General features: G+C 61.1%; 46 protein-coding genes (1 of these 46 running past the window's edge). 33 read left to right on the top strand and 13 right to left on the bottom strand.

Translation table 11 applies throughout. The features are described from left to right. The 4 genes from ACILSL_RS07320 to ACILSL_RS07305 all read left to right on the top strand — a co-directional run. On the top strand, positions 1-2,541 hold the 3' portion of the coding sequence (locus ACILSL_RS07320) for a family 16 glycoside hydrolase (protein WP_395731350.1). It extends 795 nt beyond the left edge of the window; the window shows 2,541 of its 3,336 coding nt (coding positions 796-3,336); its start codon lies off the left edge, out of view; it ends in the stop codon at positions 2,539-2,541. A gap of 43 nt (positions 2,542-2,584) precedes the next feature. Beyond that, positions 2,585-2,872, top strand: a complete 288-nt coding sequence (locus ACILSL_RS07315; RefSeq protein WP_395731349.1) for a hypothetical protein — start codon at positions 2,585-2,587, stop codon at positions 2,870-2,872. Further along, a complete protein-coding gene (locus tag ACILSL_RS07310) occupies positions 2,869-4,263 on the top strand; it encodes a sulfatase (RefSeq protein WP_395731348.1) in 1,395 nt (464 codons plus the stop codon). Before ACILSL_RS07315 ends, ACILSL_RS07310 begins: the two co-directional genes overlap by 4 nt. Positions 4,264-4,357: 94 nt before the next feature. Then, positions 4,358-5,500 (top strand): cytochrome P450, encoded by a 1,143-nt coding sequence (locus ACILSL_RS07305; RefSeq protein ID WP_395731347.1) that lies wholly within the window; start codon positions 4,358-4,360, stop codon positions 5,498-5,500. Positions 5,501-5,504: 4 nt separating this feature from the next. On the opposite strand, the gene ACILSL_RS07300 is transcribed toward ACILSL_RS07305, so the two are convergent. Continuing rightward, the gene (locus ACILSL_RS07300; protein ID WP_395731346.1) at positions 5,505-5,978 is read right to left on the bottom strand and encodes a hypothetical protein; all 474 of its coding nucleotides are present in this window, start codon (positions 5,976-5,978) and stop codon (positions 5,505-5,507) included. 113 nt (positions 5,979-6,091) lie between these two features. Here ACILSL_RS07300 and ACILSL_RS07295 point away from each other — a divergent pair, with 113 nt between their 5' ends. The 7 genes from ACILSL_RS07295 to ACILSL_RS07265 all read left to right on the top strand — a co-directional run bounded on the left by ACILSL_RS07295 (position 6,092) and on the right by ACILSL_RS07265 (position 15,711). Then, positions 6,092-7,519 carry a sulfatase gene (locus ACILSL_RS07295; protein WP_395731345.1) on the top strand — a complete coding sequence of 476 codons (1,428 nt, stop codon included), beginning with the start codon at positions 6,092-6,094 and terminating at the stop codon, positions 7,517-7,519. A gap of 53 nt (positions 7,520-7,572) precedes the next feature. Continuing rightward, positions 7,573-8,991, top strand: a complete 1,419-nt coding sequence (locus tag ACILSL_RS07290) for a sulfatase (RefSeq protein ID WP_395731344.1) — start codon at positions 7,573-7,575, stop codon at positions 8,989-8,991. A gap of 22 nt (positions 8,992-9,013) precedes the next feature. Next, complete coding sequence (locus ACILSL_RS07285; RefSeq protein WP_395731343.1) at positions 9,014-10,411, top strand: sulfatase-like hydrolase/transferase; 1,398 nt, start codon at positions 9,014-9,016, stop codon at positions 10,409-10,411. Then, a complete protein-coding gene (locus ACILSL_RS07280) occupies positions 10,408-12,171 on the top strand; it encodes a sulfatase (RefSeq protein ID WP_395731342.1) in 1,764 nt (587 codons plus the stop codon). Before ACILSL_RS07285 ends, ACILSL_RS07280 begins: the two co-directional genes overlap by 4 nt. After that, positions 12,168-14,054, top strand: coding sequence for a sulfatase (locus tag ACILSL_RS07275; protein ID WP_395731341.1), 1,887 nt, complete (start codon positions 12,168-12,170; stop codon positions 14,052-14,054). Before ACILSL_RS07280 ends, ACILSL_RS07275 begins: the two co-directional genes overlap by 4 nt. Before the next feature lie 62 nt (positions 14,055-14,116). Further along, positions 14,117-14,788, top strand: a complete 672-nt coding sequence (locus ACILSL_RS07270; protein WP_395731340.1) for a phytanoyl-CoA dioxygenase family protein — start codon at positions 14,117-14,119, stop codon at positions 14,786-14,788. Between the two features lie 14 nt (positions 14,789-14,802). Beyond that, on the top strand, positions 14,803-15,711 hold the full coding sequence (locus tag ACILSL_RS07265; RefSeq protein ID WP_395731339.1) for a GH25 family lysozyme: 909 nt from the start codon (positions 14,803-14,805) through the stop codon (positions 15,709-15,711). Here the strand turns inward: ACILSL_RS07265 and ACILSL_RS07260 are convergent, their stop codons facing one another. Then, on the bottom strand, positions 15,712-16,605 hold the full coding sequence (locus tag ACILSL_RS07260; RefSeq protein WP_395731338.1) for a LysR family transcriptional regulator: 894 nt from the start codon (positions 16,603-16,605) through the stop codon (positions 15,712-15,714). It abuts the gene before it with no gap. Positions 16,606-16,727: 122 nt separating this feature from the next. On the opposite strand from ACILSL_RS07260, the gene ACILSL_RS07255 reads away from it, so the two are divergent. Genes ACILSL_RS07255 through ACILSL_RS07230 form a run of 6 tightly spaced genes read left to right on the top strand, consistent with a single transcriptional unit; the run spans position 16,728 to position 20,351 of the window. Beyond that, entirely contained in the window at positions 16,728-17,099 is a 372-nt protein-coding gene (locus ACILSL_RS07255; RefSeq protein WP_395731337.1) for a DsrE family protein, read from the top strand. 35 nt (positions 17,100-17,134) lie between these two features. Next, the gene (locus tag ACILSL_RS07250) at positions 17,135-17,578 is read left to right on the top strand and encodes a DUF5069 domain-containing protein (RefSeq protein WP_395731336.1); all 444 of its coding nucleotides are present in this window, start codon (positions 17,135-17,137) and stop codon (positions 17,576-17,578) included. A 27-nt stretch (positions 17,579-17,605) separates the two neighbouring features. Further along, positions 17,606-18,211, top strand: coding sequence for a pyridoxamine 5'-phosphate oxidase family protein (locus tag ACILSL_RS07245; RefSeq protein ID WP_395731335.1), 606 nt, complete (start codon positions 17,606-17,608; stop codon positions 18,209-18,211). Continuing rightward, on the top strand, positions 18,208-18,633 hold the full coding sequence (locus tag ACILSL_RS07240; protein WP_395731334.1) for a DUF1348 family protein: 426 nt from the start codon (positions 18,208-18,210) through the stop codon (positions 18,631-18,633). Before ACILSL_RS07245 ends, ACILSL_RS07240 begins: the two co-directional genes overlap by 4 nt. A 25-nt stretch (positions 18,634-18,658) precedes the next feature. Next, on the top strand, positions 18,659-19,345 hold the full coding sequence (locus ACILSL_RS07235) for an SDR family NAD(P)-dependent oxidoreductase (protein ID WP_395731333.1): 687 nt from the start codon (positions 18,659-18,661) through the stop codon (positions 19,343-19,345). Between the two features lie 40 nt (positions 19,346-19,385). Further along, positions 19,386-20,351, top strand: coding sequence for a right-handed parallel beta-helix repeat-containing protein (locus tag ACILSL_RS07230; protein WP_395731332.1), 966 nt, complete (start codon positions 19,386-19,388; stop codon positions 20,349-20,351). A 5-nt stretch (positions 20,352-20,356) separates the two neighbouring features. Here the strand turns inward: ACILSL_RS07230 and ACILSL_RS07225 are convergent, their stop codons facing one another. Further along, entirely contained in the window at positions 20,357-21,256 is a 900-nt protein-coding gene (locus ACILSL_RS07225) for a VPGUxxT family thioredoxin-like (seleno)protein, type 2 (RefSeq protein WP_395731331.1), read from the bottom strand. Between the two features lie 224 nt (positions 21,257-21,480). On the opposite strand from ACILSL_RS07225, the gene ACILSL_RS07220 reads away from it, so the two are divergent. Together ACILSL_RS07220 and ACILSL_RS07215 are read left to right on the top strand one after the other, a co-directional pair. After that, positions 21,481-22,899, top strand: a complete 1,419-nt coding sequence (locus tag ACILSL_RS07220; protein WP_395731330.1) for a sulfatase — start codon at positions 21,481-21,483, stop codon at positions 22,897-22,899. A 69-nt stretch (positions 22,900-22,968) separates the two neighbouring features. Beyond that, positions 22,969-24,486: an arylsulfatase gene (locus tag ACILSL_RS07215; RefSeq protein WP_395731329.1), complete on the top strand. Its 1,518-nt coding sequence runs from the start codon at positions 22,969-22,971 to the stop codon at positions 24,484-24,486. Here the strand turns inward: ACILSL_RS07215 and ACILSL_RS07210 are convergent. The 5 genes from ACILSL_RS07210 to ACILSL_RS07190 all read right to left on the bottom strand — a co-directional run bounded on the left by ACILSL_RS07210 (position 24,483) and on the right by ACILSL_RS07190 (position 30,205). After that, the gene (locus tag ACILSL_RS07210; protein ID WP_395731328.1) at positions 24,483-25,586 is read right to left on the bottom strand and encodes a radical SAM protein; all 1,104 of its coding nucleotides are present in this window, start codon (positions 25,584-25,586) and stop codon (positions 24,483-24,485) included. The two genes, ACILSL_RS07215 and ACILSL_RS07210, sit on opposite strands and share 4 nt — an antisense overlap. Before the next feature lie 92 nt (positions 25,587-25,678). After that, entirely contained in the window at positions 25,679-26,878 is a 1,200-nt protein-coding gene (locus tag ACILSL_RS07205; protein ID WP_395731327.1) for an NnrS family protein, read from the bottom strand. Between the two features lie 13 nt (positions 26,879-26,891). Continuing rightward, positions 26,892-28,187: an SUMF1/EgtB/PvdO family nonheme iron enzyme gene (locus ACILSL_RS07200; protein ID WP_395731326.1), complete on the bottom strand. Its 1,296-nt coding sequence runs from the start codon at positions 28,185-28,187 to the stop codon at positions 26,892-26,894. A gap of 3 nt (positions 28,188-28,190) precedes the next feature. Continuing rightward, entirely contained in the window at positions 28,191-29,735 is a 1,545-nt protein-coding gene (gene nirK / locus ACILSL_RS07195; RefSeq protein WP_395731325.1) for a copper-containing nitrite reductase, read from the bottom strand. Next, a complete protein-coding gene (locus ACILSL_RS07190; protein ID WP_395731324.1) occupies positions 29,732-30,205 on the bottom strand; it encodes a group III truncated hemoglobin in 474 nt (157 codons plus the stop codon). The genes nirK and ACILSL_RS07190 overlap by 4 nt, the downstream gene beginning before the upstream one ends. 163 nt (positions 30,206-30,368) lie before the next feature. On the opposite strand from ACILSL_RS07190, the gene ACILSL_RS07185 reads away from it, so the two are divergent. The 8 genes from ACILSL_RS07185 (at position 30,369) to ACILSL_RS07150 (ending at position 42,655) form a co-directional block, all read left to right on the top strand. Continuing rightward, entirely contained in the window at positions 30,369-30,968 is a 600-nt protein-coding gene (locus tag ACILSL_RS07185) for a hypothetical protein (RefSeq protein ID WP_395731323.1), read from the top strand. Between the two features lie 126 nt (positions 30,969-31,094). Then, complete coding sequence (locus tag ACILSL_RS07180) at positions 31,095-32,345, top strand: alpha/beta hydrolase family protein (RefSeq protein WP_395731322.1); 1,251 nt, start codon at positions 31,095-31,097, stop codon at positions 32,343-32,345. Positions 32,346-32,379: 34 nt separating this feature from the next. Next, positions 32,380-34,821, top strand: coding sequence for a CehA/McbA family metallohydrolase (locus tag ACILSL_RS07175; RefSeq protein WP_395731321.1), 2,442 nt, complete (start codon positions 32,380-32,382; stop codon positions 34,819-34,821). A 58-nt stretch (positions 34,822-34,879) separates the two neighbouring features. After that, positions 34,880-35,437, top strand: coding sequence for a DUF6714 family protein (locus tag ACILSL_RS07170; protein WP_395731320.1), 558 nt, complete (start codon positions 34,880-34,882; stop codon positions 35,435-35,437). Between the two features lie 54 nt (positions 35,438-35,491). Continuing rightward, entirely contained in the window at positions 35,492-37,843 is a 2,352-nt protein-coding gene (locus tag ACILSL_RS07165; protein WP_395731319.1) for an alkaline phosphatase D family protein, read from the top strand. A 139-nt stretch (positions 37,844-37,982) separates the two neighbouring features. Next, positions 37,983-39,728, top strand: coding sequence for a GDSL-type esterase/lipase family protein (locus ACILSL_RS07160; protein WP_395731318.1), 1,746 nt, complete (start codon positions 37,983-37,985; stop codon positions 39,726-39,728). Positions 39,729-39,820: 92 nt separating this feature from the next. Beyond that, positions 39,821-40,285, top strand: a complete 465-nt coding sequence (locus ACILSL_RS07155) for an SRPBCC domain-containing protein (RefSeq protein WP_395731317.1) — start codon at positions 39,821-39,823, stop codon at positions 40,283-40,285. Positions 40,286-40,435: 150 nt separating this feature from the next. Beyond that, entirely contained in the window at positions 40,436-42,655 is a 2,220-nt protein-coding gene (locus tag ACILSL_RS07150) for an NADP-dependent isocitrate dehydrogenase (protein WP_395731316.1), read from the top strand. Positions 42,656-42,942: 287 nt separating this feature from the next. Here the strand turns inward: ACILSL_RS07150 and ACILSL_RS07145 are convergent, their stop codons facing one another. Then, positions 42,943-44,478, bottom strand: coding sequence for a hypothetical protein (locus ACILSL_RS07145; protein ID WP_395731315.1), 1,536 nt, complete (start codon positions 44,476-44,478; stop codon positions 42,943-42,945). Between the two features lie 180 nt (positions 44,479-44,658). On the opposite strand from ACILSL_RS07145, the gene ACILSL_RS07140 reads away from it, so the two are divergent. The 3 genes from ACILSL_RS07140 to ACILSL_RS07130 are packed head-to-tail and all read left to right on the top strand — an operon-like array spanning position 44,659 to position 48,515. Then, complete coding sequence (locus ACILSL_RS07140) at positions 44,659-46,086, top strand: hypothetical protein (RefSeq protein WP_395731314.1); 1,428 nt, start codon at positions 44,659-44,661, stop codon at positions 46,084-46,086. Beyond that, positions 46,083-47,261 carry an enolase C-terminal domain-like protein gene (locus tag ACILSL_RS07135; RefSeq protein WP_395731313.1) on the top strand — a complete coding sequence of 393 codons (1,179 nt, stop codon included), beginning with the start codon at positions 46,083-46,085 and terminating at the stop codon, positions 47,259-47,261. Before ACILSL_RS07140 ends, ACILSL_RS07135 begins: the two co-directional genes overlap by 4 nt. Positions 47,262-47,270: 9 nt before the next feature. Beyond that, positions 47,271-48,515, top strand: coding sequence for an MFS transporter (locus ACILSL_RS07130; RefSeq protein WP_395731312.1), 1,245 nt, complete (start codon positions 47,271-47,273; stop codon positions 48,513-48,515). On the opposite strand, the gene ACILSL_RS07125 is transcribed toward ACILSL_RS07130, so the two are convergent. Together ACILSL_RS07125 and ACILSL_RS07120 are read right to left on the bottom strand one after the other, a co-directional pair. Next, positions 48,512-49,921, bottom strand: a complete 1,410-nt coding sequence (locus tag ACILSL_RS07125; protein ID WP_395731311.1) for a PQQ-binding-like beta-propeller repeat protein — start codon at positions 49,919-49,921, stop codon at positions 48,512-48,514. The two genes, ACILSL_RS07130 and ACILSL_RS07125, sit on opposite strands and share 4 nt — an antisense overlap. Before the next feature lie 276 nt (positions 49,922-50,197). Continuing rightward, a complete protein-coding gene (locus tag ACILSL_RS07120; RefSeq protein WP_395731310.1) occupies positions 50,198-50,434 on the bottom strand; it encodes a hypothetical protein in 237 nt (78 codons plus the stop codon). A gap of 115 nt (positions 50,435-50,549) precedes the next feature. Here ACILSL_RS07120 and ACILSL_RS07115 point away from each other — a divergent pair, with 115 nt between their 5' ends. Beyond that, complete coding sequence (locus ACILSL_RS07115; RefSeq protein WP_395731309.1) at positions 50,550-51,968, top strand: DUF1501 domain-containing protein; 1,419 nt, start codon at positions 50,550-50,552, stop codon at positions 51,966-51,968. A gap of 259 nt (positions 51,969-52,227) precedes the next feature. Here the strand turns inward: ACILSL_RS07115 and ACILSL_RS07110 are convergent, their stop codons facing one another. Then, positions 52,228-53,388: an acyltransferase family protein gene (locus ACILSL_RS07110; RefSeq protein ID WP_395731308.1), complete on the bottom strand. Its 1,161-nt coding sequence runs from the start codon at positions 53,386-53,388 to the stop codon at positions 52,228-52,230. A 312-nt stretch (positions 53,389-53,700) separates the two neighbouring features. Between ACILSL_RS07110 and ACILSL_RS07105 the strand changes: the two genes are divergently transcribed. Next, the gene (locus ACILSL_RS07105; protein WP_395731307.1) at positions 53,701-54,477 is read left to right on the top strand and encodes a formylglycine-generating enzyme family protein; all 777 of its coding nucleotides are present in this window, start codon (positions 53,701-53,703) and stop codon (positions 54,475-54,477) included. 350 nt (positions 54,478-54,827) lie between these two features. Beyond that, positions 54,828-55,766 (top strand): hypothetical protein, encoded by a 939-nt coding sequence (locus ACILSL_RS07100; protein WP_395731306.1) that lies wholly within the window; start codon positions 54,828-54,830, stop codon positions 55,764-55,766. A gap of 238 nt (positions 55,767-56,004) precedes the next feature. On the opposite strand, the gene ACILSL_RS07095 is transcribed toward ACILSL_RS07100, so the two are convergent. Then, positions 56,005-57,671: DUF1553 domain-containing protein (locus ACILSL_RS07095; RefSeq protein WP_395731305.1), on the bottom strand; the 1,667-nt coding region annotated here is incomplete at its 5' end.

Here is a 57,671-nt window from a genome sequence, read left to right as displayed (position 1 = left end):
GCCAAAGGCAAGAACGCGGCCGCTAAGGCCAAGCCAAAGCGCCCGGATGCGGTCGGTCCGGCCATCGGTGCCAATGTGGCCACACCGGTCACGAACATCAAAACCCTGCCGGATTTCAAGGTGGAGCTGCTCTATTCCGTGCCCGGCGGCGAAGAGGGCTCCTGGGTGAACCTTTGCACGGACGACAAAGGCCGCATTTATGCCAGTGATCAGTATGGCGGTCTTTATCGCTTCAAGATGCCCGCTCCAGGCCAGACGCTGAGCCCGGCCGATGTGCAGAAAGTCCCCGCAGAGATCCGTGCGGTGAACGGCATGCTGTTTGCCTTTGGCGCGCTCTATGTGGGCGTGAACGACTACGAAAAGAAGATCCCCAGCGGGCTCTATCGCATCACGGACAGCAACAATGACGACATGCCAGACAAGGTGGAGCTGCTGCGCGCGATTGATTCCGGCGGCGACCACGGCGTGCACGCGGTGCTCCTCACGCCCGACGGCAAAGGCCTGTATCTCATCACGGGCAACAACGCCGTGCTCACCGAAACCGTCCCGACCTCGCCCGTGCAGAAGCTTTGGGGCGACGACCACCTGCTGCCACGCATGCCTGACGGTCGCGGTCACAATCGCCACGTCATGGCCCCGGGCGGGAATGTGTATCGAGTTTCGCCTGATGGAAAAGAATTCATCCAGTTCGCCAACGGCTTCCGCAACATCTTCGACGGCGGCGTGAACCGTGACGGCGAGCTCTTCGTCTATGACGCGGACATGGAGTATGACTTCAACACTTCGTGGTATCGCCCGACGCGCATCAACCACGTCGTCAGCGGTGCGGAATTCGGCTGGCGCAATGGCGCGGGCAAATACCCTGAGTTCTACTATGACAGCCTGCCCGCCACGCTGAACATCGGTCCCGGCTCGCCCACGGGCTGCACCTTTGGCTACGGCGCAAAGTTCCCCGCGAAATACCAGGACGCCTTTTACGCGCTCGACTGGAGCTGGGGCAAAATCTACGCCGTGCATCTCACGCCCAGCGGCTCCACTTACACCGCCACGAAGGAAGAATTCGTCACCGGCGGCCCGCTGCCAGTCAGCGATGCCATCATCGGCCAGGACGGCGCGATGTACTTCACCATCGGCGGCCGCCGCGTGCAGTCGGGACTCTATCGCGTGACTTACACCGGGAAGGAATCGACCGCCCCGGTGACATCCAAGCCACAGATCACACGCGCCAGCGAACTGCGTCGTGAGCTTGCCGCCTATCATGGCAAAGCCGACCCGAAAGCCGTCGCCTTCGCCTGGCCTCATCTCAGTGACAAGGACCGCTTCATCCGCAGCGCCGCACGTACCGTGCTGGAGCACAATCCCATCACAGAATGGGAGACCAAGGCGCTCAATGAGAAGAACGCCACCGCGCAGCTCGAAGCCCTGCTGGCTCTGACACGGATGACCGGCGTGTGTCCAACGCATCGTACTCCCGATCACGTCGTGAATACCGCCATGCGCGACAAGCTCTGGGCCGCGCTGCTGAAGCGCGACTTTAAGAAGCTCAACAACGAACAGCGCATGGCCTACGTGCGCCTCGCCGAGATCGTGCTGCATCGCTTTGGCAATCCCGACGACGCCACCGTGGCCGCGATCATCGCCAAGCTCGACCCGGCTTATCCAGCGGACAACTTTGAGCTCAACTGGCTGCTCACCGAAACACTGGCCTATCTCCAGGCACCGAACGCCGCCGCGAAAGGCATGGCCCTCATCGCTGCCGCTGAAAGTCAGGAACCTCAGATCGAATACGCCCGCAGCCTGCGCTTCCTGAAGACCGGCTGGACCAAGGAACTCCGCACCCAGCAGCTTGAGTTCTTCCTCAAAGCCGCCAACTACAAAGGCGGCAGCAGCTTCGCCATCTTCATCGACTTCATTCGCAAAGACTCGCTGGCAACCTTCACGCCGGAGGAAAACGCGCAGCTTGCCGAGCTCATCGCGAAGAAACCCGAGGTGAAGAGCGCCATCGAAAACGTCGGCGCCATGTTCGTGGGCCGCACGCCGACGATGTGGACGCTCGATGAACTCAGCGCCGCCGCCAAGACCGGCATGAAGAAGCGCAGCTTCGAAAACGGCCGCAAGATGTTTACCGCCGCCGCCTGCTACACCTGCCACCGCTTCGGCAACGCCGGCGGCATGACCGGCCCGGACCTCACCGGTGCCGGCGGCCGCTACAGCCCGCACGATCTGCTCGATCAGATCATCAACCCCAGCAAGGTCATCAACGAGCAGTTCGCCCCCATCATCGTCACCAAAAACGACGGCAGCGTGATGAGCGGCGTGGTGGTGAACCTGAGCGGCGACGGCGTCACCCTCAACACCGACCTGACCGACCCCAACCAGCGCGTGAACGTGGACCGCAAGGAAGTGAAGAGCATCGAACTCAGCACCGTCTCCCCCATGCCACCGATGCTCCTCGCCATGCTCAAGAAGGACGAAATCCTCGACCTTCTGGCCTACGTGCTGAGCGGCGGGGACAAGGCGAATGCGATGTTTGGGAAGTAGCTTTAATTGGCAACCAAGCCGGTTCTAGCCACCCTCATCCAGGATGAATCGTTGGATTAAAGAACTTAAAAATGTGCTGGTGGCCATTGCTGCCCTTGGCTTTCTGGCGCTCGTTTGGCTTTTTCTCACTCAGGTGATCGCAATCGCATTCGCTGTGTTGATCGGTTTCATTGTAACCGTCTCCAGCGAATGGAAAAGCGGCTTGTTAGCAGGAATCATCGCCTATGCCCTCGTTATGAAAGTCGCATGGTATTTGGAAATCTACGACATGATTGGGTTTCCTGCCAAAAAGCGGACAAAGCCAGATCGTCAAAATCCACCCTCCTCATGAAGCACCTTCTACTGTTCTTCGCCCTTTGCTCTCCGCTCTTCGCCTCGGAGAAACCCAACATCCTCGTCATCGTCGCGGATGATCTCGGTTACGCGGACATTGGTGTGCATGGCGGCAAGGTGGTGCCCACGCCGAACATTGATGCGCTGGCGGCCAGCGGCGTGCGCTGTACAAACGGCTATGTCACCGCGCCGTATTGCAGCCCTTCACGGGCGGGATTTCTCACGGGCAAATCGCAAACGCGTTTCGGCCATGAGTTCAATCCCCACGTCGGCGATGAGGCGAAGCTGGGGCTGCCGCTGGATCAGCGCACCATTGCCAACGTGCTGCACGAGGCGGGCTACGCGACCTCCCTCATCGGCAAATGGCACCAGGGGTTTGATGCGGCGCATCATCCGCTCTCGCGTGGCTTTGACGAGTTCCTGGGATTCCTCGTCGGCGGGCACAATTTCCTCCTGCACAAGGATGCCGAGCCCGAATTCGGCTCCGCGCATTCGCACAACATGATCTACCGAGGCCGCGAGCTGCAGCATCTCGACGGCTACACAACGAATCTCTTCACCGATGAAGCCCTCGGCTTCATGAACCGCCATGCGCCGAAGCCTTGGTTTCTCTACCTCGCCTACAATGCCGTGCACACACCGCTGGAGATCGCCGACAAACTCAAGGACCGCATTCCAGCAGATGTCACAGATCCGAATCGCCGTGGTTATCTCTCGCTGCTCCTGGGGCTGGACGATGACATCGGTCGCATCACTGCTGAACTCAAAGCGAAGCACCCCAACACCCTCGTGTTCTTCTTCAGCGACAACGGCGGCTCCGGTCGAAAGCCTTTCTTTGCCTACAACACTGGCGTCAACACGCCGCTGCGTGGCGACAAAGGCCAGACTCTCGAAGGCGGCATCCGCGTGCCTTTCTTTGTGAGCTGGCCGGGCAAGCTGCCCGCTGGCAAAACCTACGACCAGCCGGTGAGCGCCATGGACATCCTGCCCACCACGTGCGCCATCACCGCCGCGAAGCAGCCCGATGGCGTGGAAGGCGTGAATCTCCTGCCGCATCTCAAAGGCGAAGTCTCCACACCGCCGCATGACATGCTCGCCTGGCGCTTCGGTCCGCAGAAAGCGATTCGCCAGGGAAACTGGAAGCTGGTGGATGTGCGCGACATGGAGGCCAAGTCCGAGTCCGGCTGGCAGCTCTATGATCTGAGCACCGACATTGGCGAGGAGCACAATCTTGCCGCCTCCAAGCCCGAGCTTGTTGCCAAACTTTCCAAGGTTTGGGAGGAGTGGAACGCCAAGAACATCGCTCCGCAGTGGCATGGCAGCCCCTACGAAGATCCCACCGCGCCGCAGAAGCCTGCGGCAAAGGCTGGCAAGGTGAAAAAGAAGTGAGCAAACGGCCTTAGCACAGGTCGCAGGCATCATCCTACAAAGAGCAAAGGTTGCACTGAAAGCAGCCCGCGTTCAGCGTTTGATTCATTCTCCTATGCCCGCCTTCTCCGACCCTTTCCGCGAAGTCCGCACCGCGTCCGGTGTACTCAAGTGTCCCTTTCACGGTGAAGACATCACCATGATCCTGCGCCATGAGGACGTGCGCAAGGCGGCGAAGGACTGGCAGACCTTCAGCTCTGACGCGCCTTTCCGTGTGCCGATCCCTTCGGAGGAGGCTGTGCGCACCATGCGCCAGCTTCCCATCGAGACCAATCCGCCGGAGCACACCGAATACCGCGCCATCGTGGAGCCGTTTTTCCAACGTGCCAAAGAACCTGCGGTGATCGCGCAGGTGGAGGCGCTGATGGACGGCATGCTCACGGTGGCGCTGGGCCGTGAGTCGATCGAGATCGTCAATGAGTTCGCGCTGCCCATCCAGTCACGCGCTCTGACCCACCTGCTCAATGTGCCTGCTTCTGAGGGTGAGACGTGGATCGGCTGGGGCATCCATGTCTTCAAAGTCACTGGCGGTGAGTTTAAAAAGGGCAATGTGCTGGAAGACTACCTCCATGCGCAGTTTGACCGCGCCGAGGCGAATCCCGGACAAGACTTTTTCAGCGCTCTCACGCAGGCGGAGTATCGCGGACGCAAACTCACCCGCGAGGAGATGATGGGCTTTGCCAACCTCGCCTTCGCCGGAGGTCGTGACACGATCATCCACACCATTTCCTGCGCGCTGGGTTATCTCGCAGAATATCCTGAAGCGCTTGAATTTCTTCGCCAAGACCCCAAGCGCATCACCCTCGCCAGTGAAGAGTTCTTCCGCGTCTTCATGCCACTCACCCACATCGGCCGTGTCTGTCCCGCAGACACGGATGTGAATGGCACCACCGTCAAAGCCGGCGACCGCATCTCCCTCGCCTGGGCCTCCGCCAACTTCGACTCCACCGCCTTCCCGCAGCCCGAGGAGTTCCGCCTCGACCGCAAACCCAACCCGCATCTCTCCTTCGGTTTCGGTACGCACCTCTGCCTCGGTGCCCCGCACGCCCGCCTCATCCTTCGCACCCTGCTTCGTCTGTGCTGTGAGCGCGTGAAGCGCATCAGCATTCTCAAAGCCGAAGAACGCGTCGAACACGAAGCCAAGTTTGACCGCACGCTCGGCTACAACTCACTGACGGTGAAGATTGAAGCTCTCTAAGAACTCACCACCCGATCAGCCGCGTGATCGCAGCCCGCAGCGCGGTTTCGAGAATCACCGCCTCGGCGTGCGTGACGGGAATGGTGACCTTCTTCACGCTTTTCGACGCCGCATCCTGGCGTGACATGCTCATGAAATACGGAGCCTTCTGCGGATCATCACGGAAGTTCAGCTCAAAGGCGCTGTTGGCTTTCTCTGACTGATGAAAGAGCTTCGCCTGCTCCTGGCGGCCCTGCAGCGTGGCCAGCACGGTGCCCAGATCAGAGAGGCCCCACTTCATGGTGATCTTCTGCTCCCAGTCGAACTGCTTCTCACCGCTCTGCGACGCCGCATCCACAAACACGGCCCCTTTGCTGCGATTGAACTCAAACCGGATCACGCCTCCAGTGCCCCGGCCATTGGGTTTGTAGATGGCGTATTCAGCGGCCTGCTTGGTAGCAGCAGCATTCGAGGAACCGGCAGTCGATTTCGAGGTCATGCGGTGAAATGCTAAAATGACGTTCTTTGAATGACAAGCCTGCATGCTGAATCCGACACACTATTTGCTGAGATGTCCGGACAGACCCGTTCGTTACACGCGCACCATCCACCATGCATCGTGTCCCGGCCATTCTCGTTTTGTCATTTGTCAGCGTGCTCTCGTCATTCGCAGCGGAGCTGCGCCCGAACATCCTTTTCATTCTCACTGAAGATCAGGGCGCACACATGGGCGCTCTGGGTACGACTGATGTCAAAACACCTCACATGGATGCGCTGGCGGCCAGCGGGGCGTTGTTTCGCCGGGCCTACGTGGGCTATCCAGTCTGCTCAGCCTCAAAGGCCTGCATCATGACCGGCCTGCACTCGCACACAAACGGCCTGGTCAACAACACCAACAATTACCTGAAGCCCGCCGCCAAACTCACAGAGGCGGAGAAACAAGCTCCACCTTACCTGCACACCCGGATTCGCTCTCAGGGCAAGACGATGGTCGAGGTGCTCGCTGCGCAGGGCTATCACACCGCCGTGAGCGGCAAGCTCCACGTTTCTCCGAACGAACGCTTTCCCTACAACGACTTCATCCCAAAGGCAGGCTCCAAGCAGGCCCTCACCGATGTCATCACCCGGGCGGCGGGCAAGCCGTGGTTCTTTCTCCACAACAGCACGACCTATACTCACCGGCCGTTTGTGAACAGCGAGAAGCTGTCCATCACGATCGATCCCAAGAAAGTGAAACTGCCCGCGCATCTGCCAGACACACCCGTCGCACGTCGCGACTGGGCGGAGTATCTCGACGGCGTGCAGCACAACGACCAGATCGTCGGCGAAGTCATGGCCACGCTGCGGGAGTCCGGTCAGGAAGCGAACACCCTCGTCATCTTCATGGGGGATCACGGCCCGGCCTACCAGCATGGCAAGATGACACCGTTTCATCTGGGCCTGCACATTCCGCTCGTCATTCGCCTTCCCGGAGGCAAGCCGCTTGTGAGCGATGCATTGGTCAGTGAGCTCGACCTCTTGCCCACTCTGCTGGATCTGCTCGGGATTCATTATGATTCACCTCTTCATGGCATCAGCCTCAGACCCCTGCTTGAAGCCAAGCCAGACGCCAAAGGGCACGACTTCATCTTCAGTGAGGTCTCCGGCCGCTCCTTGAACCAGCAGCGCGGCATGGAGGAGCGCAGTGTGATCGACGCCACGCATCAGCTCATTGTGCGCAGCCACCTTGACGAGCCCAAGGTCATCAATGCCGACCTCCGCGACATGAAGCCCTGGATCAATCGCATCTACGGTGAGACCGTGCGCGTCAAAGCCCAGTTTCCCGAGGCCTTTCGCATCCTGCAGGAGATGGACCCGCATGCTCTCGGTGGAAAGCCACCTCTGATCGAGCTCTACGATCTTCAAAGCGATCCCGACGAGCTTCACAACCTGGCTGCCGACCCCGCGCAGCGTCAACACCTCGAACGTCTCTATGCTGCCCTGAGACAATGGCACGCAGACACTCAGGACAACGCCATGATTTTACCGCAGCTGCCTTGAAGGGCATCTATTCAACTACCCGCCAGCATTTGCTGAGATGTTGCCTCAAAATCATGCGTTACCGGCTCATGTTCATCAAACCTTTCGTGCTCCTGGCAGCACTCCTGAGCCTGCCGCTTTGTGCTGCCGACAAACCCGCGCCGCCCAACATCGTCGTCTTTATTTCAGACGATCACAGCATGCTGGACTCCGAGCCCTATGGATCCACGGACATTCGCACACCGAACATGACAAAGCTGGCGGCGGAGGGCATGAAGTTCACGCATGCGTTTGTCGCCACACCGGCCTGCGGACCGAGCCGCACGGCGTTGTGCACGGGCCTGTGGCCGGCGCGCAATGGCGCGGAGCCGAATCACAAGGCGAAGAATCCTGATGTGCTCTCCCTGCCGCCGGCGCTGCATGCGCTGGGGTACGAAGTCGCGGCGTTTGGCAAAGTCGCGCATGGGAATTACGGCAAGGACCACGGTTTCGATGTCCTGGGCGGCAATCAGATCGGAGACAGCGACACGGTGGAGGTCGCGAAATTTCTCAACACCCGCGATGCCACCAAGCCGCTCTGCCTGTTCTTCGGCACGCGGCACCCACATGTGCCCTGGGGTGAGAATGCAGGCTATGATCCGGCTGCATTGCAGCTGCCGCCCAAGCATGTGGACACAGCGGAAACCCGCGAACAACGCGCCCGCTACTGCTCGGACATTACTCGTGCCGACTCCCTGCTCGGTGAACTGCGGGCGCTGGCGAAGGACAAGGTGAAGGGAGACACGCTCTTCATCTACACCGCCGATCACGGTGCGCAGTGGCCGTTTGGCAAATGGAACCTCTACGACTCGGGCATCCGCATCCCGTTCATCGCGGAGTGGCCGGGGCATCTGTCGCCGGGTTCGAGCAGCGATGCCATGATCGCCTGGCCGGACATGCTGCCCACCTTCATCGAACTCGGTGGTGGCACGGTGCCGGAGGGCATTGATGGCAGATCGTTTGCCGCCGTGCTGAGGGGCAAAGCTACGACGCATCGCGACCGCATCTTCACCACACACAGCGGCGATGGTGACTTCAATGTGTATCCCATCCGCAGCGTGCGCACGCAGGACTGGAAGTATATCCGCAACCTGCATCCCGAGTTTCAACACCATTCTCACATCTCGCGCTCAAGCAACGTGACCAGCGGGCTCAACTACTGGCAAAGCTGGCTCGCTGCGGCGGAGACCAGCCCGGATGCCGCGGCCAAGATTAAGCGGTACTCAGTGCGGCCTGCGGAGGAACTGTACGATCTGAAGAGTGATCCGAACGAGCTGCACAATCTCGCCGCCGACCCCGCGCAGGCGGAACGACTCCAGCAACTGCGTGCGGATCTGGACGCCTGGATGCAGCAGCAGGGAGACAAGCAGACCGTCTTTGGCAAACCTCTGCTGATCGGCGAACCGGTGACGATGGTCGATCCTGGTGCTGGCAAAAAGAAGAAGGCCAAATGACTGCTCATTTTTATTCTCTCCCATGAAAATCATCACACTCCTCTTTTCATCGTTACTCCTTTGGGCCTCGTCCTTCGCTGCCGAGAAACAGCCGAACATCGTCTTCCTGCTCATCGATGATCTCGGCTACGCCGACTGCGGCTTCAATGGCGGCAAAGACATCCACACGCCGAACATCGACAAACTTGCGGCTGCGGGCACGGTGCTGGAATCTCTCTACGTGCAGCCGGTGTGCTCGCCCACGCGCGCGGCACTAATGACGGGCCGCTACGCCACGCACACAGGCGTTTACACCATCGTGCGTCCGCATGCCACCTGGGGTCTGCCGCTGACGGAGCGCACGCTGGCGAATGCGCTGCATGATGCGGGCTACGCCACCGCCATCACCGGCAAATGGCACCTCGGCGAATTCGAGCCCGCCTACCTGCCCACTGCACGCGGCTTTGACCACCACTACGGCCACTACTTTGGCATGCTCGACTACTTCACCCACCTGCGCGGCCAGGATCTCGACTGGTATCGCGACGGCAAACAAATCAAAGAGGAAGGCTACACCACGCATCTCCTGGCACGCGAGGCCTGCCGTACCATCACGGAGAAGGACAAAAACAAACCGCTCTTTCTTTATGTGCCATTCAATGGAGTACACGGCCCCTTCCAGGTGCCGGACGACTACCTCAAATCCTACGGCACGCTCACGGGCAACCGGCAAAAGCTCGCAGGCATGCTGGCGGCGGTGGACGAGGCCATCGCGCAGATCGTAACCGCGCTGGAAAAAAGCGGCGAGCGCGAGAACACGCTGATCATTTTTTCCACCGACAACGGCGGCCCGCCACCCGGAGACAACACCCCGCTGCGCGGCTTCAAAGGCAGCATCTACGAAGGCGGTGTGCGCGGCTGCGCTTTTGCCAACTGGCCCGGCCACATCCCCGCAGGCAGGCGTATCAAAGAGCCCATGCATACGGTGGACTGGTATCCCACGCTGGTGAAGCTGGCCGGCGGATCGCTGGAGCAGAAGACCGCACTGGATGGCAAAGACGTGTGGCCCATGCTCACGCAGGACGCGCCCTCGCCGCATGATGCCATCCTGTGTGTGCAGTCCCCCACGGTGGCCGCTCTGCGCATGGGCGACTGGAAGCTCGTGATGAACGGCGGACACAACGACAACGAAGACGCCCCCAAGGCGAAAGGTAAAGGCAAGAAAGGAAAAGCGAAGGCCGCTGAGTCCGGTGAAACTCTTGCGCTCTACAACCTCGCAACGGACATCGGCGAGAAGGAAAACCTTGCTGCGAAAGAGCCTGAACGCACGGCCACCATGCGTGCGCGCCTGGCCGAGTTTCTCAAAGACGCGGTGGCCCCAGGCCAGATGGGACACGAGGCCACAGCCTTGATCGAGCAGCCAAAGAAAAAACGCCCATGAAGCATCTCCTCATCTATTGCCTATGCCTCAGCAGCTTCGTTGCTTTAACCACTGCCGCCGAGAAACCCAACATCATCGTCATCTACACGGATGATCACGGCTTTGCCGATCTCGGCATTCGTGGCGTGGAGAAGGATGTGAAGACGCCGCATCTGGATGCGCTGGCCCGCAGCGGCGTCATCGCCAAGAACGGCTACAGCACCGCGCCGCAGTGCGTGCCTTCACGAGGTGGACTGATGACGGGAAAGTTTCAGGGACGTTTCAATCTTGATAACAACGGTTCCGCGCTGGATGGCTTCAACAAGGAGACCACCATCGCCACGAGGTTGCAAAACGCGGGCTACACCACGGCGCAGTTTGGCAAATGGCACCTCGGCCCGCAGAGCGAGATCACAAAGCATGGTTTCAAACATGTGTATTCACAGCACGGGCAGCAGAAGTTTCCCGCCAACATCACGGTGGAGGGCAAGGACCGGCCCATGGGTGACATGCCGCCGGAGCTGTATCACGTCGATGGCAGTGCAAAGGCCGCCGCGTCAATCATCGAGCGCTGCAAGGACAAGCCGTTCTTTCTCTACCTTGCCTTTCGTGCACCGCACACGCCGCTGGATGCGCCGCAGGCGTACAAGGATCGCTTTCCCGGCGAGATGCCTGAGCGCCGCCGTGCCGCGCTGGGCATGCTGGCTGCGGTGGATGATGGCGTGGGGCTCGTCACGAGCACTCTGAAGAAAAACGGCCTCACGGAAAAGACGCTCATCTTCTTCATCGGCGACAACGGCGCCCCGCTCAAGATTCACAAGACCGACTCGCCGCTGCAGGGCGATGCCGGCGGCTGGGATGGCAGCCTGAACACGCCGCTGAATGGCGAGAAGGGCATGCTTAGCGAAGGAGGCATGCATGTGCCGTTTCTCATCGCATGGCCGGGCACGATCTCCGGGGGGCAGACCTATGAGCACCCGGTGAGCGCGCTGGATGTCGCAGCCACGGCGGTGGCTGTGGCGGACGCTTCCGTGAAGCACGGCGACCTCGATGGCGTGAACCTCATCCCTTATCTCAAAGGGGAGATCACCACAGCACCCCATGAAGCGCTGATGTGGCGCTGGATGGCTCAGAGCGCTATCCGTGAAGGAAATTGGAAGCTTTTGCGTGGCGGGGAGCGCGAGTACCTCTACGATCTCTCCACGGATCTGGAGGAAAAGCACAACCTCGCTTCGCAGCACCCGGATATCGCCACGCGTCTGCGGGCGAAGCTCACGGCATGGTGCGCGGACCTTAATCCACCCGGACTCGCGCTCGGCCCGATGGCTCCTGTTTGGAACGATTATTTTGATTTCTATCTAGAGGGCAAACCGGTGCCGAAACCTGAAGCGAAACCAGATGCGGCGAAGAGCGAAACACAGGGCTGGATGGCACGCGGCGGCAAGCTCGTCAAAAAAGATGGCGTCCTCGTTCTCACGCCTGATTCTGGCGGCAAAGGCACATTCATTACCCACAGCCAGCTTAAGATCCCTGGTCCTGCGATCGCCAAGCTCACGCTGAAAACGGCAGCTTCAGGCCCGGCGGCCGTCGCGTGGCGAGTGGATGGAGACAAAGATTTTCTTCCCGCAAATCGCGCGTCGTTTGAAGTGAAAACCAGCGACGACTGGCAGACACATGAAGTGCCCATTCCCGCCAAAGGACGCGTCATCCACGTGCGCGTGCATCTGCCCGCAGGCCCCGCCGAGTTTCGCATGATTGAACTCCAACCCGCTTCCCGATGATCCAGTTTTTGCTCTGCTTCCTTGTTCTGTGTCCTGCGCTCTTCGCTGCGACGAACAAGCCGAATGTGATTGTCATCCTGGCCGATGATCTCGGCTGGAGTGACACGACGTTGTATGGAACGACCAAGTTTTACGAGACACCCCATATGGAGCGTCTGGCGAAGCGTGGCATGACTTTCACGCGGGCCTATTCGGCCAGTCCGCTGTGTTCACCCACGCGTTCGGTGCTTCTGACCGGGCAGAGTCCGGCGCGAACAGGGATCACCACGCCCAATTGCCACATGCCGCAGGTGGTGCTGGAGGCGACCGTGGCCAAGAAGGGGCCGCCCAATCAGAAGGTGGTGCAGCCAAATCCACCGACACGATTGAAGACCGAATACCGCACGCTGGCGGAGACGCTGCACGATGCGGGCTATGCCACCGGGCATTTTGGGAAATGGCATCTCGGGCCGGAGCCTTACTCGCCTTTGCAGCAGGGATTTGATGTGGATGTGCCGCATCATCCAGGGCCGGGGCCGGCCGGCAGCTACGTGGCACCGTGGAAGTTTGCGGATTTTGACGCGGATCCAGATGTGCCGGATCAGCACATCGAAGACCGCATGGCCAAGGAAGCGGTGCAGTTCATGGAAAAGCACAAGGGCGGGCCGTTTTTCCTGAACTACTGGATGTTCAGCGTGCATGCGCCGTTTGATGCGAAGAAGGCGCTGATCGAAAAATATCGCACCCATGTGAACCCTGCCGATCCTCAGCATAGCCCGACGTATGCGGCGATGGTGGAGAGCATGGATGACGCCATCGGCATGCTGCTGGATGCGCTGGACAGGCTCAAGATCGCGGACAACACGATCATCATCTTCACCTCCGACAATGGCGGGAACATGTATGACAAGGTGGATGATACGACACCCACCAGCAACGTGCCGCTGCGCGGTGGCAAGGCTTGCATGTTCGAAGGCGGTACGCATGTGCCGGGAATCATTGTCTGGCCCGGCATCACCGCCGCTGGCAGCTACAGCCATGCGCTGGTGCAGAGCGAGGATTATTACCCCACGCTGCTCGAAGGTCTGGCACTCAAGGCCGCACCTGAGCAGCACTTTGACGGCAGCAGCCTTCTGCCAGCGCTGAAAGGTGGCGGGCTGCCAGGCAAGGCGATCTTCCAGTACTTCCCGCACTATGGCACGGTGCCGGACTGGCTGCCGCCTGCGGTGTCTGTGCATCGCGATGACTGGAAGCTCATCCGCATTTTTCACGGCGGTGAGAACGGGTCGCATCGGCACCTGCTGTTTAATCTGAAGGATGATCTCAGCGAGAAGCACAATCTCGCCACGCAGAAGCCCGAACTTGTGACGGAGCTGGACGCGTTGATCGAAACCTTCCTCAAAGACACGCATGCCGTGGTGCCGGTGGTGAATCCAGCCTTTGATCCCAGGCAGTACCATCCGGAGCTGGAAGGCAGGCAGCAGCCCAAGATCAAGGCGAAAGCACCGGTCAAAGATGACAGCGATCCCGCGCTGCAAGGCTGGAAGGCCCGCGACTGCAAAGCGACGGTGAAGGACGGCATCGTGCGCGTGACGAAAATCGGCTCTGAATGCTTCCTCGGCTTCGGCGCCGGCAAGCACAGCGGCCCCAGCACCGCGATCTTCCGCATCAAGGCCAAACCCGGCACTTCACATTTCGACTGGCTTCCCGGAGGAGGCAAAGCGCAGCACGTGCCTTTCACCCTGAAGGGAAACGATTGGCAGGAAATCAGCGTATCAATTCCAGCGACCGGCCCGCTGGGCATCGTGCGACTTTATCTGCCCATGCAGGAGCATCCCGTCGAGATTGATTGGATCGAGCTTCGTTCTGCGGCTGGCGGCACGATGACGCGGACGGAGTTTTGAAGTTTCTCTGGAGGCCATGGCTGGCTTGCAAATGTGCAGGGAACAAGCAAGTCATCGGTTAAATGAACACCACATCCAGTCTGGACAACCGTGGATTCGCCATCGTACCCAAAGTGCTCGACGCTTCCGCATGTCATGCAATGGCATCCTTGCTTGGCAATGCAACTGGGGCAGGCACACGTGGCATGCTCAGCAATCCCAAGGTGGCCGAGTTTGCAAAGTCATCGCTGGCTGAATTGGTGCGTCCGCATTTGTCTTGCGGCCCCATGCCGGTGCGCGGCATCTATTTTGACAAACGGCCGGAAACCAACTGGCTCGTTGCGTGGCATCAAGACCTGACGCTGGCTCTCAAAGAACAAGTCGAGGTGACTGGGTTTGGACCCTGGAGCGTGAAAGAAGGTGTGCCGCATGTGCAGCCACCGATGCAGCTGCTGGAACAGATGCTCACGGCACGCCTGCACCTGGATGACACGGATTCGAGCAACGGTGCTTTGCGAGTTCTCTCTGGTACGCATCGGCTGGGGCGGCTGAGTGCAGAAGCGATCCAAAGCTGCCGTGAAACCCATGAAGAGGTTCTTTGTGAGGCCAAAGCCGGAGACGTTCTATTGATGCGTCCGTTGCTGCTGCATGCGTCCTCCCGTTCCTCCAGTGCAGGACGGCGCCGTGTGCTGCACATTGAATTCGCAGGTTTCCCGCTGCCAGCGCCTCTGGAATGGCATGAGGCTCCTTGCTAAACTCCCAAGAGTCCATGACTGATGCCGCAGACGAATACATTCCCATGAAACATCTTTTGCTCCTGCTTTTCCTTGCCCTTGCCAGTTGCACCACTCCGCAGCCCGGCGGCACACCGGGGAGCCTGCCGCCGTCTTCGTGGGGCCTGCCGCAGATCATCAATGTCTCGGCTTATGATCCGAAGGAGAAGCAGCGTGCCGGACAGGGCTATTCGGAGCATGATGTGTCGGCACTGCGGGCGAACGGGGCCAGTGGCCTGATCGCGCGGGCAGGCAAGGGCGGGAATCTGGATGAGAAGTGCGGAAACTTCCTCGCCGCGGCGGACCGCTCCGGATTGCTGCCGGGGGTTTATTACCGTCTGCAAAATCATGTGGATGCGGTGGCTCAGGCGGATCAATTCTGTGCACGCGCGCATTCGCTGGCACGGGGCCGCGCGTGGAACGCACCTGCGCTGCTGCTGTGCGCGGATTTTGATGCGAACTCGCGCCTCTCGGACATTCTGCGGTTCATGGACCGGGTGGAGTCGCGCACGGGTGTGGTGCCTGTCGCGTATCTGGAAAACAGCACGCATTTAAAGCAGCTCCTCAGCAGCGCGGATACAGCCACCAAAGCCAAGCTGCGGCGCATGCCCTACTGGCTGGCGCTGTATGCGCATGACAGCGGTGCAGGTCCGGTTTATCCCGCACCGGGAAGTCCGCATGGTCTGCTGCATCAATATCAGGTATGGTCAAACTGGACGCTGTGGCAGTATGGCGGTGTGGACTGGGGCCATGGGCGCTCGCAGCCGAAAGTGTACAACCACGGCATGCACCGCAACAGCCTCTATTTCGGCAATCTCGACCGGCCGGTGGAGCGCAATGTGTTCAATGGCTCGCATGCGGCGCTGCAGTCGTTCTGGCGGCAGCATGGGCTGCCCCTGCATTGATCAGCGCAGCGTGGACGCGACCTGCTTCAGTGCATCGACCAAAGTGCGTGTGGCGGCTGAGGCGCGTCCTTTCTGCCAGAGGACGATGAAGTCCCAGCGGGCCTTCTCATCGCTGACTGGCACGAAGGTCACACCGGGGTGCTGCAGCTTTTCAAAGTAGCCGGGCAGCAGCGTCACGCCTGACTCAGAGACGACTTGAGAAAGCACATTCGTGATGCCATCCACGACGATGGCGAAGCGCGGCTTGAACCCGGCCGTTTTGCACAGTTCGGCCGCCCAGCGGTTGCGCCCGGGCACCTGGTCTTCATCCACGCCGATGAAATCGCGGCCCTTCAGCTCTTTAAGCGCGATGCTTTTTCGCGCAGCGATTGGATCGCTGTCGGCCACTGCGACGCAGACGTGGAGCGAGCAGAGTTTGGCGCTGTGAAATTCACGCGCCGCCATCACGCCCTCCTGGCCGATGAGAGCGAGATCGAGTTCTCCAGCACGCAGGCCGTCGAGCTGCTCGCGTGGTGACATGTCGTGCAGCTTGAGTTTCACCTCTGGCTGTGATTTGCGCAGTTTTGCCAAGGCAGGGGTCAGCATGCTCTGGGCGGCAGAAAGCAGGTAGCCTACGCGCAGCTCGGAGCGCTCGCCGCGTGCCTGACGGCGAAGTTCAGACAGCGCGGTGTCATAGCTGGCGACCAGAGGGCTCATGGATTTCACCAGGGCATGGCCGAGACCGGTTGGCTTCACGCCGCTGGTTTCGCGCTCCAGCAGCTTGCCACCGATTTCGTTTTCCAGCGCCTGCATCTGCCGGCTCAGCGCAGGCTGGGTGATGCGCAGCCGTACGGCGGCGCGGTTGACGCTGCCTTCTTCGATCACGGTGAGCAGGGCGCGGATGCGGTCTATCATACCGCCGAGGGTATGCACATCTGGCATAACGGCAACAGAGAACCGGCATTACCCGCAGGCTCACCGGCGCGGCAGTATCCACTCGCTCACTCAAGAGCACATCAACCCAAACATACCCTCCCATGAAAATCGCAATCATCATCACCTCCGATCCTAAAAACGGCGAAGAAGCCCTTGGCCGCGCCTTCAATGCCCTTGCTCTTGCGGCGGAAGCTCAGGAAAAGAACGACGAAGTCAGTGTCGTGTTCGCCGGCACTGGCGTGCGCTGGGCTGCCGAATTCTCGAAGCCCACACATCCGGCGCACGGTCTCTACAATGCCGTGCGCCCCGCCATCGCCGGTGCCTCCTGCGGCTGCTCCAATGTCTTTGGCGCGACGAAGGAAGTCGAAGCCTGCGGACTGCCCGAGATCAAAGATTTCGCGCTGGCCGGCACTCCCGGCTTTGCGAGCATCCGCCGTTATCTGGCTGAAGGCTGGCAGACGCTCGTATTCTGAAATTTCATCATGTCTTCACTTCACTGGAACATCCCATGAACGCACCGAACCTCACTCAACGCGCCCCGCGCAGCCCGCGCGTCCGCCTCGGCGGGTACACCATCCTGCCACGCATGCTGGACAAAGCGCGAGCCACACTCGCCAGCACCAACGGTGAGTATGTCTATGACACTCCCAATGACGGCCACTTCTTCCGTTTCACCGGCATTCAGCCCGAAGCGCTGCTGGAGCAGGTGAAAAAGGGAGCGGGTGACTGGGAGGTGCTGGCGTGGGTGCGCGAAAAGGCGCCGCTGAAGCGCACGCCACTTGAGATCAATCAGTGGTCCGACTGGACTGAAACCGTGTCTTTCAACGATGTGGAGATGCGCGAATGGTTCACGGAGCAGATCAAACGCCTCAATCAGGCGCGCGAAGATCTGCGCGGAACCTTTGACTACCTTGATCTCGACGATTTTGTCAGCTTCGGCGGCGTCGCTTAAACAACCACCCCTCGCTCCACCTCGAATATGGCCGACCGATTCATGCATACCGTGCTCACGCCTGCCGTGTTCGAGGCGGAGCGTCATTACTATGGGCGGACCTATCCCGCCTTTGACTCCACGCCTGAGCCTGATGCGTTCACCGCATCAGAGGCGGAGTTCATCTCGAAGCGTGACTCGTTTTACATGGCCACCATCACGGAAAATGGCTGGCCGTATCTCCAGCATCGCGGCGGGGCGAAGGGTTTTTTGCGTGTGACCGGTCCCAATGAACTGATGTTCGCCGACCATGGCGGCAACCGCCAGATGATCAGCGTCGGGAGCCTGGCGAAGAATGACCGCGTGAGCCTCTTCCTCATGGACTACCCGGCGCGGGAGCGGTTGAAGATCCTTGGCCATGCGAAGGTGCTGGATGCGCGCGAGCATCCCGATCTCGTGGTCAAGATTGCTCCTCCCGGAGGGCATGCGGCCAGGGTGGAGAGAATCTTTGTCATCGACGTTTTATCCTATGACTGGAACTGCCCCAAATTCATCACCCCGCGCTTCACTGCGGCTGAAGTGCAAGATGCTGTCGCGCCGCTGAAGGCGCGCATTGCCGAACTCGAATCCCAACTCAAACTGCAAACACCATGAACCCTCGCCCACCCCTGCCACCATTCACTGAAGAATCGGCTATCAAGAAAGTCCAGGCCGCTGAAGACGCCTGGAACAGCCGCGATCCCGAGCGCGTTTCGCTGGCCTACACGCCTGACACCGAATGGCGGAACCGCGATGTCTTTCTCAATGGCCGTGCCGAAGTCGTCGAGTTTCTGAAAAAGAAGTGGGAAAGGGAGCAGGACTACCGGCTCAAGAAAACGCTGTGGGCCTTCACGGGAAACCGCATCGCCGTACGCTTTGAATACGAGTGGCATGATGCGGCAGGCCAGTGGTGGCGCAGCCATGGCAATGAGAACTGGGAGTTTGATGAGAATGGCTACATGGCCAGGCGCTACGCCAGCATCAATGATCAACCGATCCGCGAAGAGGAGCGTAAGCTTCGCTGGGAACGGGCTTGAAGGTCCGTGACCTCAACCTTCTTCCATGAAGCCTGTCATTCTCATCACTGGAGCCACGCGTGGCATTGGATTCGCAGCTGCGAAACAGCTGGGCGCACGTGGCGCGCAGATCATCATCGCCAGTCGTGATGGCGCACGCGCCGCTGAGGCAGCTGCACGGGTGGGCGATGGTGCCTGCGGCGTGGCGCTGGACATCACGGATCAGGCGAGTGTGGACGCTGCGGTGAAGCAGATCGAGGAGCAGTTTGGCCGACTGGATGTGCTGGTCAACAACTCCGCCATCCTGCTGGACCATTATCAGAGCCTGCTCGAACTCCAGCCTGAGGTGCTGCTGGAGACGCTGAACACGAACGTCGTCGGCACGCTGCGCGTGAGCCAGGCCTTTGCGCTGCTGCTCGCGAAATCCAAGGCACCACGCATCGTCAATGTCTCCAGTGGCGCGGGACAGATCGATGGTGAGCCGCAGTCCTGGGCGCCGGCGTATTGCATCAGCAAAACCGCGCTGAACATGCTGACCCAGCAGCTCACCGCCGCGCTGCCAGACGTGATTGTGAACAGCATGTGTCCCGGCTGGTGCCGCACTGACATGGGAGGCAGCGATGCGCCGCGCACTCCCGACGAAGGCGCTGAAACACTGACCTGGCTTGCGCTCGGAGCACCGCATGATCTGCGCAGCAAGTTCGTGAAAGACCTCGGGGTTATTCCCTGGTGATTTTTGGAAGCAGGGCTTTCCTTGAGACGTTCTGGGGCGGATGCAAAGAACGCCTTTATTCCTCGGAGTCTTCCTGGGTCTGCTGACTCCACTTCATGCTGCAGAGCAGGCAGGGGCTTCAGGCCCGGCTGGCACGCTGGCAAACGCGAAGCTGGTGCATCGGCTGGAGATCACCAAGCCCGGTCTGTATGAAAACTTCCGTGTCGATGCGCAGGGCCAGGGCGGGAACATCGTGAAGATCACGGCGGACGATGTCACGCTGCGCAACTGCGAGATCTTCAATGGCACGGGCAACGGAGTCGGTGTGTTTGGCACGCGTGTGGTGATCGAAAACTGCCGCATTCATCATCTCCTCAACGGCACCTATGAGAAGCAGACCGATGCGCATGGCATCACCGGCCGCTGGGGCGATGTCACCATCCGCAACTGTGACATCTCGTACGTCTCGGGCGACTGCATTCAGTTTGATCCGGACCGCAGGCAACGGGGTAGCCTGACGATTGAAAAGTGCCACCTGTGGGCAGGCCCGCTGGCTGAAGACGCCCCCGGATTCAAAGCGGGGCAGAGCCCGGGCGAAAACGCCTTTGATTCCAAAACGCCGCCTGATGGCGAACGCTGCAAGCTCGTCATCCGGCAGTGCTACCTGCATGGATGGAACCAGCCGAGCCAGATCTTGACACGTGCCGCGCTCAATTTGAAGGAGCACATTGATGCGGTGATCTCGCACTGCGTGTTTGATGACAATGAGGTGGCCATCCGCGCACGAGGTCCGGGCGGGCGTGGGGATGCACGCGTGGTGGTGGAGGACTGTGCGATCTACCGCACTAAGGTGGGCGTGCGGGCGGAGGACAAGATCGAAGGCCTCAAAATCCTGCGCATGGCTTATGGGCCGGACGTGAAATCACGCGAAGAGCGCCATGGCGGCAAGGAGCTGCCCGGCTATGAAAACACGGGAGAGCACGATGCTCCACCGATGGAGAGCCTGATGGTCAAACCCCGGTCTTGATCTCTTCACTTGAGCTGAGCACGCTGCGATTTGGTGAGGAAGAGCAGCGCCTTGGCCGGAGCGGTGCGGATCCATGCATTGACCTTGGTGGCTTGGGCAGGGGAAAGCGTCAGCTTCTCCGCCGGGGTGCCGCCAATCTGCTTTTTCTGATCGCTGACTGGAGCCGTGCGGTAGCCGGAGATGGTGCCGACCTTGAGCTGCGCGGTCTTCGCGGCGGGCAGATCTGTTGCGTGAACTGAGACCGCATTGGCGCACTGCACTTTTTCAGCAGCGATTATCAACTGCGGCAGGGAGATGACGTCCGGATCATACTTGACCAGCGTCACTTCATGCCCGCCCATGAAGCCGGCCTCGGTGGTGATCACACCGTGGATCTGACCCAGCGCCATCTCACCGGTCCAGAAGCAGTACATGGCAAACACGGCCTGCTTGAGCCTTGGCGAGTGCTCGGCGGCCAGCAGTGTCAGGTAGGCCGGCACGGGGCATTTTGCCTGCGTCAGAGTTGCGATCATGCGTTCTGCGATTCCACCGGTGTCCCATACTTGATCTTTGCGTGGGATGATGTCCTCCGCGTTTGCATTGAGGAAGCGGACCACCTGGTAGTTCCACGCCGGTTCGCCAAAGCGCTGCATCACCACGGCGTCCTGCCCCCCTTTGTTGTTATGAATAAGAAGCGGTGTGAACTCGCTCTCCACGGCCTCAACCAGCAGCGGGTTCGACATCACATCGCGGCCGAACTGTTTGCAGCCTGCGCAGCCGGGTATTTCCTGAAAAAGGGCAAATACCGGCTTGCCCGTGTGGGCGCTGGAGGCGAGCGCGGTTTCCAGAATGCGGCCCCAATGCACCTTTCCAGCCTCCTCGGGCTGCGGAGTGGTGCCGGCGGTGCAGGACAGTGCAGATAGCATGAGGGCAAGCGTTAAGAGGGCAGGCTTCATACCTTTGAGAGGCCGAGGCCCGAAAATTATTTCACGAAAGACACTGCCGCGCCACCGTTTGAGGGCTGTTCATGAAAAGGGTGGGCTGAAGAAACCCCTGTATGGACACCGTGCCTCTTTCCTGCGGAGAGATGCTGAGGGAGTTGAAAGAGTCCCGCCCCTTGTTCGTGGATTATCCACCGCCGCCCACCCGTATGAAAAATCCCCTCCTCATTCTCATTTCGTCCTTTGGTTTTTTGATTTCATCTTTGTCGGCGAAACAGCCGAACGTGGTCATCATCCTCGCCGATGATCTTGGCTATGGCGATCTCGGTTGCTATGGGCATCCGCAGATCAAGACGCCGAATCTGGACCGCATGGCGGCGGAGGGGGCGAGGCTCACGCAGTTCAACTGCCCGGCGCCGTTTTGCGCCCCCACGCGGTCGGCGCTGATGACGGGACGCTATCCATTTCGCTGCGGCATGACGGCCAATCCCGCGCCGGATGGCGGCCCCGTGGCAGATGCGCTGCACCTGCCGGAAAAGGAGGTCACGCTGGCGCAGGTGCTGAAATCATCGGGTTATGCCACGGGCATGGTGGGCAAATGGCATCTCGGCCACAAGCCAGGCTTTCTGCCTACGGATCGTGGTTTCGATGAGTACTACGGCATCCCGTACTCAAATGACATGCGGCCGGTGCAGGTGCTGGAGGGCACGCAGGTCATCGAATACCCCGTGGTGCAGGCCACGCTGACGCGGCGCTACACGGAGCGCGCGCTCGGCTTCATTGAGCGCAGCAAGGACCAGCCGTTCTTCCTCTACCTTGCGGAAGCGATGCCGCACAAGCCGCTCGCAGCGTCCGAAGCGTTCTACAAGAAGAGCAGTGCGGGTCTCTATGGTGATGCCGTGGAGGAGCTGGACTGGAGCGTGGGCCAGGTGCTGGCGAAGCTGAAGGAACTGGGGCTGGATGACAGCACGCTCGTGCTTTTCAGCAGCGACAACGGCCCGTGGTTCGGCGGCAGCAGCGGCGGACTGCGCGGCATGAAGTCGGCGCAGTGGGAGGGCGGCTACCGTGTGCCGATGATCGCACGCTGGCCGGGGCAGATCCCCGCCGGGCAGGTGAGAGAGCAAATGGCGATCACGATGGACCTGTTTGCCACCGTGCTGGAGGTGACGGGTGCGAAGATGCCGGATGAGCGCGTGCTGGATGGCCGCAACCTCCTGCCGGTGCTTAAGAGCGCGGAAGCGAGGTCGCCGCATGAATACATCTTTGGCCATCTCAACTCGAAGCTGGCCAATGTCCGTGATGCGCGCTGGAAACTGCACGTGCTGCCCGCCACTCAGATCAAACTGAAGCCCGGTGCGGATGGCAAGTGGCTCGATCCACGCGCGCCGGATGGTGTCACCATTCTCGCACCTTATGAGCAGTACAACCTTGATGCCTTCCCCGGACTCAACACGGGAGACGCAGCGGCAAAGATGCAGCTCTTTGATCTGCAAAATGATCCCGGAGAGCAGCATGATGTGGCCGCACAGCACCCTGACGAAGTGAAACGCCTCCTGGCCGCCTATGAGGCGATGAACAAGGACGTTCCTGTCATCGAAGAGGTGAAACGCACGCCGTACAAAAAATAGCGAACGCCCGTGCCTGAGAGCATTGCGCTGAAAGAGCCGAGCTTTCTCTTCGTCCTCACTCCTCCGATCATGAAACTCGCCCTGACTCTTCTTTTTGTCCTGACTCTGCATGCCTTCGCGGATCTCGCGGGCGGCAGGCCGAACATCATTCTCATCATGACGGATGACCAGGGCTATGGACAGATGGGCTGTGTGGGCCATCCCTGGCTGAAGACACCGAATCTGGATGCGCTGCATGACAAGAGCCTGCGCTTCACGCGCTTCCTCGTCAGCCCCACGTGCTCGCCCACCCGCAGTGCCATCATGACGGGCCGGCATGATCTCAAAAACGGCATCACACACACCATTCTGGAGCGCGAGCGCATGACGCTGAACGCCACCATCCTGCCGCAGGTGCTTAAAACAGCAGGCTACACCTCCGGCATCTTTGGCAAATGGCACCTTGGTGATGAAGACGCGTATCAGCCGGACAAGCGCGGCTTTGACGAGGCTTTCATCCACGGCGCGGGCGGCATCGGCCAGGCTTATCCCTGTTCCTGTGCGGATGCGCCGGACAATAAATACATGGATCCCGTCATCCGTCACAACGGTCGCTTTGTGAAGACGCATGGCTTTTGCACAGATGTGTTTTTCACTGCCGCGCTCGGCTGGATGAAGCAGCAGAAGGACAGCGGCAAACCGTTTTTCACCTACCTCACCACGAACGCACCGCACGGCCCGTACATCGCGCCGGAGAAGAATGCGAAACGCTTCACCGATCTCGGCTTTGGCAAAGATCAGGCCGGATTCTATGGCATGATCGAGAATATTGACGAGAACATGGGCCGCCTGGCGGAGAAGCTGAAGGAATGGGATCTGTATAAAAACACCGTCGTCATCTTCATGTCTGACAACGGCACCACCGGTGGAGGTCCTGGCGCACCCGGCAAGGACATCGTGCCCGGGTATTCTGTTTTCAATGGCGACCAGGTAGGGTTCAAGGGCTCCACGGATGAAGGCGGCGTGCGTGTGCCGTTTTTCATCCGCTGGGACGGACACATCACACCCGGGAGAGACATCAGCACCATCGCCGCGCACATCGACCTGCTTCCTACCTTTGCCGCGCTGGCCAGTGCGGAACTGCCAAAGAACCAGGTCGAAGGCCGCAGCCTGCTGCCGCTGATCGAAGGCAAGGCCGACAAATGGGAGGACCGCTTCCTCTTCACGCATGTGGCCCGCTGGCCCACGGGAGTCGAACCAAACACGCAGGAGTTTCTCAACTACGGCGTGCGCAACCAGCGCTTCCGCTTCGTGGGCCCGCGTGCTGGTGGCGGTAATCCGAAGAAAAAGAAGCAAGCTGCCGCGCAGCCCACAAAAGGCGCGCTTTACGATCTCGAGGCTGATCCGTATCAAAAGACCGATGTCAGTGGCGACTACCCCGAGGTGGTGCAGAAAATGAGCACCGCCTATGAGGCCTTCTGGAAGGAGGCAAGGCCGCTCATGGTGAATGAGTCTGCCCCAATGTCTCCGACGAAGCCTTACTTCGAAGCCTACGAAAAACAGCAGAAGTCCGGTGGCATCCCCGACTGGACGCCGCCTGCGCTTTAAGCGAACACGGTGCTCGCCTGTCGTGGCTGATACACACAGGCCGGATCTTCCGCAAAGGGATCTCCCGTCACGCCATAGGCGCGTGCGCGGGAGCCGCCGCAGACGGTGCGGAATTCACACCGGCCGCATTTGCCGCCGAGGGCATCGTTGTCACGCAGGGAGACGAAGAGGGGATGATGCCGGTAGATGTCCGCCGGGTGCTCGTTCCTCACATTGCCACAGTCGAAGGGCAGGAAGCCGCTGGGGGAAACGACGCCGGTGTGTGAGATGAACATCACCCCGCGTCCATCACGAATGCCGAGCGGTGAACGCATGCCGGGGCGCTGCCTGCCACCCGCGCCGTGCTTCTGGATCAGCACGCGGCGGAAGTGATGCCCCTCCGTGGTTTTGATGGCAAAGGGTGCCTTGCCGACAAGCGAGGCCATGTCTTGAAAGACGTGTTCGATGTCTTGCGGATCGGGGAGATCAGAGATGCCGGCGCGGCCGGTGGGCACCAGCAGAAAGACGCTCCACATGGCGGGCTTCAGCTCAAACATGAGATTCTTGAAGGCTTCGTACTCGCGCAGGTTGCCGCGTGTGAGCGTGGTGTTGATTTGCACGCTGAGATCCGCCGCATGGGCGCGATGCACCGCCGCGATGGTGCGGTCAAAAGTGCCCTTCACGCCGCGAAAGGAATCGTGCGTCTCGCGTGAGGCACCGTCCAGACTCAGCGAGATGCGCTCGACGCCTGCGGCTTTGATCTCGGCAAAATCGGCATTCATTAAGCGCGCCGTGGCCGAGGGACTCAGTCCCACATGGAGTCCGGCGGCGGTGGCCTCGCGCACCAGATCCAGAACATCCGTGCGCATGAGCGGATCACCGCCGGTGAGGATGAGCATCGGCGGATTCAACTCCGCAAGCTGGCGGATTAGGTGGCTCGATTCCTCGCGAGTTAATTCATCGGGATGACGGTGGGACTGCGCCTCGGCCCGGCAGTGGCGGCAGGCCAGCGCACAGGCGCGGGTGATCTCCCAAAACACGAGAAAGGGGCGTTCATCAAAGCCGTCGTAGGACATCGAGGCCACCTTCGACCACTCGGGATTGCTCAGCGCTGTGTTCATGCGAGAGACTAACGGAAGAAGGGCATGGCAATCCCTCCTGCCTGTGGGGAATGTTGTGCTGATTTTGCGGGGTCTCTTCGCCTCCGCCCTAACTAATCCTCCTCATCCCGCTTCACGAAGCGCCTGCGGTGCCACAGCAGCCAGAACAGCGCCAACAGCGCCCAGGTCACCGCGGCGTAGATGTGATGGGAGATGGTCGTGGAAGGCACCCAGGCGGGCGTGGCGCGGGTGATGGCGGCCAGCACGCCGAGAAAGACGAGGAAGCGCACCCACTTGCTCTTCACAAAGAAGCCGTCGAGATCGCCGCTGTGACCGAACAGCACGCGGCTGCCGACGATGAGCATCAGCATGCCAAAGCCGCCGATGTAGAGCAGATGCTCCACGCTGACATGCTGCGTGTAGAAGAACCCGGCAAGCGCCAGACCGAGCCAGCCGAGGATCAGGGACCAGAACAAACCGGTGGTGAGTGAGCCGCTCTGCACCGTCTTCCAGCGCACCTCCAGGAGCAAATAACCCGCCGCAACCAAGGCCCGCAGCGCATAGCCCGCGATGATCTGACCGCAGGCTTCAAGAAAGAAGCTGCCCACGAGGAGCGCAGCCGCCATGAGCGCGCGGATGAGCTTCGTCCGGCTCTGCGCCGCTGTTTTGGGATCGCCAAAATCTCCGCCGAGCATGCGCGGAAAGACAAACGCGCCGATGCCGAGCACGGGTGGCAGCAGCAGGCCCTGATAAAGCAGCAAATTCGCGAGACGCAGGCGCTGCGGATCCAGCAGGGTGGCATTCGACAGCAGCAACGACGCACCTGTGATGCCGCTGATCAGACCGGCGAGCGCGAGGAGCAGCTGCGGCGGCGGCGCCTCCTTGCGGAACTTCACCACGCGGACCATCAGGCAGAGCAGCAGCGAACCCAGCAGCGCGATGAAAAACATATCCCCCCAGGCCATGTGCAGGGTGAGGTGGGAAATGCCACAGGCCTGTTGCAGCGCAAACAGCCAGAACAGCTCCAGTGGCGTGAGCTTCGGTGCCGTGGCCATGCGGGGCCCGGCGGTGCCGAGAAATCCGACCACAAAGGCCGCGCCGAAGGCCTCGATCATGATGCGCGCGTGAACGAAGCTGGGATAAAAGCCAAGCTGCTGCGCATGATACAACGGCCACAACGCCACACCGATGATGCTCCACACCGCACCACTGAAAAAGAACAGGCGATACGGCTCCGACGCGAGCCAGCGCAGGCCATCCCGGCGAGGGCCGACGGCCTTGTGTTTCTTGTGTTTGCAGGCGGGGAAACTCACGGGATAAAGGGGTTCAGGGTTTCGTCAGCAGCTTGCGCACGGCATCGACAACCGGCCTGATGTCGGCGCCCAGTGATTCCTCACGGTGGATGACTCTGCCGTTTTCATCGAGCACCGCGATGAGGTTCGAGTGGGCGAAGAAACCATCCACCAGCTGGTATTTGAAGTCTAAAGCCACGGCAGCCTGCTGCACAATGTCTGTGGGTGCGGTTAGAAACGTCCAGCGCACGGGGTTCATCTTGTGCTCATGGAGCGTGGCCGTCATCTGGGCAGGAGTGTCGAATTGTGGATCGATCGAAAGAAAGGCAAAGCCCACCTGCTCCGCGTCTTTGCCGAGCGCTCGTTCGACGGCCTGCATGTCTGACAGGATGCGCGGGCAGGCAAACTTGCAGCGGGTGAATCCCATGGTGAGCACGCGCACCCTGCCGCGCAGGCTGGCGAGCGGGGCCGCTTTGTTGTCCTGGTTGCGCCATTCACCTGGCAAATCGTAAGGAGTGGTGAAGGCGAGGGTCCGACTGCTGACCGCGGCCGGCGCGATGGACTGCGCGGCACGGAAGCCGAGGCTGCCCACGCAGTAGGCGCCCTTCAGGCTGGAACGCAGCGCATAGCGCATGAAGGCGGCGTAATTGCTGACATCGGAGGCGAGCAGGGAGCCCGCGCCGCAGAAGAGCTTCCGCTCCAGTGAGCCGTCGCTGCGCGAGTCGCCCATGAGCAGGGTGGCGTTGAAATCGTGAACCCATTCCCAGACGAGGCCATGCATGCCGCGCAGATGGTACACGTTTTGCGCCCCGGTGTGCACATCCTCGAGCGCCGAGGTGGCGGGCTTCGAATACCACTCCAGCAACTGCCGCAGATAGGCGGGGTCCATGCTTGCATCCTGCTTCGTCGCATCCGCGCGCGCGGCGAACTCCCACTCATCCTGGGTGGGCAGCCGCTTGCCTTGGGCTTCGCAGCAGGCTTGGGCGGCAAACCAGGAAACATGCGTCACCGGTGCGTTGGCAGGCACCCTGTCGCCCAGTTCAAGATCACCCGCCCAATGGGCGAGGTAGTTCTCATCGGCCAAAGAGCGCTTCACCTGCGAGCGTCGCCATTCGGGATGGGCTTTCACGAAGGCGAGGAACTCCCCGTTCGTCACCTGTGCGACATCCAGGAAGAAGGGCGCGGTGTGGCGGCTCTTCGCCTCCTTCGCGTAGAGCGGCTTGTAGTCACCCCCGGGAATGAAGGCCATGCCATGCGGTGGCCGGGGTGTCTCCGCCTGGGAGACACCGATCACCAGAACAAGTGCCAGCAATGGGGGTGCGATTTTCATGAATCAATGAGCTCCAGGTGCCGCTGGCGCAGGAACGGTTGCGCGGACTTCCTTCACGGTTTCAGGCAGGACCTCGACACCGCTGTTGCCCCACTGACTGTAAACATACGTGAGCGCATTGGCCACCTGCTCGTCGTTGAGTCCGAGCTGCGGCATGAGGCTTTCATATGTCTCACCATTGACGGTGATCTTGCCCTGCAGGCCGTGCAGCACGTTGCTGATCGCACGCTTGGGATCGGCATTGAGATAGTCTGACTTCGCGAGCGGCGGGAAGGCTTTCGGGATGCCCTGGCCTTCGGGCTGGTGGCAGGCGAAGCAGACGGAGTTGTAGATGATCTTGCCGCGTGCGATGCGCTCCTCCTTGTTCGCGGCAGGCGCCTGCTGCGTGGAAGCCTGCGGGATGGTCTGGATCGCTCCGCCTTCCAGCCGGTAGATGCGGTCATCCTGCTTGCCGGAATACACCACCTTGTTTTCCTCGCCAGCGACCTTGAGCATGCCGATCGCGCCTTTGTTGAACGCACGGAAGATGGAATGATCGACGAGGATGTAAGTGCCGGGCACATCAAGGCCGAACTCCACGATGGCCGATCCGCCTGCCGGGATCATCGTGGTCTGCACGTTGTGCTGCGCGGGCAGGGCACCGCCTTCAAGATAAACGGTGTCGAAGATTTCGCCGATGACATGGAACGAAGACGTGAGGTTGGGGCCGGCATTGCCCACGAACATGCGCACTTTCTCGCCGACCTTCGCAGGCATCGCATTATCCCCGGCAAGGGCGCCGACGGAGCCGTTGAAGACGACGTAGTCCGCATTTTCGGCCAGCGCCTTTTCCATGCTGAAGGGCTGCAGGCCCGCCTCACCGTACGGCCCCTTGGTGTAGAACTCGGACTGCATGACGTAGTACTCGCGGTCCACTTTCGGCAGGCCGCCGATGGGCTCGACCAGGAGGAGTCCATACATGCCGTTTGCGATGTGCATGCCCACTGGCGCGGTGGCGCAGTGATAGACATACAACCCCGGAATCAGCGCCTTGAACGAAAAGACGGACTCATGCCCCGGCGCGGTGAAGGAGGCCGCCGCGCCGCCGCCAGGACCGGTGACGGCATGCAGGTCGATGTTGTGGGGCATCTTGCTGTCCGGACGGTTCATGAGATGAAACTCCACCTCATCATTCTGTCGGATGCGCATGAACTTGCCCGGCACACTGCCTCCGAAAGTCCAGAAGGTGTAGTCCACACCATCCGCCATGCGCTTCACGAGCTCCTGCACCTCCAGCTTCACTGTGACCTTCGTCGGATGATCGCGTGTGATCGGCGGCGGGACGTGCGGCGCATCGGTGAGCACGGCCTCTTCGCTGCCGGAGAGCGGCTTGTCAGTTTGTTTCAAGGGATCCCGCACCGCATCGGGTGTGGCCGGGGCATACGTCGCCGTCTCCTTGATGAAGGTTTGCTGGGACTGCTTTTCGTTGGGACTCAGCTCGCGGTCGCCGCATTGGGTGAGCAAAACGGCGGCGAGTGCGGGAAGGATGAGATGCGTGTTTTTTATCATGGTGCTGCGGGCTGGGCTTGAGATTTGTACTGCGCATAGCGCGCACGTTGTTCAGGAGTGAGATTGGCGGGATCGAAACGGGGGTCAGGCACCTGGTTGATGCGCGAATAGATCACATTCGCCATGTCTGCGGCACAGTTTTTGATGTGCTCGGCGCGCTCTCCGGCATAGAGATCGTCCACCGTGCCGCGGAAGAGCTGCAGCCAGTGGTCAAACTGAGCACGGCCCATGGGCGTCTGCGGGACGAGCTTTGCATGCGCGGCGATGGGATTGCCGGTGAAGCCGCCGGTGCGGAAAAGCACCGTCTCCCAGAAGGCATACATCTTCGGCAGATGCGTGGTCCAGTTGGTCTGCGCGACGTCGGTGAAGATGAAGCCCAGCACCTCATCAGCACGGATGCGGTCATAGAAGGTGTTCACCAAGATTTCGATTTCGGCGCGGCCTGCGATGTCAGGTTTGGTTTCAAACATGCATTTACCATGCAACATTTAACGCACCTGTCGCTTCTCGATTTGTGCTTCCTTGTGCGCAGGAATTGGCTTGGTCTGGGGCGCGCAATAAACGCGCATCTCTGCGCAGGATCGGTGCATTGATGTATCGGCGATGCAACTTATTAAATGGCCCAACCAAACCATGAAACTCATCTTATCATCCATCGTCACCATCACTGCTGTCATGACCCTGCTGGTCAACGCCGCCGCGCTCGCGGTCGATCCAGCCGCCGTCGCCACTGAAGCCGCCACGAACACCGTCTGTCCGATCAGCGGCAAGCCGGTCGATCCTGCCATCACCGCCGAATATGAAGGCCGGAAATGGTCCTTCGCCAAAGAAGCCTGCAAAACCAAATGGCTGAAGGCCCGCGAGGACAGCTTGTACCAAAAGCTGGGTGGCAAACCCGCCATGGATGCCGCCATTGACGCCTTTTATGTCAAAGTGCTGGCCGATGACCGCGTGAAGCATTTCTTTGATGACGTGAGCATGGACAAGCAGCGCCGTAAGCAGAAGGAATTCCTCAGCGCTGCCTTCGGTGGTCCGCTGCCATGGACCGGCAAGGACATGCGCAAAGCCCACGAGGGCATGGGCCTCACCGAGGTGCATTTCAACGCCATCGCTGAAAACCTCGTGAACACCTTGAAGGATCTCAAGATCAAGCAGGAGCTTATCGACCAGGTCGTCGCCGTCGCCCTCACGACGAAGGATGACGTGCTTGGCCGTCCTAAGAAGGCCAACTGAGAGCTGTCCATCTCTCATTGAGCCAAATATACCGCCGTAGTGAGTGCCGGGAGTCGCTCGCTGCGGCGGTTTTGTTTGGAGAAAAAGATGCTGAATCGTCCTCGCGGGAGCGTTTGATCTCCCGCCATGAGGTTTTCTCTTTTTACCGCCGCCCTTTGTCTCGCCACCTCCCTCCACGCCGAAAAAGTCGGTCCGTGGGATCTGGATGCCCTCAAGAACAATGTGCCCGCCATGAAATGGGTGCGGCAGGACCAGCCCATTCACTCGCTGACCTATGCGGGTGAAAAGTACCAGGGGCACGACACGGACGTCTTTGCCTTCTACGCTTCGCCGATCACGCTGGGAGAAAAGGTGAAACCCGGCACCAAATTCCCCGGCGTGGTGCTCATTCACGGCGGTGGCGGCACGGCCTTTGCCGACTGGGTTCATCTCTGGGCGAAGCGCGGTTACGCCGCTATTGCGATGGATTTGAACGGCTCGCGCCCGCCTGAGGTCGAGTTTGATCCCAAGACCGGCATGGCCATCGGCAACGGACATCGCGGCGTGCGCACGCGCCTGCCGAATGCGGGCCCCCAGCACGGTCATCCCGAAAAATTCGACTGCGTGCTCACTCCAGACACCAGCGATGACTGGCCCTTTCACGCCGCCGCCAGCGTGATGCGCGCGCACTCACTGCTGCGCAGCTTCCCGGAGGTGGATGCGGAGCACACGGCCGTCACCGGCATTAGCTGGGGCGGCTACACCACCTGCCTCGTCGCTTCGCTGGATGACCGATTCAAAGCCGCCGTGCCCGTCTATGGCTGCGGCTTCCTGCATGAGGGCGAGTCCGTGCAGAAGCCCAGCATCGACAAGCTGGACGCCGAGCACCGCGCGCTGTGGGTGAAAGAATACGATCCCGGCAGCCTGCTGCCACGCTGCCATGTGCCCATCCTTTTTGTGAACGGCACGAACGATGTCCACTACGTGCTCGACAGCTACATGAAGAGCTACAACGCCGTGCCCGGCGAGAAGCACATCCGCATCCAGATCAAGATGCCGCACGGCCACCCCCCGGGCTGGGCACCGCAGGAGATCGGCCTGTTTATCGATTCGAAATGCCGCGGCGGTGATGCCCTGCCCAATCCATCTGCTCCGGTGGTCTCTGGCGATCACGTCACTGTCGCATGTGAGAGCAAGGTGCTGCTGAAAAAGGCGGAGCTGAATTATACCACGGACACCGGCCTGCGCTCCAAACGTGAATGGAAGACGGTACCCGCTACGATCAAGGGCGGTACCATCACAGCGCCTAAACCGCCTGCCGGCGCCAACACCTGGTACATCAGCGTTAGCGATGAACGAGATGCCATGGTCAGCACACCGGTGCAGTTCAGTCCGTGATCCAAGATACGTCCGTTCGTGCCGTATAGAAGTCATGAACAAAATCTGCGCACTTTTCGCGACGCTCTCCTTCGCAGCCTGCGCAGAGCCGCTGCCTGTGGTCGAAGCCGAAGGCCAGCCGCTGGCGGCGAACGCGCAGCGCATCATGCAGGCGCTGGATTTTCTAGGCAGGCCGCTCACGGACGAGCTGCGTAGAAAATTGCAGACCGCCATCACCGCACGTGATGGTGCAGGCGTGCAGTCCGTGCTGGATCCGCAGGTGCTCTGCATGGTGGACATCAATCCCGAATCCCGCGTGAAAGCGCAGCGCGGGCCGGCCGCCGCGCATTTGCAGCAAGCGGGCTACACGCCGCTGCTGATCAAGGTGATCAATCACGCTGCCAGCGTGTCGGCTCTGCACATCAGCAGTCCGCAGGCCGGGCCTTCCTACGCAGGCGTGGCCAAGCTGACGATGGAGCGCGAGCAGCAGACGCATCTGCGCGAAAATGAGAACACCCAGGGCGCAGACCGCTTTCTGGAAGTGAGCATGCACGACTCTGCACCGATGACCGCGAATCTCAGCGGGCTGGAGGTGGAGTACGCCATCGCACTCATCTATTCGGGCGAGGCGGGCAAACGCGAGGCCTCGCTCGTGTTCGACATCGGCCAGGGAACGCAGGATCTTGGCTTCCGCGCGGAGGTCCCGGTCCTGTTTCAGGTCTCATCGGCAGTGACGGTGAAGCTCGACATCCAGGACTTCGACGGGCAGGCCACCACGGCGCGGCTGACTTTCACGGATGCCCAAGGCCATGTCTTTCCACCGCAGGCACGCCGACTTGCGCCGGATTTCTTTTTCCAAAAACACCTGTACCGCCCCAGCGGCGGCAGCGTCCTGCTGCCACCGGGCGAGTTCACGATGGAGGCCTCACGCGGCCCGGAATACCGCACAGTGAAGGCCAAGGTGATGATCCCGGCGGCGAAGCAGACCACGCTTCCCGTGAAGCTTGCGCGCTGGATCCATGCGGCGGACTTTGGTTATTACAGCGGCGATCATCACATCCACGCCGCTGGTTGCGCGCACTACACCTCGCCCTCCGAAGGCATGCGGCCGGAGCACATGTTTCAGCAGGTGAAAGGCGAAGGGCTGAACATCGGCTGCGTGCTCGCCTGGGGCTACTGCTTTGACTATCAGCGCCAGTTCTTCGGCCCGCAGGTCGATCTCCTCAGCGAGCCGCTGACGCAGATGAAATATGACATGGAGGTGAGTGGCTTTGGCTCCGCGGCGCTCGGCCATGTGTGCCTGCTCAATTTGCGCGAACTGGTGTATCCCGGCGCAGACGGCATCAAAGGCTGGCCCTCCTGGACCCTCCCCGCGCTGCGCTGGACCAAGCAGCAGGGCGGCTTCACCGGCTATCCGCATTCCGGCAGCGGCATGCAGGTAAACTCCGCCACAGCGGCGAAGCGCCTGCTCGATCTCTATGACGCCACCAAGGATGCACGGCTCACGGCTGCCGAAGCGCAGATCGCGCTGCTGCCGGAGACGTTTGATAAAATCGATGCCGACCACGATGGCGGACTCAACGAAGCCGAACTCACCAGCAGCCATGAGCGTGTGCTGGATCTGCTGCCGAATGTGGCGATCCCAGACGCCGGCGGTCACGAAATCTTCGTCACCACCGCGCATGGCGTGTGTGATTTCATCAGCGCGATGGACACCGCACGCCTGCTGGAGTGGAACACCTGGTACCACCTCATGAACTGCGGCTTTCCGCTCAAGGCCGCTGGCGAAACGGACTTCCCCTGCATGAGCGGCACCCGCGTGGGCCAGGGCCGCACGTATGTGAAGCTGGGCAAGGTGCAGCGCATTGATTTCAAAACGTGGTGCGAGGGCCTTGCTCAGGGCCGCAGCTATGTGAGCGACGGCTACGCGCACGCGCTCGATTTCACGGTTGCAGGCCAGTCTGCGGGAGACGAAGTGCGCCTCGCTCAGCCGGGCCGTGTGGAGGTGCGCGTGAAGGCCGCGTTCAGCACCGAGACACCGCTCGAAATTGCCTATGGCGGCGCGGTGCCCGTGGCGGGTGCGCGCCTGACTGGCGACACCGTGAACTATCACGACGCGACTGCCGCGCAGCCTTACGCAGGCGGTAAGCGCAAGGTGGAGCTGGTCGTGAATGGGCTGGCCGTGGCCACACGCGAAGTGCCTGCGGATGATCAGGTGCATGAGATCAGCTTCAGCGTGGACATCCCCCGCAGCAGCTGGGTGGCGGTGCGGCAGTTTCCACAGATGCATACCAACCCGGTGAACGTCATCGTGGCAGACAAACCCATCCGCGCCTCACGCCGCAGCGCGCAGTGGTGCCTCGCCTGCATCGAGCAGCTCTGGCGCGTGCGGGAGAAGAACATCGCGCCAGCGGAGCGGGACGAGGCGAAGCGGGCTTATAAGGCGGCCAAGGAAATTTACCGCCGCATCGCCGCAGAGGCCCCGGAAGGGAGTTGAAGCAAAAAGGGCGAAATTCGCTGATGACTCAGACATTCGCCGACGTTGCTTGTGGCCAATGAATTACCCGACGGCTGATGAGATCGCAGAAATGAAGTCGCGAGGCTATGACGCCGAAACGATCAGGCTGGCGGTGCAGCAGATGGAACGTGGCAAAGAGGCGCTGAAGCTATGCGCGCTCATTGAAGCAGCCTTTCTTGGAGTGACACTCGGCTCGGGTGTCGGCCTGTTTCAGGCCCAAGGTCTGGATGATTATGCAGATGAGGTGACCTGTGCTGCCTATCGAGAAAAGGATGAAAAGGATGACTGGAGGCGCATCAGCGCCGAAGACCTCAACTGCTGCCACAGCAGCCTGAGTTTCTTCGACGCGGAAGGAATGAGATTTCATCTGCCCGCTTTTCTTATTCTGGATCTGCAAGGTGGTGATCGTATGGGCATGACTTTTCATCTGGCGCATGCGGCCGTCGTCGATCAAACCAAATTCAGTCTGTTGTCGCCTGAGCAGCGACTGAGTGTGCGAAGCTACCTGCTCTTTCTCCTGAGCGACCCTGATGAAGCATTTGATCACCCTCACATTCAGCATGCACTCGATCATTACTGGGTTTGCCCAGCCTGATAAAGTCGAAATTCGCTGATGGGTACGGCCCCTCGTCATCGTTGCATCACACTCATGAAACGAAATATCTCCCGACGCACTGGACTGAAGCTCATGACGGCAGGAACCCTCATGGGCCTTGGTGCCCGTGACAGTGCCACTGCCGCACCGTCCAAGCCCGCAGCCTTAGGGGATGCCTGGTCCAAAACGCATGACCGCGTGTTTCTCGGCGGGGAGTTCTGGGCCAACCCCATGGAGGACTGGCACGTGAGCGAAGGCGGTGCGGAGTGCCTGAGCATGGGCGGCGGACGCAGCGTGCATGCGCTGACGCATCAACTAACGCAAAACGGTGGCTTCACGATGAGCGTAACGCTGACGCGGCTGGAGATCGGCAAGTCCGATGGCGGTGCGGGCTTCCGCATCGGCCTGCGCAGCGAGATCAATGAGCACCGCAGCAACTGCTTCGTGCAAAAAGGCATCAATGCCGGATGGCAGGGCGATCAGCTCGTGCTGGGGCCAAAAACCACGCCACTCAAAGACGGCAGCGTTTTGAAGCAGGTGAAGGTAACGCTGAAAGGAGCAACAGAAGCGGACAAAAGTCTTTTGGTGCTGACCGCCTACGACGTGAATTCCGGAGCAGAGTTGGGAACAGTCATGCATCCATTCGGGGCGAATGAAATCCTCGGCAATGTGTCGATCGCCAACAACTTCGCCGCTGGTGCGGTCGCGGGTGCCAAGAAGAACAAAGCCAAGGCTGGTGCGGCTGGCGCAGGGCGCTACCGGTTTCAAAACTGGACCATGGAGGGCAATGCCTTCACCGTGACAACAGGCAACCAGTTTGGGCCGCTGCTGTGGTCGATGTATTCGCTGAGCGATTCGCGCACGGACGAGGGCTTTGTGATGAAGCTCAGCGCGCTGACCGGGCCGATGGGCGCGAAGGACAGCCAGATCGTGGAGCTGCTGGTGAAGAAGAGCGGCGCATGGAAATCGCTCGGCGAGGCAAAGCTGGATCCCGATGCGTGGGTGGCGGCGTTCCGCATTCCGAAGTGGGATGCGAAGCAGGCCACTCCCTACAAGGTGGTGTATCGCGAGAAGCACACGGACGGCAGCGAGACGCCGCATGAGTGGACCGGCACGATCAAGGCCAACCCTGAAGGCCGCCCGCTGCGTATGGCGGCGCTGACTTGTCAGAACGACTACGGCTTCCCCTATGCGCCCGTGGCGGAGAATCTGCTGAAACTCGATCCCGATCTCGTCTTCTTCTCCGGCGATCAAATCTATGAGAACCACGGCGGCTTTGGCATCATCCGCACGCCCGCAGAGCCTGCCATCCTGAACTACCTGCGCAAATTCTACCAACACGGCTGGGCCTTCCGCGAGGTGATGCGCAATGCCCCCACTCTCTGCCTGCCGGATGACCATGACGTCTTTCAGGGCAACATCTGGGGCGAAGGCGGCAAGAAGATGGACGTAGGAGACTCAGGCGCCTCCTCCAAAGGCGGCTACATCGAGCCTGCGCGCATGGTCAATGTGGTGCACAAGACGAATGTGGCCCACCATCCGGATGCGTATGATCCCAAGCCGGTGCTGCAGGACATCAGCGTGTATTACGGCGACATGGTCTATGGCGGCGTGAGCTTCGCGATCATCGCAGACCGCCAGTGGAAGAGCGGGCCGGAGCATGTGGACACGGGTGCTGGCCGCGCTGACCACGTGCCTGATGCGAACTTCGACACTTCGAAGCTCGACAAGCCGGGCCTCGTGCTGCTGGGAGAGCGCCAGGAGGAGTTTCTCAAAAAATGGGCGCAGGACTGGCGCGGGCACACGCTGAAGGCCGTGCTGAGCCAGACGGTGTTTGCGAATGTGGCGACGCATCATGGCGGGCCGGATGGTTATTTGAAGGCCGATCTCGATTCCGGCGGCTGGCCGCAGACGCCGCGTAATCGGGCGGTTGAAATCATGCGCCCCTCCATGGCGCTGCATATCAATGGCGACCAGCACCTGACCACGCTGACGCAGTATGGCGTGGACAAGCAGCGCGACAGCAACTGGTCCTTCTGCACTCCCGCCATCTCCGCCGGTTATCCGCGCTGGTGGCGGCCGGATGAGCTCAAGATGCCGCATGAGAACCGGCCCAAGCATGGCCTGCCGGATACCGGCGAGTTCCTCGACGGCCTCGGCAACAAGGCCTACGTGTACGCCGTGGGCAATCCCGTGGTGGGCCAGGCGGCGAACCGCTACGAGAAAGCGCATGAAAAAGGCAGCGGCTTCGGCTTCATCACCTTTGACACGGTGAAGAAGACCTACTTCATCGAGTCCTTTCGTTTCCTCATCGACGCCGCCGACGGCAAGCCTGACAATCAGTTCCCCGGCTGGCCTGTGACGCTTCAGCAGAAGGAAAATCGCGGTGAGAATGTGATCGCATGAGGAAGATGGGGGCGGGCAGTCCTGCGCGCGAAAGGAGGCGTCTTTTACGGGCGAAAGTCTCCGTGCTGCCGCTGGTCTGCTTGCTGAACCAGAGCGCCTTGAGTACAAGCTCCTGTTTTAATGCGTAGAATACACCACCATGAGATTACTATCCCCTCTGCTGCTGCTCGGCATCACCGCCACGGCTTTCGCCGTGGACTCACCTACGCTGCACCCCAAGGCGGCGGCGCTGCCCTTCACGCATCAGGGGCCGTTTGTCACCACGGCTGACGGTGGTGTGCTGTGCATCGATGCTAAGAACGCACTGCGCAGCACGGATGAAGGCCGCACGTGGAGCAGCATACCGTTGTTTGCGGAGGCAAAGAAGTTCAACGTGAGCAACGAGCGCGCCCTCCTGCGCACGCGCGAGGGGGTGATCATCTCCGCGTGGATGAACGGTGCGGAACGCAAGGAACCCAAAGGCTGGCACTGGGGCGAGCCGGGCGTGGACTGGAAGGCTTTCGTATTGCCGACTTATTCCTGCCGCAGCACGGACGATGGCAAAACCTGGGAGAAGCCCGTGCTGCTCAGCACGCCGTGGTGCGGCTGCATCCATTCGATGATCCAGATGAAGTCAGGGCGCATCGTGCTGGTGGGGCAGGAAATCATTCCGCAGTGGCGGCATGCCACCGTCATGTGGGCTTCGGACGATCTCGGCAAAAGCTGGCAGCGCGGCGACATGCTCGACTACGGTGTCGGCACGCATGATCATGCGGGCTCCCTCGAAGGCAGCGTGATCGAGCGCAAAGACGGCTCGCTTTACCTGCTGCTGCGTACGGAGTCGGGCTTTCTGTGGGAGGCGACTTCGCGCGATGGCCTGAAATGGACCGGCTTGAAGCAGACAAACATTGCCTCCGTCACCTGCTGCCCGCAGATGGCGCGTTTAAGCGATGGCCGCATCGCGCTGCTGTGGAATGCGCCGCCGCGGCATGATCCGAAGAGCGGCTCCAGCCGCGTGGAGCTGTCGCTTGCGTTTTCAGACGATGAAGCGGCCACTTGGTCCAAGCCGGTCATCGTGGCGGCGAATTACGTGCCGGGCGGGCGCGTGTCCTACCCTTACCTTTACGAGCGCAAGCCGGGTGAGTTGTGGATCACCACCATGCAGGGCGGTCTGCGCATGAAGGTCAACACCGCAGACCTCGGTGCCAGTGAGATCCCAGTCTTTGTCCCGCCGCCCAAGGCGGAGCCGAAACCCGGCGGCATCGTCATGTTTGGCGATTCCACCACCGCGCCGCGCGGCAGCCTGAAGGTGTATGCCACACGGGTGGAAACGATGCTGCAAAGCATCGGCTCCTCGCTCGGCGTGCACAATGCGGGCATCGGTGGCAACACCACGCGGGACGCGCTCAAGCGCCTGCAAACCGACGTGCTGAAATACCAGCCACGCATCGTGGTGATGCAGTTCGGCATCAATGACTCCGCAGTCGATGTGTGGAGAAATCCGCCTGCCACCACGCCCCGCGTGCCCCTGGCCGAATACCTCGACAACCTTCGCCGCATGATCGTCGCCGCACAGCAGGCGAAGGCCAAGGTCATCCTCATGACCACCAATCCCCTGCGCTGGACCTCCAAGCTCAAGGATGTCTATGGCAAACCGCCCTACAATCCCGCTGCCGAAGACGGTTTTGATTCTGCCACCCTGGCCGGATACAATGAAGCCCTGCGCAAACTCGCTGCGGAGTTGAAAGTGCCGCTGGTGGATGTCCGCGCCGCCTACCCGGAGTTTGCGGCGAAGCACCAGACTACCATCGAAGGCATGCTGCTGGACGGCATGCACCCGAATGACCTCGGCCAGCAGCTCGTCGCAGAGATGCTGGTGCCTGCCATCCGCGGAGTTTTGCGGTGAACTGAAAGATTGCACTCAAGCCTGTCAGAAAATCGTGCTTGCATATTTAACCAAAAGGTTAACAAATGGCACCACACCGCCATTCAACACTCATGACCACCACCGAAAACGACACTCTGAAAGTCACACGCCTCTTCAAAGCCCCGCGCGAGCGCGTGTTTGCCGCCTTCACCACCGCCGAGTCCATGAACCAATGGTTTGGCTGCGGCGGCAAGACCACCACCTGCACCACGGACTTCCGCGTCGGTGGCAGCTACCGCCTCGTCACCCATGCCCCGGAAAGCGGTGAGACCTTCATCGTCACGGGCGTCTATCGTGAGATCACGCCGCCAGCCAAGGTGGTTTTCACCTGGACATACGAGGGCGATGGAGAATGGGCAGGCTTCGAATCGGTCGTGTCGGTGGAGTTCATCGCCAGCGGTGATCAAACCGAGCTGCGCCTCACCCAAAGCGGCTTCCCATCGGCGGAAAGCCGGGGCAATCACAGCCAGGGCTGGAACACCTGCCTGGACAAAATGGACGCGCTGCTCATGGGCCAGCCAGCGCCTGCGTGCTGAGTCGGCGCATTGCCTATGCAGCATCTGCGGAGAAGCGGGCCCCAAACGGGTCCGCTTCTCTTGTTTTCAGTGAGCCGCGACGCACCTTGGGATTGCGTTGGAGCGTGGTCGCGTTTAGCTCTTACGCTCTCAATTCTCCCCCTCTAAATTATGTCCGCGAAGATCATTTATACCCTGACCGACGAAGCTCCCCTGCTGGCCACCTTCTCGTTCCTGCCCATCGTGCAGGCCTTCACGAAACCCGCCGGCATCACAGTCGAAACGCGCGACATCTCCCTGGCTGGCCGCATCCTGGCAAACTTCCCCGATTTCCTGACGGATGCGCAGAAGCAGTCCGATGACCTCGCCTACCTTGGCAAGCTCTGCCAGGAACCGACGACGAACATCATCAAGCTGCCAAACGTCTCCGCCTCCCAGCCGCAGCTCAAGACCGCCATCGCCGAGCTGCAGAGCAAAGGCTACGCCGTGCCGAGCCTGCCTGAGAATCCGCAGACCGACGCCGAAAATGACATCAAGGCCCGCTACGCCAAGGTCATGGGCAGCGCCGTCAACCCTGTGCTGCGCGAGGGCAACAGCGACCGCCGTGCACCGAAGGCTGTGAAAGACTATGCCAGGGCGCACCCGCACTCGATGGGCAAGTGGAGCGCCGACTCCAAGACCAGCGTGGGCACCATGGGCAAGGACGACTTCTTCTCCAATGAGAAATCCGTCTGCGTGCCTGCCGCCACCGACGTGAAGATCGAGTTCATCGGCAAGGACGGCACCACCAAGGTGCTGAAGGACAAGACCCCGCTCAAGGCCGGCGAAATCCTCGATGCCACGCTCATGAGCAAGAAGGCGCTCGTCGCCTTCATCGAAAGCCAGATCGCCAAGGCCAAGGCGGACGGCGTGCTCTTCTCTCTGCACATGAAGGCCACCATGATGAAGGTGAGTGACCCCATCATCTTCGGCCATGCCGTGCGTGTTTTCTTCAAGGATCTCCTCGCCAAGCACGCCGCTGCATTCGCTGAAATCGGTGTCGACCTGAACAACGGCTTTGGCGATCTCGTCGCAAAGCTTTCCAAACTGCCAGCGGACAAGAAGGCCGAGATCGAGGCCGACATCCAGGCCGCCTACGCCAACGGCCCCGCGCTGGCCATGGTGAACAGCGACAAAGGCATCACCAATCTGCATGTGCCGAGCGACGTCATCGTCGACGCCTCCATGCCTGCGATGATCCGCGGCGGTGGCAAAATGTGGAACGCCGCCGGCAAGGAGCAGGACACGCTCGCTGTCATCCCCGACAGCTGCTACGCCGGTGTGTATCAGGCCGTGATCGACTTCTGCAAAAAGAACGGCGCGCTTGATCCCAAGACCATGGGCAGCGTGCCCAACGTGGGCCTCATGGCCCAGGCCGCCGAAGAGTACGGCAGCCACAACAAGACCTTCGAAGTCCCCGCCGACGGTACCGTCCGCGTGACCGACAGCGCAGGCGCTGTGCTCCTTGAGCACGCCGTTGAAGCTGGCGACATCTGGCGCGCCTGCCAGACCAAGGACGCGCCGATCCAGGACTGGGTGAAACTGGCCGTCAAACGCGCCCGCGCCTCCGGCACGCCTGCCATTTTCTGGCTCGACAAGGCCCGCGCCCATGACGCCCAGATCATCGCTAAAGTGGAGAAGTATCTCAAAGATCACGACACCAGCGGCCTCGACATCCGCATCATGACGCCTGCCGAAGCCTGCACCTTCTCGCTCGAGCGCATCGTCAAAGGTGAAGACACCATCTCCGTCACCGGCAATGTGCTGCGTGACTACAACACCGACCTCTTCCCGATCCTCGAAGTCGGCACCAGCGCCAAGATGCTTTCCATCGTTCCCCTCATGAACGGCGGCGGCCTGTTTGAAACCGGTGCCGGCGGCTCCGCGCCGAAGCACGTGCAGCAGTTCCTCGAAGAAAACTACCTCCGCTGGGACAGCCTCGGCGAGTTCTTCGCGCTCGCTCCGAGCTTCGAGCACATTGCCGAAAACTTCAGCCTGCCCAAGGCCAAGGTGCTCGCAGACACCCTCGATGCCGCCACCGGCAAGTTCCTCGAAAACGACCGCAGCCCCGGCCGCAAGCTTGGCACCATCGACAACCGCGGCAGCCACTTCTACCTCGCCCTCTACTGGGCGCAGGCCCTGGCCGCCCAGACCGCCGACGCCGAACTGCAGGCCAAGTTCAAGCCCATCGCCGAAGAACTCACCGCCAACGAAAGCAAGATCGTCGCCGAACTCCTCGCCGTGCAGGGCAACCCCGTCGAAATCGGCGGTTATTACAAGCCCGACCTTGCCAAGGCCGATGCCGCGCTGCGCCCGAGCGCGACGTTCAATGCGATTTTGGCGAAGGTGTAAAAGCCTGCGCGTTGAGAAAATGATGCGAATGAGTCTGTGAAGGCACAGGCTCATTCCATGCTTCAGAGTGAGAGCGATTCCCATGACTGATCACCACAGGTCCGGAAGCGCGTAGAGCTGGCACAACCGTAGCCGTGGGTGCCAACCCACGGAACCGTAATGACCATGTCCTTCAAACCACGTGGAACCGCGCAGCGGTGACACAAGCCTCCGCCAATTCTATCGGCGACATTGGGTCGCTATTCTCTCAAGAAATCATGACCCGAGGCAGTTTGGGTAAACCGGCCCTACTCAAACTTGATCGAGTACAAATCCGCGTCGTTCAGCACAAACCGCAGCTTCACGGTTTTCCCCGCGAGTGAACTCACATCACCACCGCTTTTCCAAGTCACCGTGCGGTTGATGGAATCGCCGAAGACGGGCTGCGCTTCGGCGAGCGTGAATCCAGGAATGGGTTTGCCGGCAGCATCCTGCATCTCCACCTGAATGCCGCCCGCAGCGGAGCTGGCGAAGTTCAGCGTGAGCGCTTTGCCGGTGAAGGTGATCGCCTTGGTGGTCAGCTCGCCCCCGCTCATCGGAGCGCGGATGGAGACGAAACCGTCGAGGCGCAGGGTGTAGCGGCGCAGGGCGCTGCTCTTGCCGGTCCAGTAGCTTTCGGTGGCGTAGAGGCTCAGCTCATTGGGGGCGCCTTCCAGCGCGGACTTCGTCTCCACCGGATGCCACGCGATGTACTGATGTCCGTAGTTCCAAGTGCCGGGGCGCTCGATGCCGGGCGGCAGGAAGGCGTCGTTGTAGCGTTTGAATTTCACCCCGTCGCGGCTGCTCATGAACAAGCCTTCGGTGATGGCCATGCCGTAGCGGTCGCTGGCTTTGGAGCGCCATTCGCGGTGCTCACGCTCGGGCAGCGCGCGCATGCTGTCAGACCAGCCGCGCTCGGTGTAGCGCGTGGGAAAACCCAGCAGCAGATGCGGCGCGCGGTGGTAGGGCTTCACCTGGTTGGTGTAAAGCTGCTCGCTGGGTGAATCCACGTAGCTGAGGTCCTGCTGGTTTTCCCAGTGGATAAAATCCTTCGAAGTCGCGGTGCGGATGGCGCGGTCCCCCGAGGGCTTCCAGTTCTTTTCATCCGTGGTGCCGCTGGTGAAGTAGCGCCAGTAGGCGCGGTACTGGCCGCTGTGTGCATCCCAAAACGCGAGGTTCTGCGAATCAAACGCGCCGTCCGTAATGACAGGCGCATCCGCCATCGGCGACCACCGCAGGCCGTCGGGCGATTTCAGCGCGAGCAGTCCCTTCGGCGAATTCGAGCGCACGATGGCCTTGTACTTCGCATCCGCAGGCGCGGCGGGATTCTCGTCTTTGAAGATCGCAGGATGACCGCCATCGGGGTTCACCTTGCCCATTTTGCCATGGGGAATGACGATGTTGTTGGCCTTCGAGCCTTTGAAGTCATGCAGGCCCAGCTCCGGCTTGCGCCAGTGGATGCCGTCATCACTCTCCGCATAGCAGGTAAAGAGCGGATGCTCGCCCGTGTTCACCTTGCCCGGTGCTGTCACGGTGAGCTGCCAGCTTTTGTAGTACATGCGGTACTTGTCTCCATCTTTGAAGACACTGTGATAGCCGCTGCCGCTGCCCTCCCACGGCAGGTCATGCTCCAGCGCGATTTCCTGAATCTGCGGATGATGCAGCAGTCGCTCCGCCTTGCCGCTCAGTTTCTCGATCAAAAGATCATCCACAAACAGCTCGCGACGAGAGCCGATGTCGATGGCGTCGGCAGCAAATGCAGAGAAGGAGCAAAGAACCAGGCAGGAAGAGAGAATCAGCTTCATAACAGAACTACGCAGCCAGACAGTCAAATAATCTCTGGTATGATAAACAGACCAGAAGCACAGGCCGGCAGCTTCATGGCAGAACGAAGCAGCCGACGGTAAAATAATGACGGGTAAAAGGATGTTTTGAAGGATTCCGGCCTTTCCATCATTTTACCCTTGATCATTCTACCGAGCCCCATGCGCCAGCCCTCCCGCACCGAAGACCCTGCACCACAAAGCCGCTGCCGTTTTGCGCTGGCATGGTGTGACATCACCCCGCCTTCGGACATCTATCACCGCATGTGGGGCGCGGCGAAGCATGAACGCGCCACGGGAGTACACCGGCCGCTGCGGGCCACGGTGGCGGTGTTTGCGCCCATGGAAGGAAAGCAGCGGCAGATCCTCCTCGCGCTGGATCATTGCGTGATGGGTGCCACCGAGCACGCGCAGCTCGTCGCGCAAACCGCCGCGACCGGCGGCGTGGCATCGGAAGAGCTGCTCGTGGTGTTTTCCCACACCCATGGCGCAGGTCTCATGGGACTGGACCGGGCCTCGCTACCCGGCGGCGATTTGATCCCGCCCTACCTGCATGCTCTGGGCGAGAAAGCAGGCCGGCTCGTGAAGCAATGCATCGCCTCTCTGGTGCCAGCGGGCATCGTCTATGGCCGTGGCCGCTGTAGCCTCGCCACACAGCGCGACTTCTGGGACGGCAGCCAGTTCATCTGCGGTCATAATCCCGGCGTGCCTGCGGATGACAGCGTGATCGTGGCACGCGTAACCGCGGATGATGGGCGCGTGCTCGCCAGCATCTTGAACTACGCCTGCCATCCCACCACACTCGCGTGGGAGAACACGCTCATCAGCCCCGATTACATCGGCGCGACGCGCGAGCTCGTGGAGCGCGAGACCTCCGCGCCATGCCTCTTTCTGCAAGGTGCCAGCGGCGAACTCGGCCCGCGCGAGGGCTTCGTGGGCGACACCGCCGTGGCGGACCGCAATGGCCGTGAGCTGGGTTACGCCGCGCTCTCCACCCTCACCGCGCTGCCCGCCGCTGGCACCACCTTCGTTTATCAAGGTGCCGTCGTCTCCGGTGCCACCCTTGGCGCATGGAAACATGAAAAGATCGACCTCGACACCAAAGCCGGGTGGAAGCAGCAACGCTGGCACGAGCCGCTGCACTACCGCCCCGGCCAGCCCACCGTGGCGCAGGTGCAGGCAGAACTCGATGAATTCCAAGCCGCCGAGGCCGCCGCGCATACCGCTGGGGATGCATCGCGCGCGGCCGAATGCCGTGCGATGGCCGAGCGCAAAACGCGCCTGCTGCATCGCCTCAAACAGCTCCCCGATGGCGACCGCTACCCGCTGCAAGTCGTCCTCTGGCACATGGGCGATGCGGTGTGGGTGGGTGTGCAGGGAGAGAGCTACAGCCTCCTGCAAACCGAACTGCGCCGTCGTTTTCCGGATAAAATAGTCCTCGTGGCCACCATCGCTGCGGACTGGGGCGCCTCCTACCTGCCACCGCGTGAGCTTTACGACACCGGCATTTATCAGGAGAGCATCGCTGTGGTCGCGGCAGGCAGCCTGGAGCAGTTGATCGAATCCCTTTCCAACCACATCGCCTCATGAAAATCACCGCCATCGAAACACTCGTCTGCCACGCGCGGATGCGAAACTGGATCTTCGTCAAAGTCGTTACCGATCAGCCCGGTCTCATCGGTTGGGGAGAGGCGACGCTGGAGTGGCACACGCGCAGCATCGTCGGTGCCATCGAAGACATGTCGCACCTTCTCATCGGCGAAGACCCCACGCGGGTGGAGTACCTGTGGCAGATGATGTACCGGCAGCACTTCTGGCACGGGCACGGCATCGTGCGTGCCACGGCCATCGCGGGCATCGATCTCGCGCTGTGGGACATCGTCGGCAAGGTGGCGAACATGCCGCTCTCCAAAGTCTTTGGCGGTCCGGTGCGTGATTTTGTGCGCACCTACTGCCACCTCGGCGGCGGCAAGATGGAGGACTTTTATCAAACACCCGCCGACAACGCCAAACGCTTTGCCGAGCTGGCGCAGGCTGCCGTGGCGGATGGCTACACCGCCTTCAAAAGCATGGCGGTGCCCAGCACGATGCCCATCGAAGGCCAGAAGCCCGTGCGCGCCGCCGCCGCTGCTGTGGCCGCCATGCGCGAGGCTGTGGGACCGGACATCGACATCATGGTCGATTGCCATGCGCGACCCTCGCCCGCGATGGGGCTAAAATTTGGCAAAGCCCTGGACGACTTCGGCCTCTACTTCTTTGAGGAGCCCTGCTGGCCCGAATGCGTGGACGGACTCGCCCGCATCAATGCCGCACTCACCACCCCCGTGGCCAGCGGCGAGCGCGTGACGAACCTGGAGGCGTTCAAGGACATGTTTGAAAAACGCGCCGTCGAGATCTGCCAGCTCGACATCACCCACTGCGGCGGGCTGAGCGCCGCCAAACGCATCGCCGCGCTGGCGGAGGCGCACCGCATCTCCCTCGCACCGCACAATCCACAGGGACCTGTCAGCACCGCCGCCTCTTTGGAGTTCGGCTTTTCACAGCCCAGCTACATCATCTGCGAAACCGTGCACAACGATGTGCCATGGCGGCAGGACGTGGTGGAGGAAGGATTCACCATCGAAAAAGAAGGCCGCATCGTCCGCCCCAATACCAAGCCCGGACTCGGCATCACGATCAACGAAGCGGAGGTGAAAAAACACCCCTTCCAGCAGGAGATCGTGCTGCGCGAATTCGGCTCCGATGGCGGCGTGACGGACTGGTGATTTCCCGCCATGAAACCCACCCGCACACGCTTCATCGTCCTCGCAGGTATCTGCGCGGGGGCGGCGCTGGCGTATTTCACGCGCAACGGCGTGGGACCGGCGGAGAGCACGATCCGTGCGGAGCTCGGCATCACCAAGGAGCAGTCCGGCCTGCTCATGAGCTCGTTCTTCTGGCCGTATGCGCTGTGTCAGATCCCTGCGGCCATGCTGGCGCAGCGGCTGGGATCGCGCTGGGCCTTGTCACTGTATGGCGTGCTCTGGTCACTGGCCACGGCCTGCCTGGCCTGGGGAAATCTGGCGGTGATGACGGGTGCACGCGCCTTCATGGGCATGGCGCAGGCGGGACTGGTGCCGGTGGGTACGACGGTGATGGCCCGCTGGTTTCCACGCACGGCCCAGGCCTCGGCCTCCGGGGCGTTCAGCGGCTTCATGTCTGTTGGCAGCATCATCGCCGCGCCGCTGACAGCCTGGCTCGTGGTGAGCATCGGCTGGCGCTGGATGTTCGTGGGGTATGCCGTGCCCGGCGTGCTGTGGGCGGCGTGGTTTGCAGTTTGGTACCGGAACCGGCCAGCAGAGCATCCGGCGGTGAATGCTGCGGAGCGTGCGCAGATTGAGCAGGACGCTCCGCATGAGGCCGCAGAAACTCCGCGCGTGCCTTGGGGTCTGCTGCTGCGCAGCCCTGCACTGTGGTGCCTGTGCCTCCAGCAGTTCTGCCGTGCTGCGGGTTACATCTTTTTTGCCAGCTGGTTTGCCACCTACCTGCAGGAGGCACGCGGCGTGACCATTCTCGGCTCCGGCTGGCTCACCACGCTGCCACTGCTGGCAGATGTGACGGGCTGCATGGCCGGCGGCCTGCTGTCAGACGTGCTGCTGCGCCGCACGGGCAGCCAGCGCCTCGCACGGCAGGGTCTGACCGCCACCGCCCTGCTGTTATGTGCCGGATTGATTTTCTGCGCTTGGTTTGTCGCGAATCCGGTCATCGCCGTGCTGGTGATCAGCGCGGGCATGTTCTGCGCCGCCACCGCCAATCCCTGCCTCGGCGCCACCGTGATGAACCTCGGCGGCCCCCACGTGGCCACGCTCAGCGCCACGACCAACATGTGCGGCAATCTGGGTGCCGCCGCGTTCCCGATCCTCGTGCCCTGGCTGCTGGCCCACGCCGGTGGCTGGAATGCCGTGCTGGCCGGCTTTGGCGCGCTCTACATCATTGCCGCCGTGTTCTGGCTGCTGCTGCGAAACGAGCGCGTCTGCTAGCCGCCAAACGCGCACAGGTGCTTGTTGGTGCGCACGTAGATCACACCATCCACAATCGCTGGCGAGGCGAAGACCGGCTCCTTGAGATCGTTCTTCGCCAGCACCTTCAGCGTGTCGCTCGCCGCATCCATCACGGAGATCACCCCGCGTTGGGACGTCACATACACATGCCCATCAGCGGTCACGGCGGAGGCGTAGTACTCGCCGGAGGCATCAAGGCGCTCCGCTTGGAAGATCGGGCTGCCACTCTTGGCATCATAGGCGGACGCCAGACCACCACCTTTCACGGTGAAGATGCGCCCGTTGCTGACGACGGGAGAAAACACATAGGGCAGATGTTTCGACTGCCGCCAGACTACGTGCGTGTCCGTGATGTCGCCGCTGCCGCCGGCCTTGATGGCGAAGAGCTGGTTCGCCGCCTGCGCAAACATCGCGCGCATGGCGTCATATTCGGCCTGGGTGACTTTGCCGTCCTTGTCGGCATCGATGATCGTGAAACGGTCGCGCAGCGGGCCGGCGGGAAACTCCGCTTCACTGAGTGTGCCGTTTTTGTCGGCGTCATGGGCGGCCGTGAAGGTGTCAAAGGCCTCCATCTCCACACGGTCGTCCGGATCTCCGCCCACGTTCCAGCTGCAGAGGAGCAGCACATCCCCCATGGCCACGGGGCTGGTGTTGGACACGCGCGACATGCCGCCGGTGGACCAGCGCTGCCTGCCGTCCTTGATGTCGTAGCTGCGCGTCCAGAGCGATCCGCTCACCACCAGTTCCTCGATGCCATCATGCCGCCACACAAAGGGCGTGGAAAAGCTGCGGCGGAATTCGCTGCGGTCCACGTGCCACACCTGCTCACCCGTCTTCACATCCAGCGCGATCATGTAGCTGCCCACGTCCTGATCCGCGACGATGATGACCTTGCCATCCGCAATGATGGGCGAGGCGCTGGTGCCAAACTCCACGACCGGCGCAGGCAGCGGCTTCTGCCACAGCACTTTGCCATTCCAGTCATATGCCAGCACACCGTAGGAGCCGAAGTAGGTGATCAACCGCTCGCCATCCGTACAGCACGTCGGTGTGGCAGGACTGCCGATGCGGTGCGCGCCTTCGACCTTCTCCGCCGGAGCCGCCGCCCGCCACAACTCATGCCCATCCTTCCGGCTCAGACAAAACGTCACCAGCTTGCCGGCATCGAGTCCCGTGAGCGCGATCTTGTCCTGCCAGATGCACGGAGACGAATGCCCAAACGGCACCTCCACCTGCCACTTCAGATTTTTATTCACGCCGAACTCCACCGGCGGTTTCCCCGTGCCGAGCCCCAGCCCGCCCTCACCCCGAAACTGCGGCCAGTTGGATTCAGCGAAGACAGGGGTGATGAGAAGCGCAGAGAGAAGGAGGTGGCGGAGCATCATGGGGATAAGAAGCGGTCCAAGCGCATGAGTCTTTCGAGCTTCTGTGGTTTCAGCGGAGCGCGGACTTTATTCCGCAGCACTCCATCGAAGAGCAGAAACGCTTCAGACCAGTTGATGAACTGAAATCGCTGCCGTGAACACGATCTTATTTGATCAAGCCAACCTGCCTGGCTGCCACCCGGCGGATGCGAAAAACCACACCTCTGGTGGTGTGGGAGACGGACCTGGCGCAAATCTCGTCAGGGCTGTTCGATCTGTGAATTTTTGCGCCACACCCTAGCCGCCCGCCAGCCAGGTCTGAAACGCAGCCTCCGCACGCTGCACCATTTCGGCCTGATTACGCCGCAGATCGCTGAACTGATTCCACGCCGTCAGATCCTGCTTGGACCCGGTGCCTTCGATCTCAGCGATGAATTCGTTCACCAGCTCCAGCTTGTCGCTGTGCTGCTCACGCAGGTAGGTTTTGCAGGCCACGCCCGTCTCATGCAGTCGATTTTTGGTTCCCAGTGCCATGGGGTATTGATAAGGTGGCCTTTTGGCTGTGCAACAAGGACTCCGACCTCCTGTTTCACAGGAACAGGGCTGCTTGGCGCAATCTCAGCCCCCGTCTGCACGTTTCATCCAGCGCATGTCCACGCCCGCCTTCCTCGATGTCTCCCGCCGCCAGTTTTTCCGGCAGTCCGGGCTGGGCCTTGGGTCCATGGCGCTGGGGTCGATGCTTGCACGTGATTTGCCTGCTGCCGCCGCTCTGGCGGGTCCACGACCCCACTTTGCGCCGAAGGCCAAGCACATCATCTACCTGCACATGATCGGCGCGCCCTCGCAGCTCGATCTCTATGACTACAAGCCGCTGCTGCAGAAGATGGACGGCCAGACCTGCCCGGCGGAACTCACCAAGGGCAAGCGCTTTGCCTTCATCGGCGGGGAGCTGAAGCTGGCGGGCACGGAGTTCCAATTCCAGCGTCATGGCCAGAGCGGACTGGAGCTCAGCGAACTGCTGCCGCACCTCGGCACCGTGGCGGATGACATCTGCGTGGTGAAGTCCCTGCACACGAATGAGATCAATCACGCCCCGGCGCAGATGTTTCTGCACACCGGCTTTGGCCAGGGCGGGCGGCCCAGCCTGGGCGCATGGGTCACCTACGGTCTCGGCACGGAAAACCGCGACCTGCCTGCCTACGTGGTGCTCCAGTCCGGCCCTCCCGGCGGCGCGGGTTCCACGCTCTGGAACACCGGCTTCCTGCCCAGCGTGTACCAGGGGATTCCCTTTCGCGGCAGTGGCGAGCCCGTGCTCTTCCTCGGCAATCCGCCGGGACAAAGCACGAAAGACCGCCGCCATGTGCTGGATGCGGTGAAAGCTCTCAATGAGCAGCAGTTCGACATCGTGGGAGATCCCGAGATCGCCACGCGCATCAGCCAGTACGAGATGGCCTACCGCATGCAGGCCAGCGTGCCGGAGCTCATGGACATCTCACGCGAGAACAAGGCCACGCTGGACATGTACGGCGCGCAGCCCGGCAAGGCCTCCTTTGCCAACAACTGCCTGCTGGCCCGCCGCCTGATCGAGCGCGGCGTGCGCATGGTGCAGCTCTTTGATTCCGACTGGGACCACCATGGCGGCCTCAAGCGCGCCCTCACCGCCAAAGCGAAGGACGTGGACCAGCCCATGGCGGCGCTGGTGCGCGACCTCAAGCAGCGCGGCCTGCTGGATGAAACCCTCGTGATCTGGGGTGGCGAATTTGGCCGCACTCCGCTGCGCCAGGGCGCGAATGGAGACGGCGTCAAAACCTCCCCTGGCCGCGACCACCACAAAGACGCCTACACGATGTGGATGGCTGGCGGCGGCACCCGGCCCGGCACCGTGTACGGCAAGACCGACGACTTCGGCTTCAACATCGCCGAAAACCCCGTCCATACCCACGACCTCAACGCCACCGTGCTCAACCTTCTAGGTCTCGACCACGAACGCCTCACCTTCCGCTACCAAGGCCGCGACTTCCGCCTGACGGACGTGCATGGGGAGCTGGTGCCGGGGATTTTAGCGTGACTGAAGGGTGCGATGGCGTGCCCTCTTTTGGATACCCAAAAAGGTGAAGCGCCGTGAGCTGATGGGCTGCTGAGAACCTGTTAACGTCTGGCTTCGACGCTTGCAGGCATGCACTGGCTGGCTTTTGCCTCACTCTTCCCGAAAAGTTAACAACAGGCTCCAGGGGGCGGGAATGAGGCCACCTGCTGTTTTTGGGCAGGAGTTCAATGGATTCAGGGACTGCCCAATCGTTGCTGCCGGGATGGCGATGCCTTGGGGATCAGAGGCGCAGGAAAATCTTCCGGCGGTACATCCAGTACACGGCGAGGGTGATCAGGAGAAGGCTGGGCACGCCGGTCATGATGCTCTGCATTTCGGGGCCGAACATGAGCACGTAGCGCTGGCCGAGGTGGGTTTTCACGGTCTCGGCGAGCCAGACTTCCAGGGTGTGGCGCATGAGGTAGAAGGCGAGGGGATTCATGCCGATGACGATGAAGAGGAAGGCCCAGCGACGGTGCTGCTTCACATCGACGAGCTGGTGGAAGGCGGCGAGGAGGAGCATGCAGATGCCGCCGCTGAGGAAGACCCAGGCAGGGGTCCACAGGTGCTTGACGATGGGACAGACGCCGCCGTAGTGAAGGGCGAGTGCGGCGAGGAGACTGGCCACGCCGGTCATGAGGAGGCGGCGGAGGGGGGCGTCGTTGTTTTTGATCCAGGTGCCGGCGATGAGGCCGAGGATCATGGAGGAGATGGTGGGGATGAAGTTGAGGGTGGTGTAGCCGCCGAGCCAGCCGACATAGGGGGAGGTGCGGGGGAAGTGGTTGAGGAGCCAGATGTCGAAGGCCCAGCCGGCGTTGCGGTTGTGGTTCCAGCGGGCAAAAAATCCGTCGAAGTCCTGAGTCCAGCCTGCCGGGACGTTCCAGGCGGAGGGGTCGGCATGCGGGGGGATGACGGGGTGAAGGACGTAGATGAGCCAGTGCAGCAGGAGGAAGGCGGCAAAGGCGATCACTCGCGTGCGGGTGCCGCAGAAGGCGAGGGCGAACACGGGCAGGTAGGCCAGGCCCATCTGGGTGAGGGTTTCGTCGAAGGTCCAGAGGGTCATCTGGCGACCGAGGCTGTGGATGAAGATGCCAAGGAGGACGAGGACGAGGGCACGCCAGACGGCGTGCCGGGTCATCTGGCCTCGCGTGTCGCCTTTGGCGGCACGGGAGGAGAGGCTGAAGACCATGGAGACACCCATGAGGAAGACGAAGGATGGCATGAGGAGATCATGCAGCGAGCAGCCGGTCCAGGGGACATGGGAGGTGTGGAAGTGGATGAAACGCCAGACGGGGCTGCCGGGGTAACGCGCGGCCACTTCGTCGAGAAGGAGCAGCTCGTGAAGGCCGATCATGAACAGCGCGATGCCGCGATAGACATCGAAGGAGGCAAGGCGTTGCATCGGAAGCAAACGGACCGTTCAGGGACTGTTTCGCTCGTGGGGAGAAATTACCCGGAGATTTATATCTCCAACCCCATGAAAATGAGCTCTCTGCGTGAGCATTACCGGGAGCGGTGATCTTTTGCCGGATTCGGCGCTCCCAGTACGGAGTGTGGCGGCGTGCCAGTCTTTAGCGTGTGTTTGAGGTGCGGTGCGCCGGGGGGGTGTGAAAACGAGCGATGCCACGCCTTAACCGAGTGTCATGCATGCCTGGCAACCGGCCCCTGGCAGTTTAAGCGTGACAGGTCGTTCGCTAGGTTGTTCTTCTGGGGAATGAAATTGGCTTCAATGATACTGCTGGTGGGTTTGGGGATGGTGGCGGATTCCGCGTGGGGAGCAGACGCGGTGGTGAACTCTTTGGGGATGAAGTTTGTGGCGGTGCCTGGAACGAAGGTTTGGATGTGCATCCATGAAACGCGGAAGGGCGATTATGCGGCCTATGCGAAGGAGCGTCCGAAGATCGACATGTCGTGGCAGAAGATCGAGGCCTATGGGGTGCCGGTCAGCGAGGGGGATGATCACCCGGTGGTGAATGTGAACTGGGAGGATGCGGTGGCGTTTTGTGAATGGCTCAGCCAGAAGGAGGGCAAGGTGTACCGGCTGCCGACGGATCGGGAGTGGAGTTATGCGGCGGGCATTGGGACGAAGGAGGAAAAGGGACTGACTCCGGAGCAGCTGGATGCGAAGCTGAAGGAGTTTTATCCGTGGGGAAAAACGTGGCCGCCGCCGACGGGGGTGGCGAATCTGGCGGACACGGCGGGGGCAGCGAAGATTCCGGGACTGGCGGTGGTGCCGGGATACACGGACGGTTTTGTGACGACGGCGCCGGTGATGAGTTTCAAGCCGAACAAGCTGGGCCTCTATGATCTCAGTGGCAACGTGTGGGAATGGTGTGAGGACTGGTATAACAAATCGCGCAAGGCGAGAGTGCTGCGCGGCGGATCGTGGGGCTATGACCCGCTGAGCCTGCTGTCGTCCGACCGGGTGTATCACGCGCCGTCCACGCGGGATATGTATCGGGGATTCCGGTGTGTGTTGGTGAGGCCTTGAGGGGGGGAGTTTGCGGTTGTTGGCGATGGTTGGCCGTTGTTTGCGGTGGTTGCCCAGCGGTTCGCGGAACTCATTTCCGGGGGGCGGGGCTTGGGGACGTTCGGCTTGCCGCAGAGGGGCAATGAAGCAGAGGTGGCAGAGATTGAAGAGGGCTGCGGAAATTTGAGAAGTGACGGAGGGCAGGATGGCGATGGTGAATGGCTGGGTCGCTGTCAGGAGGCGGAGCTGCGGTGGGGAGAGAGGGGGACGCTGAGGGGAAGATGGGATCGGGCACGAGCCTCGACCGTACAAAAGCGCTTCCCTTGCGGCTGCAAAGATGCCTATTCTTCGCCGTACACTGATCCAACTCCATGACTGCCACCGCCTCAGACTCCGCCCCGACCTGCAACGAAGAATGGGAAAAGCAGGGCTTGTTCTTCGAGTATGGCAGCGCGGCGAATCCGCGCATGCCCAAGATCGGCATTGAGGTGTTTCCGCCCTCGATGCATCACGTTGCCGAGAGCCAAATCATTCCATTGGATCTGTCCCAGAAGCTGCAAACCAGCCACCCTGCGACGGGGCCGAATCTGCTGGCGCATTTCGTGCACATCGCGGCAGGTGAGGAGCTGGCCACCTCCAGCCATGCGAGCAGCCAGGTCTTTTATGTGATTCGCGGCGCGGGTTTCAGCGTGATCGATGGCAGGAAGCTTAGCTGGAAAACGGGCGATTTGTTTGCGCTGCCAGTCACCGGCGAGATCCGGCACTGCGCGAGTGAGGACAGCGCCTTCTATTGGGTGAACGACCAGCCGCTGATGGATTTCCTGGGTGCCAAGCCCACCCGCCCGAGGTTCCGGCCGCTGTATTTCTCCCGTGAGCTGCTGACGAGCGAGCTGGAAAAGGTGCGAAAGGAAAACGAGGGGAAGGACAAGAACCGCAACGGCATCCTGCTGGCGAATCCTGACTGCCCGCAGACGAAGACGCTCACGCACACCATGTGGTCGCTCTACAATCTGCTGCCTGCGAAAAGCAAACAGAAGGCCCACCGACACAACTCGATCGCGCTCGATTTCGCCGTGAAGGCCACGGACGGCGTTTACACCATGATCGGCCGTGATCTGGATGCCGATGGCAACATCATTGACCCCGTCCGCGCCAACTGGGTGGCCGGTGGAGCCTTTGTGACGCCCCCCGGCTGGTGGCACTCGCATCACAACGAAAGCGACGAGGACGCCATCGTCCTGCCGGTGCAAGATGCGGGTCTGCACACGTACATGCAGACGCTCGACATCCAGTTTGCGCATGGGTATTGAGCGGGGCGTTATGCAGGCCATGTCGGGTGGCGCACAAAGAAGGCCTCGCGGCTGGGGCGTCGAAGATTCCCGGACTGGTGGTGGTTCCGGGATACAGGGACGGTTTTGTGACCACAGCGCCGGTGATGAGTTTCAAGCCAAACAAACTGGGGCCTCTATGATCTGAGCGGTGCTCGGCGGGGTGTCTCAGGCGCAGAAGCGTCTGGACGCCCTCAAATAAGATCGTCATGGCAGTTCCTTACTGATTGAAGATGAACTGCCGGGTGTTGACCAGTGCGTAGATCAGGTCTTCCACGGTGCTGAGGCCCTTGTCCTGGGCCTGAATGCAAAGGTCTTTTTCCCTGGCGGTGGGCTTGCGGGAAAGCACGGCCATGTAAGCGGCGTCAATTTTTTCGTCGGCAGAGCTGGCCCTGCCCACGGTGAGCATGAGCTGGCTGTAGCGGCCGACGATTTGCGGGAGGAGCTCACTGTTCATCAATGCGAGAGCCTGGGGGACCGAGGCTTCACTGTTGCTGTTCTCAATGAATTCCCGGTCGCTCTGACCAAATTCGCGCAGGAAATGACCGCGCGGGGCGGGGCTTTCGAGTTCCGCTGCGCGCAGCCATTGCTTGGACTGCCTGGAGCGAGAACGGAAGTAGTCCCGCCACTGCGTCCGGGGGATGGCATAGTACGTGGCCTCTTCGCTCCAAGCCCTTGTCTCAGCTTCGGCGACCGCCGTCCTGGTCATCTTGATCTTGCCATCCCCGGCAGCGGCCATCGCGCGCCCGTCGTTGGCAGCGCCGGCCGCCTGCATGCCGGCACTGGGGGTGGCTTGAACCGGAAGCTCCCGACCAGGTTCATAAGCGATGGTCTCGAAGGGCTTGCCGGTGACTTTCTCGAACAGCTTTTTTTGGCCGGGAATGATCACTTCCGTCATGACGGTGTGGCGGGCATTGCTATAAAGGGTGGTGATCTCACGGCTGATGGATTTAACTTTCGCATTGCACTCAGCAGCGCGGCTGATGGCAGCCTTTTGTTCAGGTCCGGTGACTTTGGTGGCGATGGATTGGTATTTTTTGGCCTCATCGCGGGCCTCCGCCATCAGCTTCTGCATGGCCTCCAGACCTTCCGGCTGCTCCTGATACTTCTTGGCGGCGGCTTGAATGCTCTTGAGCGTCTCAGCGGGACCGGCGATCTTTTCCACAGCCAGCCGGCGCTGCTCCAAGTATTCGAGGGCGGTCATGTTTAGCCTGTCGGGATCCGGGTTGATGAGCGTCACAAAGCTGTCCCACAACTGCTCGGCGGTCATGCGGCGCAGCAGCGGGCCGGTGAAGTGGCAGGCAGTCCCGGGCGCCACCTCCTCGTGGGAGGCCTGGCGCTGGTAGGTGCTCGTGTTGAAAAGGATGCGCAGATACGCCTTCATGTCGTAATTCAGGCTCACCATCAGCTTTTCAAGATGGCTCAACAATTCGGGATTCACCGCCACGGTATTGTCTGTGAGATCGTCCAGCGGCTCGATCAGGGCGAGGCCGAAGGCTTTTTTCCACAGGCGATTGACGACGACCCTGTTGAAGCGGTCGTTGTCGGGATTCGCCAGCCAGCGTGCGTAAGCCTGGACCCGTGTTTCACCTGGCAGAGGTGTGCATGCATGGCCCGTCATGAAAGCCGCTTCCACGACGGATCTGGGCTTCGCATCGTCATACTGGTAATTCGGTGGCAGAGTGATCTTGCGCTTCTCGTCAAAGGTCACCTTGGGATAGTGCGGGTTGCCACGAGGCAGGGCCTGATTGTATAAACGCTCAGCTTGGTGCAAGGCCTCTTCGGCCTCCTGGCGTGCCCGCCCCACTTTCTCCCTTTCCGTCCAGTAAGCGAGACGGTCGGCCTCAGTGGCCGGGTTTTTGGGCCATGCAGGCTGTTTGAACGTGG

The organism is Prosthecobacter sp. (assembly GCF_044222345.1).
In the GTDB taxonomy this organism is placed as follows: domain Bacteria; phylum Verrucomicrobiota; class Verrucomicrobiia; order Verrucomicrobiales; family Verrucomicrobiaceae; genus Prosthecobacter.
This window is presented reverse-complemented; position numbering and strand designations above follow the sequence as displayed.

Coding starts and splice junctions, on each gene's coding strand:
- ACILSL_RS07315 (WP_395731349.1), top strand. CDS start 2,585: ATGAATCGTTGGATTAAAGAACTTAAAAATGTGCTGGTGGCCATTGCT.
- ACILSL_RS07310 (WP_395731348.1), top strand. CDS start 2,869: ATGAAGCACCTTCTACTGTTCTTCGCCCTTTGCTCTCCGCTCTTCGCC.
- ACILSL_RS07305 (WP_395731347.1), top strand. CDS start 4,358: ATGCCCGCCTTCTCCGACCCTTTCCGCGAAGTCCGCACCGCGTCCGGT.
- ACILSL_RS07300 (WP_395731346.1), bottom strand. CDS start 5,978: ATGACCTCGAAATCGACTGCCGGTTCCTCGAATGCTGCTGCTACCAAG.
- ACILSL_RS07295 (WP_395731345.1), top strand. CDS start 6,092: ATGCATCGTGTCCCGGCCATTCTCGTTTTGTCATTTGTCAGCGTGCTC.
- ACILSL_RS07290 (WP_395731344.1), top strand. CDS start 7,573: ATGCGTTACCGGCTCATGTTCATCAAACCTTTCGTGCTCCTGGCAGCA.
- ACILSL_RS07285 (WP_395731343.1), top strand. CDS start 9,014: ATGAAAATCATCACACTCCTCTTTTCATCGTTACTCCTTTGGGCCTCG.
- ACILSL_RS07280 (WP_395731342.1), top strand. CDS start 10,408: ATGAAGCATCTCCTCATCTATTGCCTATGCCTCAGCAGCTTCGTTGCT.
- ACILSL_RS07275 (WP_395731341.1), top strand. CDS start 12,168: ATGATCCAGTTTTTGCTCTGCTTCCTTGTTCTGTGTCCTGCGCTCTTC.
- ACILSL_RS07270 (WP_395731340.1), top strand. CDS start 14,117: ATGAACACCACATCCAGTCTGGACAACCGTGGATTCGCCATCGTACCC.
- ACILSL_RS07265 (WP_395731339.1), top strand. CDS start 14,803: ATGACTGATGCCGCAGACGAATACATTCCCATGAAACATCTTTTGCTC.
- ACILSL_RS07260 (WP_395731338.1), bottom strand. CDS start 16,605: ATGATAGACCGCATCCGCGCCCTGCTCACCGTGATCGAAGAAGGCAGC.
- ACILSL_RS07255 (WP_395731337.1), top strand. CDS start 16,728: ATGAAAATCGCAATCATCATCACCTCCGATCCTAAAAACGGCGAAGAA.
- ACILSL_RS07250 (WP_395731336.1), top strand. CDS start 17,135: ATGAACGCACCGAACCTCACTCAACGCGCCCCGCGCAGCCCGCGCGTC.
- ACILSL_RS07245 (WP_395731335.1), top strand. CDS start 17,606: ATGGCCGACCGATTCATGCATACCGTGCTCACGCCTGCCGTGTTCGAG.
- ACILSL_RS07240 (WP_395731334.1), top strand. CDS start 18,208: ATGAACCCTCGCCCACCCCTGCCACCATTCACTGAAGAATCGGCTATC.
- ACILSL_RS07235 (WP_395731333.1), top strand. CDS start 18,659: ATGAAGCCTGTCATTCTCATCACTGGAGCCACGCGTGGCATTGGATTC.
- ACILSL_RS07230 (WP_395731332.1), top strand. CDS start 19,386: ATGCAAAGAACGCCTTTATTCCTCGGAGTCTTCCTGGGTCTGCTGACT.
- ACILSL_RS07225 (WP_395731331.1), bottom strand. CDS start 21,256: ATGCTATCTGCACTGTCCTGCACCGCCGGCACCACTCCGCAGCCCGAG.
- ACILSL_RS07220 (WP_395731330.1), top strand. CDS start 21,481: ATGAAAAATCCCCTCCTCATTCTCATTTCGTCCTTTGGTTTTTTGATT.
- ACILSL_RS07215 (WP_395731329.1), top strand. CDS start 22,969: ATGAAACTCGCCCTGACTCTTCTTTTTGTCCTGACTCTGCATGCCTTC.
- ACILSL_RS07210 (WP_395731328.1), bottom strand. CDS start 25,586: ATGAACACAGCGCTGAGCAATCCCGAGTGGTCGAAGGTGGCCTCGATG.
- ACILSL_RS07200 (WP_395731326.1), bottom strand. CDS start 28,187: ATGAAAATCGCACCCCCATTGCTGGCACTTGTTCTGGTGATCGGTGTC.
- nirK (WP_395731325.1), bottom strand. CDS start 29,735: ATGATAAAAAACACGCATCTCATCCTTCCCGCACTCGCCGCCGTTTTG.
- ACILSL_RS07190 (WP_395731324.1), bottom strand. CDS start 30,205: ATGTTTGAAACCAAACCTGACATCGCAGGCCGCGCCGAAATCGAAATC.
- ACILSL_RS07185 (WP_395731323.1), top strand. CDS start 30,369: ATGAAACTCATCTTATCATCCATCGTCACCATCACTGCTGTCATGACC.
- ACILSL_RS07180 (WP_395731322.1), top strand. CDS start 31,095: ATGAGGTTTTCTCTTTTTACCGCCGCCCTTTGTCTCGCCACCTCCCTC.
- ACILSL_RS07175 (WP_395731321.1), top strand. CDS start 32,380: ATGAACAAAATCTGCGCACTTTTCGCGACGCTCTCCTTCGCAGCCTGC.
- ACILSL_RS07170 (WP_395731320.1), top strand. CDS start 34,880: ATGAATTACCCGACGGCTGATGAGATCGCAGAAATGAAGTCGCGAGGC.
- ACILSL_RS07165 (WP_395731319.1), top strand. CDS start 35,492: ATGAAACGAAATATCTCCCGACGCACTGGACTGAAGCTCATGACGGCA.
- ACILSL_RS07160 (WP_395731318.1), top strand. CDS start 37,983: ATGAGATTACTATCCCCTCTGCTGCTGCTCGGCATCACCGCCACGGCT.
- ACILSL_RS07155 (WP_395731317.1), top strand. CDS start 39,821: ATGACCACCACCGAAAACGACACTCTGAAAGTCACACGCCTCTTCAAA.
- ACILSL_RS07150 (WP_395731316.1), top strand. CDS start 40,436: ATGTCCGCGAAGATCATTTATACCCTGACCGACGAAGCTCCCCTGCTG.
- ACILSL_RS07145 (WP_395731315.1), bottom strand. CDS start 44,478: ATGAAGCTGATTCTCTCTTCCTGCCTGGTTCTTTGCTCCTTCTCTGCA.
- ACILSL_RS07140 (WP_395731314.1), top strand. CDS start 44,659: ATGCGCCAGCCCTCCCGCACCGAAGACCCTGCACCACAAAGCCGCTGC.
- ACILSL_RS07135 (WP_395731313.1), top strand. CDS start 46,083: ATGAAAATCACCGCCATCGAAACACTCGTCTGCCACGCGCGGATGCGA.
- ACILSL_RS07130 (WP_395731312.1), top strand. CDS start 47,271: ATGAAACCCACCCGCACACGCTTCATCGTCCTCGCAGGTATCTGCGCG.
- ACILSL_RS07125 (WP_395731311.1), bottom strand. CDS start 49,921: ATGATGCTCCGCCACCTCCTTCTCTCTGCGCTTCTCATCACCCCTGTC.
- ACILSL_RS07120 (WP_395731310.1), bottom strand. CDS start 50,434: ATGGCACTGGGAACCAAAAATCGACTGCATGAGACGGGCGTGGCCTGC.
- ACILSL_RS07115 (WP_395731309.1), top strand. CDS start 50,550: ATGTCCACGCCCGCCTTCCTCGATGTCTCCCGCCGCCAGTTTTTCCGG.
- ACILSL_RS07110 (WP_395731308.1), bottom strand. CDS start 53,388: ATGCAACGCCTTGCCTCCTTCGATGTCTATCGCGGCATCGCGCTGTTC.
- ACILSL_RS07105 (WP_395731307.1), top strand. CDS start 53,701: ATGAAATTGGCTTCAATGATACTGCTGGTGGGTTTGGGGATGGTGGCG.
- ACILSL_RS07100 (WP_395731306.1), top strand. CDS start 54,828: ATGACTGCCACCGCCTCAGACTCCGCCCCGACCTGCAACGAAGAATGG.